General features: G+C 62.2%; 43 protein-coding genes. 20 read left to right on the forward strand and 23 right to left on the reverse strand.

Annotated features, from left to right (window positions below):
* The 7 genes from QCE69_RS21455 to QCE69_RS21485 all read right to left on the reverse strand — a co-directional run.
* Positions 1 to 2,819 (reverse strand): carbamoyltransferase C-terminal domain-containing protein (locus QCE69_RS21455; protein WP_309932867.1); only part of this gene is annotated, 2,819 nt, incomplete at its 3' end.
* Entirely contained in the window at positions 2,816 to 3,661 is an 846-nt protein-coding gene (locus tag QCE69_RS21460; RefSeq protein WP_309932870.1) for a DUF692 family multinuclear iron-containing protein, read from the reverse strand. The genes QCE69_RS21455 and QCE69_RS21460, both read right to left, overlap by 4 nt.
* A complete protein-coding gene (locus tag QCE69_RS21465; protein ID WP_309932871.1) occupies positions 3,658 to 4,245 on the reverse strand; it encodes a hypothetical protein in 588 nt (195 codons plus the stop codon). The genes QCE69_RS21460 and QCE69_RS21465 overlap by 4 nt, the downstream gene beginning before the upstream one ends.
* A gap of 2 nt (positions 4,246 to 4,247) precedes the next feature.
* Positions 4,248 to 4,514 carry a MoaD/ThiS family protein gene (locus tag QCE69_RS21470; RefSeq protein WP_309932873.1) on the reverse strand — a complete coding sequence of 89 codons (267 nt, stop codon included), beginning with the start codon at positions 4,512 to 4,514 and terminating at the stop codon, positions 4,248 to 4,250.
* Positions 4,514 to 5,143 (reverse strand): DUF6445 family protein, encoded by a 630-nt coding sequence (locus QCE69_RS21475; protein WP_309932875.1) that lies wholly within the window; start codon positions 5,141 to 5,143, stop codon positions 4,514 to 4,516. Before QCE69_RS21475 ends, QCE69_RS21470 begins: the two co-directional genes overlap by 1 nt.
* On the reverse strand, positions 5,140 to 6,300 hold the full coding sequence (locus QCE69_RS21480; protein ID WP_309932877.1) for a ThiF family adenylyltransferase: 1,161 nt from the start codon (positions 6,298 to 6,300) through the stop codon (positions 5,140 to 5,142). Before QCE69_RS21480 ends, QCE69_RS21475 begins: the two co-directional genes overlap by 4 nt.
* Before the next feature lie 141 nt (positions 6,301 to 6,441).
* The gene (locus QCE69_RS21485; protein WP_309932878.1) at positions 6,442 to 6,567 is read right to left on the reverse strand and encodes a hypothetical protein; all 126 of its coding nucleotides are present in this window, start codon (positions 6,565 to 6,567) and stop codon (positions 6,442 to 6,444) included.
* Positions 6,568 to 9,874: 3,307 nt separating this feature from the next.
* On the opposite strand from QCE69_RS21485, the gene QCE69_RS21490 reads away from it, so the two are divergent.
* The 4 genes from QCE69_RS21490 (at position 9,875) to rpoD (ending at position 15,970) form a co-directional block, all read left to right on the forward strand.
* Entirely contained in the window at positions 9,875 to 11,053 is a 1,179-nt protein-coding gene (locus QCE69_RS21490; RefSeq protein ID WP_309925244.1) for an AAA family ATPase, read from the forward strand.
* On the forward strand, positions 11,054 to 12,028 hold the full coding sequence (locus tag QCE69_RS21495) for a ParB/RepB/Spo0J family partition protein (RefSeq protein WP_309922948.1): 975 nt from the start codon (positions 11,054 to 11,056) through the stop codon (positions 12,026 to 12,028). It abuts the gene before it with no gap.
* A gap of 301 nt (positions 12,029 to 12,329) precedes the next feature.
* Positions 12,330 to 13,655 carry a replication protein O gene (locus QCE69_RS21500; RefSeq protein WP_309932879.1) on the forward strand — a complete coding sequence of 442 codons (1,326 nt, stop codon included), beginning with the start codon at positions 12,330 to 12,332 and terminating at the stop codon, positions 13,653 to 13,655.
* Between the two features lie 311 nt (positions 13,656 to 13,966).
* Entirely contained in the window at positions 13,967 to 15,970 is a 2,004-nt protein-coding gene (rpoD, locus tag QCE69_RS21505; RefSeq protein ID WP_309922952.1) for an RNA polymerase sigma factor RpoD, read from the forward strand.
* A 97-nt stretch (positions 15,971 to 16,067) separates the two neighbouring features.
* Here the strand turns inward: rpoD and QCE69_RS21510 are convergent, their stop codons facing one another.
* Positions 16,068 to 16,415, reverse strand: a complete 348-nt coding sequence (locus QCE69_RS21510) for a hypothetical protein (protein WP_309932880.1) — start codon at positions 16,413 to 16,415, stop codon at positions 16,068 to 16,070.
* A 252-nt stretch (positions 16,416 to 16,667) separates the two neighbouring features.
* Positions 16,668 to 17,372, reverse strand: a complete 705-nt coding sequence (locus tag QCE69_RS21515) for a glutathione S-transferase N-terminal domain-containing protein (RefSeq protein WP_309932881.1) — start codon at positions 17,370 to 17,372, stop codon at positions 16,668 to 16,670.
* Positions 17,373 to 17,751: 379 nt separating this feature from the next.
* On the opposite strand from QCE69_RS21515, the gene QCE69_RS21520 reads away from it, so the two are divergent.
* Together QCE69_RS21520 and QCE69_RS21525 are read left to right on the forward strand one after the other, a co-directional pair.
* Positions 17,752 to 18,255 (forward strand): hypothetical protein, encoded by a 504-nt coding sequence (locus QCE69_RS21520; RefSeq protein WP_309932884.1) that lies wholly within the window; start codon positions 17,752 to 17,754, stop codon positions 18,253 to 18,255.
* A gap of 88 nt (positions 18,256 to 18,343) precedes the next feature.
* Positions 18,344 to 19,111, forward strand: a complete 768-nt coding sequence (locus tag QCE69_RS21525; protein WP_309932885.1) for an SDR family oxidoreductase — start codon at positions 18,344 to 18,346, stop codon at positions 19,109 to 19,111.
* 3 nt (positions 19,112 to 19,114) lie between these two features.
* On the opposite strand, the gene QCE69_RS21530 is transcribed toward QCE69_RS21525, so the two are convergent.
* Positions 19,115 to 19,345, reverse strand: a complete 231-nt coding sequence (locus QCE69_RS21530; protein ID WP_309818124.1) for a hypothetical protein — start codon at positions 19,343 to 19,345, stop codon at positions 19,115 to 19,117.
* Between the two features lie 263 nt (positions 19,346 to 19,608).
* Here QCE69_RS21530 and QCE69_RS21535 point away from each other — a divergent pair, with 263 nt between their 5' ends.
* From QCE69_RS21535 to QCE69_RS21565, 7 genes are all read left to right on the forward strand, one after another.
* Positions 19,609 to 21,594: a sigma-54-dependent Fis family transcriptional regulator gene (locus QCE69_RS21535; protein ID WP_309932887.1), complete on the forward strand. Its 1,986-nt coding sequence runs from the start codon at positions 19,609 to 19,611 to the stop codon at positions 21,592 to 21,594.
* Between the two features lie 180 nt (positions 21,595 to 21,774).
* Positions 21,775 to 22,839 (forward strand): NAD(+)/NADH kinase, encoded by a 1,065-nt coding sequence (locus tag QCE69_RS21540; protein WP_309922963.1) that lies wholly within the window; start codon positions 21,775 to 21,777, stop codon positions 22,837 to 22,839.
* A 22-nt stretch (positions 22,840 to 22,861) separates the two neighbouring features.
* Positions 22,862 to 23,857: a thiamine pyrophosphate-dependent dehydrogenase E1 component subunit alpha gene (locus tag QCE69_RS21545; protein WP_309818129.1), complete on the forward strand. Its 996-nt coding sequence runs from the start codon at positions 22,862 to 22,864 to the stop codon at positions 23,855 to 23,857.
* 18 nt (positions 23,858 to 23,875) lie between these two features.
* Positions 23,876 to 24,892, forward strand: a complete 1,017-nt coding sequence (locus tag QCE69_RS21550; RefSeq protein ID WP_309818131.1) for an alpha-ketoacid dehydrogenase subunit beta — start codon at positions 23,876 to 23,878, stop codon at positions 24,890 to 24,892.
* Complete coding sequence (locus QCE69_RS21555) at positions 24,892 to 26,016, forward strand: acetoin dehydrogenase dihydrolipoyllysine-residue acetyltransferase subunit (protein WP_309932889.1); 1,125 nt, start codon at positions 24,892 to 24,894, stop codon at positions 26,014 to 26,016. The genes QCE69_RS21550 and QCE69_RS21555 overlap by 1 nt, the downstream gene beginning before the upstream one ends.
* Positions 26,017 to 26,125: 109 nt before the next feature.
* On the forward strand, positions 26,126 to 26,875 hold the full coding sequence (locus QCE69_RS21560) for a lipoyl protein ligase domain-containing protein (protein ID WP_309932891.1): 750 nt from the start codon (positions 26,126 to 26,128) through the stop codon (positions 26,873 to 26,875).
* Positions 26,876 to 26,892: 17 nt separating this feature from the next.
* Positions 26,893 to 27,723, forward strand: coding sequence for a hypothetical protein (locus QCE69_RS21565; protein WP_309932894.1), 831 nt, complete (start codon positions 26,893 to 26,895; stop codon positions 27,721 to 27,723).
* 18 nt (positions 27,724 to 27,741) lie between these two features.
* Here QCE69_RS21565 and QCE69_RS21570 read toward each other — a convergent pair whose 3' ends face one another.
* The 3 genes from QCE69_RS21570 to QCE69_RS21580 all read right to left on the reverse strand — a co-directional run bounded on the left by QCE69_RS21570 (position 27,742) and on the right by QCE69_RS21580 (position 29,622).
* Complete coding sequence (locus QCE69_RS21570; protein WP_309932895.1) at positions 27,742 to 28,269, reverse strand: hypothetical protein; 528 nt, start codon at positions 28,267 to 28,269, stop codon at positions 27,742 to 27,744.
* Between the two features lie 51 nt (positions 28,270 to 28,320).
* The gene (locus tag QCE69_RS21575) at positions 28,321 to 28,680 is read right to left on the reverse strand and encodes a hypothetical protein (RefSeq protein ID WP_309922975.1); all 360 of its coding nucleotides are present in this window, start codon (positions 28,678 to 28,680) and stop codon (positions 28,321 to 28,323) included.
* Between the two features lie 186 nt (positions 28,681 to 28,866).
* Entirely contained in the window at positions 28,867 to 29,622 is a 756-nt protein-coding gene (locus QCE69_RS21580) for a DeoR/GlpR family DNA-binding transcription regulator (RefSeq protein WP_309932896.1), read from the reverse strand.
* A gap of 79 nt (positions 29,623 to 29,701) precedes the next feature.
* Between QCE69_RS21580 and QCE69_RS21585 the strand changes: the two genes are divergently transcribed.
* Positions 29,702 to 30,298, forward strand: a complete 597-nt coding sequence (locus QCE69_RS21585) for an NUDIX domain-containing protein (RefSeq protein WP_309922979.1) — start codon at positions 29,702 to 29,704, stop codon at positions 30,296 to 30,298.
* On the opposite strand, the gene modC is transcribed toward QCE69_RS21585, so the two are convergent.
* From modC to modA, 3 genes are read right to left on the reverse strand one after another with little or no spacing between them, the layout of a single operon-like run.
* On the reverse strand, positions 30,287 to 31,390 hold the full coding sequence (gene modC, locus QCE69_RS21590) for a molybdenum ABC transporter ATP-binding protein (RefSeq protein ID WP_309932897.1): 1,104 nt from the start codon (positions 31,388 to 31,390) through the stop codon (positions 30,287 to 30,289). The two genes, QCE69_RS21585 and modC, sit on opposite strands and share 12 nt — an antisense overlap.
* Complete coding sequence (gene modB, locus QCE69_RS21595) at positions 31,383 to 32,063, reverse strand: molybdate ABC transporter permease subunit (RefSeq protein ID WP_309922983.1); 681 nt, start codon at positions 32,061 to 32,063, stop codon at positions 31,383 to 31,385. The genes modC and modB overlap by 8 nt, the downstream gene beginning before the upstream one ends.
* Positions 32,064 to 32,071: 8 nt before the next feature.
* Entirely contained in the window at positions 32,072 to 32,839 is a 768-nt protein-coding gene (gene modA / locus QCE69_RS21600; protein WP_309818153.1) for a molybdate ABC transporter substrate-binding protein, read from the reverse strand.
* 318 nt (positions 32,840 to 33,157) lie between these two features.
* Between modA and QCE69_RS21605 the strand changes: the two genes are divergently transcribed.
* The 3 genes from QCE69_RS21605 to QCE69_RS21615 all read left to right on the forward strand — a co-directional run bounded on the left by QCE69_RS21605 (position 33,158) and on the right by QCE69_RS21615 (position 34,941).
* A complete protein-coding gene (locus tag QCE69_RS21605) occupies positions 33,158 to 33,955 on the forward strand; it encodes an enoyl-CoA hydratase/isomerase family protein (protein ID WP_309932898.1) in 798 nt (265 codons plus the stop codon).
* 15 nt (positions 33,956 to 33,970) lie between these two features.
* Positions 33,971 to 34,639, forward strand: coding sequence for a glutathione S-transferase family protein (locus QCE69_RS21610; RefSeq protein WP_309932900.1), 669 nt, complete (start codon positions 33,971 to 33,973; stop codon positions 34,637 to 34,639).
* A 146-nt stretch (positions 34,640 to 34,785) separates the two neighbouring features.
* Complete coding sequence (locus tag QCE69_RS21615; protein WP_309932901.1) at positions 34,786 to 34,941, forward strand: hypothetical protein; 156 nt, start codon at positions 34,786 to 34,788, stop codon at positions 34,939 to 34,941.
* Between the two features lie 279 nt (positions 34,942 to 35,220).
* Here the strand turns inward: QCE69_RS21615 and QCE69_RS21620 are convergent, their stop codons facing one another.
* The 5 genes from QCE69_RS21620 to QCE69_RS21640 all read right to left on the reverse strand — a co-directional run bounded on the left by QCE69_RS21620 (position 35,221) and on the right by QCE69_RS21640 (position 40,566).
* The gene (locus QCE69_RS21620) at positions 35,221 to 35,493 is read right to left on the reverse strand and encodes a hypothetical protein (protein WP_309932903.1); all 273 of its coding nucleotides are present in this window, start codon (positions 35,491 to 35,493) and stop codon (positions 35,221 to 35,223) included.
* A 67-nt stretch (positions 35,494 to 35,560) separates the two neighbouring features.
* Complete coding sequence (locus QCE69_RS21625) at positions 35,561 to 37,441, reverse strand: hypothetical protein (protein WP_309932904.1); 1,881 nt, start codon at positions 37,439 to 37,441, stop codon at positions 35,561 to 35,563.
* 561 nt (positions 37,442 to 38,002) lie between these two features.
* The gene (locus tag QCE69_RS21630; RefSeq protein WP_309934153.1) at positions 38,003 to 38,278 is read right to left on the reverse strand and encodes a cytochrome c; all 276 of its coding nucleotides are present in this window, start codon (positions 38,276 to 38,278) and stop codon (positions 38,003 to 38,005) included.
* A gap of 38 nt (positions 38,279 to 38,316) precedes the next feature.
* A complete protein-coding gene (locus QCE69_RS21635; RefSeq protein ID WP_309922994.1) occupies positions 38,317 to 39,585 on the reverse strand; it encodes a PQQ-dependent sugar dehydrogenase in 1,269 nt (422 codons plus the stop codon).
* Between the two features lie 225 nt (positions 39,586 to 39,810).
* The gene (locus tag QCE69_RS21640; protein ID WP_309932906.1) at positions 39,811 to 40,566 is read right to left on the reverse strand and encodes a hypothetical protein; all 756 of its coding nucleotides are present in this window, start codon (positions 40,564 to 40,566) and stop codon (positions 39,811 to 39,813) included.
* A 178-nt stretch (positions 40,567 to 40,744) separates the two neighbouring features.
* Between QCE69_RS21640 and QCE69_RS21645 the strand changes: the two genes are divergently transcribed.
* Positions 40,745 to 41,221, forward strand: a complete 477-nt coding sequence (locus QCE69_RS21645; RefSeq protein WP_309932908.1) for a glycine zipper 2TM domain-containing protein — start codon at positions 40,745 to 40,747, stop codon at positions 41,219 to 41,221.
* Positions 41,222 to 41,359: 138 nt separating this feature from the next.
* Here the strand turns inward: QCE69_RS21645 and QCE69_RS21650 are convergent, their stop codons facing one another.
* Positions 41,360 to 41,527, reverse strand: a complete 168-nt coding sequence (locus tag QCE69_RS21650; RefSeq protein ID WP_309922999.1) for a hypothetical protein — start codon at positions 41,525 to 41,527, stop codon at positions 41,360 to 41,362.
* 97 nt (positions 41,528 to 41,624) lie between these two features.
* Here QCE69_RS21650 and QCE69_RS21655 point away from each other — a divergent pair, with 97 nt between their 5' ends.
* Positions 41,625 to 42,815 (forward strand): polysaccharide pyruvyl transferase family protein, encoded by a 1,191-nt coding sequence (locus QCE69_RS21655; protein WP_309932910.1) that lies wholly within the window; start codon positions 41,625 to 41,627, stop codon positions 42,813 to 42,815.
* A gap of 9 nt (positions 42,816 to 42,824) precedes the next feature.
* Here QCE69_RS21655 and QCE69_RS21660 read toward each other — a convergent pair whose 3' ends face one another.
* A complete protein-coding gene (locus tag QCE69_RS21660; RefSeq protein WP_309932912.1) occupies positions 42,825 to 43,697 on the reverse strand; it encodes a LysR family transcriptional regulator in 873 nt (290 codons plus the stop codon).
* Between the two features lie 103 nt (positions 43,698 to 43,800).
* On the opposite strand from QCE69_RS21660, the gene QCE69_RS21665 reads away from it, so the two are divergent.
* Positions 43,801 to 44,295: MFS transporter (locus tag QCE69_RS21665; protein WP_309932914.1), on the forward strand; the 495-nt coding region annotated here is incomplete at its 3' end.

Below are 44,295 nucleotides of genomic sequence, written 5' to 3' on the forward strand. Positions count from 1 at the left end.
GCGGCGGACAATTCGAAGCGCGTGCCGGGCGAGAGCACAAGCCGATCCATCATGGATAGCGGCTCTGGCCAGTCCGCCACTTCGACCAGCAGATCGCCGAAAAGCACGCCGGATAACTGTGTGCTCAACAACATCTCCAACGCGTGCCTAGGCTGTTCAATCAGGGGTTGGCCGCGCACGTTGAACGAGGTATTCAGCAGAATCGGGAAGCCGGTGACGTCGGCGAACGCTGTCAGCAATGCGTGGATGTCGGGGTTATCGTCGGAGCAGACGGTCTGCACACGCGCGCTGCCATCGACGTGGGTGATGCCCGCAAGCGACGAACGAAAGGGCTCGTGCACGTTGACGATCTCGAGCATGTGCGGATAGTGGCCCTTGGCATCGAAGTAATCTGACAGCGCTTCGGCCGCCACCATAGGGGCGAATGGGCGGAATTCCTCACGATACTTCACCCACTTGTTGATGAGGTTCCAGACCGCGCGTTTGCGTGGATCCGCCAGGATTGATCGGGCACCGAGCGCGCGTGGCCCGAACTCGCTGCCCTTGTTCAGCGAGAAGTATCCGAACACTGCGCCGTTCGCGATGCGTTCAGCGATGTCCGCCGGCGTCACGCGCTGGACGTCGAGGCGCTCGGCGAAATGGTTGATGGCGATTGCGACGTCCCGCTCCGTGTAGCGATAGCCGAGGAAATCGTCACGGAACAGCCTGTTTGACAGATGGCCGGACAGCCGCTGCACGGCCGCCGCCGCAGCGCCGATAGCCACCCCGGCGTCGTGCTGTGCGGGAAGCAGGTAGAGCGACCGTGGGCGTAGGGCCGCGTGGATGCGCTGGTTTGCCACTGAATTCAATGCGATGCCGCCCGTAAAGACGACGTTGGAATTCCCGCCGACATGCCGTTCGAACCTGTCGAGGAGGGCGGCTTCGAGATCCGACTGCACGCGCGCAGCGAGATCGGCGTACTGCATGACACCCGATCCCGCCGGCGTCGGACAGACCGACGTTTTCCACTGATAGCCGAAGTTCAGTTCGCCGGTGGTGTCACGTCGCAGGAAGGATCCGTATGTCCCGGTACTGCCGTAAGGCGCGAGTCCCATCAGTTTCCCGGACGCTTGCCACGAATTGAACACAAACTGGCTGACCGCTGCATAGGTCTCGCCCAAGGACTCGCTGCCACTGCGGACATTGAACGATCGAGCGTATTCGCGATGCCGGAGGCGATATCCGCCGGCTGCGATGTCATAGACCGAAAAGGTGTGCAGTTTCAACGGATCGTCGCCCTTGTCGCGATCCAGATAGTCGCGCAACTGCGTGCCGTCCAGTACCAAGTCGTCGGCTCCGACCGTCACGCCGCCCGAGCCATCGGCAACGACCACCGTTGCCGCATCGACGCCGCTGCCACTGTAGCCGGCGAGTGCATGACACAGGTGATGACTGACAAACAGAGATTGATGCCCGAACGGATCGAACAGCGTGAAATCGCGGCTCGCGAGCGGCTGGCTCAATCCGACATAGCCCGGTGTCAGTGCCTGCACGTTGAAAGCAAACAGATCGACGTCGCCGGCTGCGAATCCGGACATATCGAGGCAATACCGGATCGCCGCCTCGTTATTCAGCGACGATTGCCCGTCGTGCTTGACGCGTGTGATCCGCTCAAGCTGAATTCCTGCGACGAGCTTCCCGTTCAAAGCAAGCACGGCAGATGCGTCATGGCTGGCGGAGACGCCCACCACAACCGTATCGCCTGGGGCCTTGACCGGCACGATGACATCGGAGATCACCTCGGTCTGCGCGCCCATCGAGACGAGCGAGCCTGTCTCGATGAAGCCGTTGATCCGCAGCGTGATATCCCGTTGTGCGCCCACGGGCAGATCGTCGAGTTGCAGCAACAACCGATGATCGTCCGATCGGGCGACCCACTCGTCACCGATACGCGCCTCGATCGTGACAGGAAACCGGTGCTGTTCGCCTAAGGACTCGGCACGCGTTACATGCACGACGATTGCGATACGGCATAGCGCCTCTTCCCCTCTGCGCAGACGCAGCGTCACGGAGCGCTCGCGTCCACGACCGGTGGCGATTGGTATCGAGCTTATCGACTGACGTACACCCTCTATCCGGTCCAGCAGATACGTTCCGGAATGCGGACTGGACAGGAGCAAGAGGGCTGCATGCAGCATCGACGGGTTGCTGTTGCCCTCGAGTTTCTCGTAGAACAATGCGGCGATGCCAGCAACGAAAGTCACTGCCGGTGAGGTTCCGCGAACACCGACGATCTTTCCATCGGTGTCGAGAGCGGGAAACAATCTGTCGCTGATCAGCAAAGCCGGCTTCAGCAACGATCCGAGACCTGCTCCGACAAGGGAGCCATCGCCGCGCAACAGGCCGACCGTCAGCGCGGCACTGGATGTAGCGGGAAATCTCACTCGGTACGTGTCGTGTCCTGGCGAACACAGCATCAGGCGCTGCGACGCGCGCGCAATGTCCCGTTCGTGGCGAGCCGTCGCGCAGCTGGCAGGCGCCGAATAGGCATGCACTTCGATATGAACGGGACCGAACGCTTCCTCGATACGGGCTCGGACCGTTTCATAGCCGTGCTCAAAGCAATCTTGTGCACTCACGGAGAGCCATTCGCTTTCACTGGCGAAGCCGCCCAACGTTGCGTCGGCGACGAAACCCGTAATCCGGCGGACATGCTCGCCAGCGTCGGCGACTTGCCCGAGACGACGTATTTCGCCGCGCACGGCTTGGTCGAAGACGGCAATGCGGCAGCCCGAACCCTTGATCGACAGATGGCGGCACGGAAACGGATGGTCGATCATGAGCCATGTCCCGCAAGAATGCCCGGCGTAAAGCCATGGCGACCGGCAACCCGTCGGAGCCGTTTGATTTCCTGATCGACGAGCTCAGGCGAGATCCCTAGCCCGATCTCATAGGTGATCGCCTGAAGATGACGGCATCCGACGATTGCAGCGTCCAGAATGGCCACGACTTCGTCAAGAATCGGTTCAACGTGCGTATCGCGGTAACGCCAACTGTGCTGCGGATGGACGCTTCCGCCGGCCACATGGATCTCGACCACACTGTCGAGCGGGAAGGCAGCGAGGAGTTCAAGCGGCTCGCGATCGCAATAGATCGCGTAGGAGAAGACGTGACTGACATCGAGCACCATGCCGCAACCGGTTCGCTCGATGAGGCCGCGAAAAAATGCGTCCAGACTCATGTCTCCGGCGACGAAGCTGCATGACGGCAGCTCTGCGAGGAATGGGACGGTGCTTTGTCGCTGTATTGTCAATACGCCGTCTATGGTCTGCTCGAGCACGTCCTGGCACAGCACAGGTGACGCAAAGTAAGGAATATCGTACGGTCCGATATTCCAGATGCCGATGTCCTCAAGACACCATTTCCCGCCCAGTTGCGTGGTGATCGCGGTTTGCCGGCGCAGCACGTCCATATTGATTCCGCCGATTCCGGCCGGCGCGACGCCGGTAAAATGATGCAGGACCGGTAGCGACGTCATGGACTTGAAGGACCGCACATCGTCGTCAGTCACAAGACCGACGATAGACACGTGGGACAGGTGGTCGGACAAGGAATCGAATAGCTCGACCAACGGCGTTCCGTAGCTGTAGCGGTGCTGGAAATCGAGACCCAAACCGATCATTCGCATATCGATACGCTATGAAATTTCACCTGGATCCGATGCGGGCTTCTTCGGATCACGCAATCGACCTCGCGCAACTCGGGTTCGTAACCGGATGAGTCGGCAAACATCTTCCGGAACGACAGCGCAAACGGCGAACGGAAACGCTCAACGACCTCGTCTTCTTCGCGCCATTTCACGTGTGCCGACCATGGCGTGTTTGCGCCAACGGATGCAGACAACCCGGAGTGCACGCCTTCAATCCTGGCAAGAACCTTGATAGCTGCGGGTGCCGGCGTGCGTTCAACCAGAAAGAGGCTGAAGTCTTCAATCAGCGTCCGCCCGCGATGCATCCAGAAACATTCGGATTCCGTATAGCGTTCGACGTACGGAAGCAGTCGTGTCTTATCGAGTACGCGTGGTAGCAAGCGCATGTCGTCATGCAGCACGGTTCTCAGGTTTCTAGTGCGAGCCGCCCGTTCGATGGCTGCGCGTTCTTCCGAGTGATGCCTGGCGACAAAGACCTCCTCCTCCAACCCGGTTGGCTCCGGCAAGCCGCTGTATATCGCGCGCAAATAGAGTTGTTGAATCGTCCTTGCGTCCACAATCAACCTCCGGCAATCGCGGTCGCGAATACGACGGTATCGCCGTCGGATAACGCGTGGTGAACGTCGAATCGCTGCTCGTCGTTCACGAACAGGGCAACGTAGGGCTTCGGCCGAATCCAGGAATCTGTTTCGCGGAAAATTGCGGCGAATGCATGAGGGTCGAGCTCCTGGATCTGCCGGAACAATTGCTGACAGTCGCGCGCTTCCAGCGTGAGCGTTCCGCTATTCGACAGGGTGCGCGGCAATGCCACTGTGATCTGAGCCATTACAGGTAGATCTCGAAATGTTGAGTCAGACGTCCGCTGGCCGGATTGCCACCGAAGATTCCGGTCGAGGCATGAAAACAATGGGCCATCAGCACGATCAGCCGGTTGAATCGCATAGGCAATTCGCCGATCTGCAGCCAGTTCGACCAGTCGGCACAATACCGCCGTACGAGATCGGGAAACCCTGGATCATTGACGGCGATGTTGAAGTGCTTGCTCAACGCGTTAGCCCACTGGCGGTTCATCGCGGTCTGTCCACTCAGACGGCATTTGTAAAAACCAATGCCGCCGGAACAATGTTGATCTTGTGACAGGTAGACGATTGCCGAGTAACGTTGCGCATCCTGATGAACGGCGTCGGGGCGTGACGTTGCATGCTGCTCGAGCGCAAGACGAAACTTTCCCTGTTTGAAATCCTTTCCGGCGATCGAAGTCTCCTGAGTTCCCATCCCCAATTCGCCGATGATGTCTTGCCGAACCGGCTCCCAATCCATCGCGTCGGACCATGCTTCGCCGCCCGGATACATCGCGCCGTTTTTCGGGCGAAAGTCGAGACGCAATGCGAGCGCGCGAATGGCGTTCAGATCTTCATAGAAGTTGTCGACGATCAGAGTCGATCGGGCTCTCATCTTGACTCCCGTCCGAATTGCGGAGAGGTTGACATCGGGAAACATGTTTCGCGATGCATGGCGCACATGCAGCCGTCGCGTTTGCGCAGCTTGCGCCGGCTGAATCCGTCATCGAGACCGTGATAGACGGTGGCCGAAGCGTTGTCGATCTCGAGCCCCAAAATGAGCTTGATCACCACCGTCGCTTGCAGCACGCCGATCAAACCGGGTACCACGCCGAGCACGCCTGCTTCGGAACAGGATGGCGCCACCTCCGGGGGAGGAGGCTCGGGAAACAGGCATCGATAGCACGGGCCGTTTCGGTAATTCAGCAACGCGACCTGGCCTTCGAATTGAAAAACTGATCCGTGGACGACGGGTAGACCCAACTCCAGCGCGGTGTCGTTGATCAAGTAGCGCGCGGAGAAGTTGTCGGTACAGTCGACCACGACATCGAAATCAGACAGGATGCGGTGCGCGCTCGACTCATCAAGCTTGACGCGGAATTCGCTCACCTTTACCTGTGGATTCATTTCAAGGAGCCTATTCCGGGAAGCGCTTGCCTTGAACTCGCCTACGTCAGCGGTGCGATAGATAATTTGCCGATGCAGATTGCCAAGGTCGGCCGAGTCATGATCGACGACGCCGATGTGCCCCACGCCAGCGGCTGCGAGATACATCAGGGACGGCGCTCCCAAACCGCCTGCGCCGATCACGACGACTCTCGCTTCCCTCAGCTTCGCCTGCCCTTGCGGGCCGACTTGTGGAAGGATGATCTGTCGGCCATAGCGCTTGCGCTCCTCAGAGCTGAGCAGTGATCGTTTCTCGACCGGATAGCCGGCGGCTTTCCACGCCGCCAACCCGCCGGTTATGGACATGACATTGACGTAGCCCAATGCGCTGAGCGAAGCGCCGGCGACTAAAGACCGCGTACCGCTTGCGCAATACAGCACGATGGGCATGTCGAACTGCGGAATTCTCTCGGTGATTGCTGATTCGAGGAAACTGCGCCCTGGAGTATGCGCGTCCCGAATCTGACCTTGTTCGATTTCACTTTCTTCGCGGACATCAAAAAAGGGCGTTAGCTTGTCGAGCAGAAATTTTGCTTCCTCGACTTGAACCTCTTTTACGAGCGCACGCGCCTGCTTTAAATATTCATCGAATATTTTTGAAGACATTGCACTTCCTGATGACCGTTTCGACCAATCTTGTAGATCAGAGACCTTGAATCTGGCTGAATCCAATGCACCGACGGATTTGAAGGAGCAGGCGCGCTCGAAATCGACCGCGCCCGCCTTCAGCCGGTCATGTCACCCAGCTTATTCCTGCCACTCCTTGTTCGAAACGACGTGGCTAAGCGCCAACGTCAGTTCGTCGTCCGTTACCTGCTCCACGTCAATCTGTCTAACATCATTTTCAAGCACTGCCTGATTTTGTTCGTTCATGATCATTTATCGAGATAGAAGGGTTGAGGGTATTGTCACCGCAAAATCAGTTCACATATTTCGTGATGACGTCTTGAGAATAGCACTCGATTTTTGACGAGACAATGCGCGAACCCGTCTGCTGGTTGCGATTTTTCCTATTTTTCGATGGCCTAGATTTTTCTTAGGAATTTCGTATCTTTTTGGTATTGGTCTTTATGAATTCGCCACGTCGCGATTTATCGGGGTATGGCATATTTCGCGATTAACAAGGAATGAGATTATTCTGAGATTGCTGCTTCACAGGAGTAAGTGAAGGGCTACTTGCGGTTTGGCACTCACCCCGAATCGATGGCTTCGTTCACCAGCGGCGCTTGCAGTGAGCCAATCACCACACGACTCCGTGCTGAGCTTGCGGCAGCGGATATAACGGAATCGCCGCGCATCGGGCGAGCCAGTTCCCGCGCGTGGCCTGATCAGCACTGTGTTGGATGCTTGCATCAAATTCCGTCGCGTGAACGTGTGACAGGCGCACGGCCGAAAGTTGAAATGGCAGGGAACGTCCTCGTAAGGGTAAGAGTTTTCGACATGTTGTCGCGCTCCGTTCCCCCGCCATCGCACTCGCGTCAAACGCAATACATGAGCTAGTCAACGCGCGCGTCTCGCTCGTGCACGCAGGGGTCATCGATCTGCAAGGGTGGTATGGCATCAGTGTCAACCGCGGCGCCTGGGCTGCGTCGTCCCTGTCGGACCCGCCACAATTTCGGAAAAGCGGAATCCGGATGCTGTGCAGCACCGGAAAGGTATCGGACCATAGGGACATCGATTCACAGGGTCAACTGAGTGCCCTATTGGCGCCATCGAATTCGAGGACTTCGTACGGGCAGGCGATGTCGGGCTGCCACGCGTTGCTGATCTTCTGTGCACCAAGCGCTCGTTCCGCAACGGCAAACCGTGGCCCGCAAAAGTCTTGACGCAAAGGCCGACGATCGCTCGCCAAGGTGTTTTTGTTCGAACGGATATCGGTGCGCCGGCATATATGTCTGCCGGCACTTGCGCAAAAAGACACACATTCAGGCGCAGCCGTTTCGCGCGTGGTATGCGGCTGACTATCCTTGACGCCCTTCCCTTCGATTGATCGTGCTGTGTCGAATAGCGCTGAAGCAGTGGAGCAACGGCGTCATTTTCACTTCGGGCGACGGAAGCCTCTACGGTAGCGCTGCGTCCGTACGCGTGGTTGTGCAAGTACAGAAATCGTGCCGGGTAGTCGCGGATGCGGTTCGTCATCGTAAGGGGTGACGCGAAATGCGAACAGGCGGTCCGCTTCATGAACAGGCAGCCGGATTTCGCGGCCTGTCGCCCGCAGTGAAGTGCTCTTATCGACCCAAAGCGACGTCGCCTGATTGCAGCTCGCAAACACGACCGTGCGTCTTGCTCCCGCTCACTAATATAGGTAACGAGCCAGTGCCCGATGTCAGCCCGTTTCACAAGAATCAAGCGACGGTCGAAGCCTGGAGCTTTAAAGGATCGCTCTCATCGCGTCGCCAGACGGCTATGGTCGTAACGCTCATTTCGCGATGAATCGCTACTCGAGTTCGACCAGCGCCTCGACAGAGTCGCGCGCGATCAGAAGCGCAGACAGGATTTCGCTGTCGGGCGAACTGCCCCTGTCGCCTGACGATGCAACCGTTTGAGTCCGGGCTGACTCGATGTCTCGAAATCGTCGAACTCGCGCGGTTTCATCAAGCTCGCCCGGTTGCACGGCACGACCCAGACAGCGCTCGCGAGTGTCCAGCTCACGTCTGATGACCGTTTAGGAATATACAACCGCGGCCGTCACTGAGAGACGGCGAGCGTTCGCAATGAGTAAAGAACTGTGGATCCCACTCCGAGTCGTGACCAGAACTGCCTTGCAGGTTGACCGAACAAGGTCATGCGACGCTCCGCATTTCGAACCGTACGCGCTCGAGCGGTATGTTCCATGTGGACTCGCATCGTTTTGCGGCTTCTGTAATGGCAATGAACGCATCGCGTGCCCTGTGCAAGCGACCCCACCATCTCAGAACGAGCGCGCGAAAGCGAAGCTTGAGCTCTGGCTACTAAGGCGAGCTTTGATGTGAGTTTGCCAATACTACGAAAACCGTATCTTTCAATACACCCAGCCGACAAACCGCAATGCAGCGCGGTTTTTTACCAAATTGATGGCGGATTCCGTCCTCAAAATCGCTCCTCTGCCTCGAGCCTCGTGAAACATCTTTCGTTTTAATTGGAAAAACGTAATCGAGACAATGATTTAGTCAAAATTCAGTTGTCCACTGGATGTTTCACAGTGCCGAAGCTCAAATGGATTACCGCGGCTCGCGGTTCCGATCATCTTCTGTTCGTCGACACAATTCCAACAATTCGCTTCTAACCGCGTAGGTGAAGAGCTTGACAACAAACATCTTTGCACTGATTTGTGCTGCATCGTTCATATACGTTTTTCAGACCACCACGGCCAAAGGCGCGGAAGGCACACTCGATCGGAGACAATGACGCGACGAGGTCAAGTCCACGATACGCAAAACGTTGCGACCGGCTCGCCCTGCTGCCGACGTAAACAGCGGCTTGCGACAGGCAAAATGGGCCGATGCCGGGTCCATACGCTCGGCGTCGGACGTCTCGACAGTCCGAACGGTTCCGAATGGTCGCTCGCTGACGAATTGAAGCGCGGAGCGAGTTGCGCAGGCGGGCGTCGTCGAGACGCTGTGTGACAATCTCGCCCTCGGCGCTCTGCTTGAACCTCTTGAACCGCTTGACTGCACAACCCGTGCGCCGCTGCCCGCTCAGGCTCATGGCCGTCTGCCCATCGCGCCGGGCGGCGTCGGCAATCTGCTCGAGAGTATTTTTTATCGCGGAAGACCGCGTCGGTCGAAGCGCTCGCCCCTGGAAGCGACCGCGCATTGCAGCGCGCAAGCACGCACTTCTTTCGCCACACTTTCTTTCCTGTCCACTCGATCACGGCGTCGACCGGCCAAGATCGGTGGCGGACTGGGCCGTGTGCGACATTCGACCAAGGCGCTTTTTGTCGAAAATGAGGGTCTCCGTCGTTCGAGTGTCTCAAAACACCCTTTCGCTGCGTCTTGATCGACCGATAAACCCTGCCGCCATCGAAATTTTGCGTTTACTCAAGCGACGGACGTTGTAAAAATGTCCGCTGCGGGCGCTCAAGTTCTTCAGAGTTTACTTGAGGTTTACCGGTTCGCCGTTTATTCTTCGGTTTGCAGCTTGTTTTCCACAAACCGAAGAATTACTTGCCTACCCAAGCCCGCCAGTGACTGCGAATTCCATGCTAAGCGCTCGGCTTCCCGAAGTCGATCAATCCGTTTCGATCGAAACGCTCTTGGGAGTGGCCGCCCAAGCCACTGACATCCTCAATCAGATCCGCGATGCAATGTTGGAGCCGTATCCGCGCAAGAGCGCGCCGACATTCACCAGCTCGCAGGTTGCGTCGCTGTGCGGTATCGACAAGCAACGCTTCCAGTACCTGACGACCAAGGGCGACTTGCCCGCGGGTACGTCGAAGGGCGCCGGACGAAGCAAGGAGTTCACGCTCGAGGAAGCCCTCACCTGGATCCGGTCGACGCGGGAACGCGTCCGGCGGCCTGAAGGGAAGCGCGGGCGCATCGTGACGGTGGCAAATTTCAAGGGCGGCGTTGCCAAGACCACGACCGCGGTATCGGCAGCGCAGGCGCTGACGCTGCTCGGGCGCAAGGTGCTGGTCATCGACTGCGATCCGCAGGGGACCACCACACAATTGTGCGGCTGGGCGCCCGACGCCGAAATTTCCGATGACCAGACGCTGCTGCCGCTCATTTATGGCGATCAGCAGACGCTGCACTACGCGGTGCAGGAGACGTATTGGCACAACCTGGATCTGATCCCGGCTTCTTCGTCATTGTTCGACGCCGAGTTCGAGATCCCGGCAAAGGTGCTGAACGACAGCACGTTCGAATTTTGGGAGATCGTGCACAAGGGCCTGATGCCGCTGACCGAGGAGTACGACGCGGTCATCATCGACACGCCGCCTGCGCTCAGTTATCTCACGATCAACGCGCTGCTGGCGTCGGATGCGATCCTGCTGCCCTGCCCGCCCGAAGCCCTCGATTTCGCCAGTTCGACCCAGTTCTGGCATCTCTTCGCGGACATCGCGAAGAAGCTGCCGGGCGTGCTCGAGCAGAAGCGTTTCGACTTCGTCAATGTGATCCTGACCAAGGCAAAGTCGGACGACGTTTCGCGCGTCGTGCGTGGCTGGCTGCAAAAAGCGTATGGCGACCGCGTATTGCCGTTCGAGATCCCCGAGTCGACCGTTCCGAAGGGTGCATCGGCTCAATTGTCCACGGTGTATGACCTGTCGAAACCGGATGGCAGCACGGCTGCCTACAACCGGTTCAAGGAACCGCTCGACAGACTCGCGGAACACCTCGACGCGCAGTTCGTTCGCGCCTGGAATCAGACGGAGGTTTAAATGGGTATCGGGGACAGACTCCTCGCGAAGACCGCAAATATCGGCAGCAAACCGGCGGAGACTTCGCATCAGCAGCGGCCAGTCAGCGCGGAGGCGCGCACGTCGCCCGGCAGATTGATGGACGCGCAGAATCGCATCAATTCGGCGCAGGCGCGAATCAAGGAACTCGAAACTCAACTCGAGGAACGAGCGGCGCTGGAAGTGCCGCTCGACTCGCTTGTGGAGATCGACGGCAGACGGCGCAAGCTGACGGCCGAGCAGTTTCAGGAGCTGAAAAGCAACCTGGCGCAACATGCGCTCGCGACGCCCATTCTGGTGCGGGCCCTGCCTGACGCACGCTACGAGATTGTTGCGGGTCACAATCGGGTCGCCGCTTACCGCGAACTGGGCCGCGCGACGATCCGGGCGAACGTGGCGTCGATTGAAGAAGGTGAGATCGAGTTCGCTGCGTTCTTTTCGAACTTGCTGTCGCCGTCGCTTACCGACTTTGAGAAGTATTGGAACTTCAAACGGCTGCAGGAATTGAGCGGGCTGACGCGCACTGAGATTTCAGAGAGCGCCGGACTGAGCAAGAGTCACGTCACACGGATCTTTTCTTTCGACGCCCTTCCGGATGCAGCCAAGGTGGCGCTCGCCGAGCGGCCTGAACGACTCGGAAGCAATGCTGCTCAGAAACTAGCAGCACTGACAGAAGCGGGCAAAGCGGAAAAGGTAATCGAAGCAGTACGCCGTCTGGTTGACGACGAAGCGTTCACGCAAGACAAAGCCGTGTCGTTCGTGGCTGAAAAACCGCGCGTTGCGACACCTAGCGCGACTGTAGTTCGCACGGGAAGAAGAAAGGTATGTGAGGTGTCGACGCGCAATGGTGTTGTGGGCGTCCGCTTCTTCGAAAAGGATGCGACGGAGGCGGAACAGTGGGGGCAGCGTATCGCGGAATTCATCAACCAGACGCTGCGTGAATCAGAACAAGATTGAGCTCTAGTAGGTTTTCCTTTTAAATCAATCGCTTAGCTGATTCACAAAGATCCAAGGTAGTTGACTCTAGTAGAAACTCCTTAGAAATCAATAGCTTGAAACTTCAGAAACAAGAGGTCGCTATGTAAATAGCACACGCTAGAAAGACAAAAGCCTTCGGCGCCAACCGAAGGCTTTTGAATATTGGGCTTTACTGCAAGTCGCCCGGTCCGCTTCCCGACGCCAATCGGGTCACGAGTACGCACCTCGAAGTTTAGCGGAACGCGATAAGCAGTCAAGCGTTTGTCTTCCATTTTTCGAAATGGACGTTCTTGATATGCGTATCGCGCAACATTCCGTTGCAGGCGAGGTGGATGTTCGCCCGCAGAATTCCGAACTGCCTACCTTGGAGCAAGATCAGCGGGCTCTCGACGAGTACGCGTGCGATCGCTCCAACCTTCCTTGGGTGATTTTTCGTGCAGCACATCGGGCCACGCATACGTCTGCGCTACCGGCTCGTGCGCGTGCGCTGTTCGCCGCCCTCGCTCGCACCGTCGATGCCAGGAAACCCTACGCGGCGATCTTCGCCCGTCGCGAACTGCTGACTGGCCGCGCGATGCAATCCATGCGGACGTTCTATCGCAGTCTCGACGATCTCGAAACAGCTGGTTTCATCACCAGGCCGCCCCAGATGCGCTACGGTTCCGCCGGGCTCTTCGGCAGGGCTTATCTGCACCTGACGTCCAAGGCAGCGACCCTGCTCGGCCTGGTGGAGTCTGATGTCAGCTCCGAATCGACGTCGGCCGAAGCGCGGACGCCGTCTGCCGGCACCGCACCTGAGCTTTCTTTGGCGCGGCCGTGTGCCACGCTGGCAGACGGCGCTATATATAAGGATCTAAACCCTACTCATCAAAAGAGACAACCAGGACGCCTCCCCGCGGACCTTCAACGCCTCCTGCCCCTGGGATTTCGTGAATTTCTGATTTTCAAACTCATGAGCGAGGCGAAGCGCGCCGGGAAGCTGCTCTCGGATGTCGTCGAAGCCAGCTGGCAGCACCTGCGCCGCGCGACGCACCCGATCAGCTACCTGCGCACTCTGCTGCGTGCTCCCGTTGATTTCGCGTATCGGCTGCGCGTTCAGCGCATCGCCGTTGAAGCCGACCGACAGCAGCAGGAGCGCAAGACGCACGTCGAACGCACAGTCGTTCATCTCGCCGGACAGGCCTTCGCCAGTCGCGATGGATTGCGTACGTACCATGTCTCGACCGACGCAACCTCGGTCACGATCCATCATCGTGACGAAGCTCGCCCCCGTGTCCACGCCGGGAATTGGGCCCAGGATTTCGTGGCTGCGATGGAAGCAGGACAGATCGTCGGGATAGACGCGGCTCGTTCACTCGGCGCTCAGCCGCGGACACTGACCACTCCGGAGTCGAAGGCAGCCTCGTCTGGATCGGAGCAACGTATGCGCGAACTCAGACAATTCCTCCGCTTGAAGCAAGCCGGAATCACCCCAACTAGGTCTGCGAGGGCAGTCGAGGCACCCGTTGCATCGCCTGCATTGCCCGAAGTCGCTCGCAAGCCGTTGGGCGAGTTTTTGCGAAAGTTATCCAGTGTCGCAGTACAACTCGATCCAACCCCATTTTGAACGCCCATGGGGTTGACTCCTGCTGATCTATAGCCACTCGCTTGCAAGGTTGTGCCGAGAGACCAGCCGAGCGCCGCCAACAAAAGTTTTCAGAATATGTGCTGCGACGCAGCAGGACCTGCTAAACTCTAAGGTTGCGTCTGAGAGGGCGTTTGAAAAGCGCGGCCGCGCGTGAATGCGGTCTGCGTGTTTTGCTCGATGCGATTTTCAGCAAGCCGTCCGTGGTCGAAGCTGTCATCGAAATCATTGCGAGCCGTTACGCTCGCTACCGGGGATCTGTCGTCGCCGAGCAAACCTGTCGAGGAGAAAGTATGGCAAGTTTTGATCGGGAAGATTCGGAGCTGGACATCGTCGCACCGGCGCGCAAGTCGCCGGGACGGCGGTCGAACAAAGGCAAGGGCCAGGCCGGCACGACGCAGCCCGATGTCGCAATGACCGCAGAGCAGAATGAAGAGCGTCAGCGCCAGATGCGCGCGCTCATCCAGTTGGGCAAGGAACGCGGTTATCTCACGCACGCTGAAATCAGCGACCACCTGCCGGACAACTTCGCTGAAACCGCAGCGATGGAAACCATCGTCAGCACGTTCAATGACATGGGCGTCGCGGTTTACGAGCAGGCTCCGGACGCCGAAACGCTGTTGCTGAACGACACCGCGCCGAGCGTCGTCACTGACGAGCAATCGGACGAAGAAGCGGAAAACGCGCTTTCCACCGTCGATTCCGAATTCGGCCGCACCACCGACCCCGTCCGCATGTACATGCGCGAAATGGGCGCCACCGAGCTGCTCACGCGCGCGGGCGAAATCGCCATCGCGAAGCGCATCGAAGACGGTCTGCATGAAATGATTCAGGCCATCGCCGCCTGTCCGTCGACGGTCGCAAGCATTCTCGCGGACGCGGCCCAGGTCGAAGCCGGTGAGCTGAAGATCGACGACCTCGTCGACGGCCTGAAGGAAGAAGACACGGAAGACGCGGACATGTCCGCATCCGACACCGCCGATTCAGCCGATATCGATACGGATACCGATGAATCCGACGAAGATTCGGATGACGAAGATGATCTCGACGGCGACGATGCCGGCGCATCGAACGAAGCGCGCCTGAAGCAGTTGAAGGCCGATTGCCTCGCCATCTTCGCACGCGTCAGCGAACTCGCCGAACAGGCAAGTCATCCGAAGGGTTCGGGCGTGATCGCGTCGAAGGGTGTGGAAAAGGCGCGTGCCGAAATCCAGCGCGAGCTCGGTTCCATCCGCTTCACGGCCAAGACCATCGACCGCCTCTGTGCCGACGTGCATCAGCAGGTCGCGCAAGTGCGTGAGATCGAACGTCGTGTCCTGGCTATCGCGGTCGACCGTTGCGGCATGCCGCGCGAGAAGTTCGTCGAGTCGTTCCCGGGCCACGAGACCGACCTCGAGTGGACCGCGCGTACGGCGGCGTCGTCGAAGCACTATGGCGCATCGCTCGAGCGCAGCTTGCCGGCCATTCAGGCTGAACAGCAAAAGCTCATCGACATCGAAGGCGTCGTGCAAATGCCGCTCAAGCAACTGAAGCAGATCAACCGTCAGATGACGGCTGCCGAGCTGAAGATGCGTCAGGCCAAGCGCGAGATGATCGAAGCCAACCTGCGTCTCGTGATCTCGATTGCCAAGAAGTACGTCAATCGCGGCATGCAGTTCCTGGATCTGATCCAGGAAGGCAACATCGGTCTGATGAAGGCGGTGGACAAGTTCGAATATCGCCGTGGCTGGAAGTTCTCGACCTACGCAACGTGGTGGGTGCGTCAGGCCGTGACGCGTTCGCTGGCCGATCAGGCGCGCACGATCCGCGTGCCGGTTCACATGATCGAAACGATCAACAAGCTGAACCGCATCTCGCGCGAGATCCTGCAGCAGACCGGTCAGGAAGCGCATCCGTCGGTGCTCGCCGAGCGCATGGAAATGCCGGAAGAAAAGATCCGCGGCATTCTCAAGATCGCGAAGCAGCCGGTGTCGCTCGAAACGCCGGTCGGCGAAGATGCCGATGCAACGCTGGGCGACATGATCGAAGATCAAGGCGCGACGTCGCCGGCCGAGGCCGCAGTGCATGCGAACATGCGCGCTGCCATCGACGACGCGTTGAACGCACTCTCGCCGCGTGAAGCGAAGGTGCTGCGTATGCGTTTCGGTATTGATACGGCGTCGGACTATACGCTCGAAGAACTGGGCAAGCAGTTCGATGTCACGCGCGAGCGTATTCGCCAGATCGAGAGCAAGGCCATGCGCAAGCTCATGCATCCGAGCCGCGCTGACAAGCTGCGTCCTTTCCTGGACCGCTAAGCGCTCGAGCCGCCCGGACTTCGGTTCGGGCAAGCCGAGACTGAACGCGTGCTGCCTTATCGGGCGGCACGCGTTTTTTTATACGCGCGCAAACTCATCAGCCGTGCGCCGAGCCTTTCGCACCGCCCGGCGGCGAGCATGCTTCGAGCGCGACGATCGCCTTGTGCGCCAGAGTCAGCGTCTCTTCACACGCGTGCTGGTCGCGGAACTTCGAACAGCCGCCGCCCGCATCGACCTTGGCCACCGCGTCGCGCAACTTGCCCAGCGCGGATTGCGGAGAGCCGGCGTCCCGGATGATCGAAGCGAGATCGAAGGCGCTGCCGGAATCCGTTTCGACATAGCCCGGACAGGGCGCCTCCGCATGCGCAGCGACACCAATCAATCCGATGGCCGATAGCAGCATGAATCGGCGCAAACGGCGTAGGGGCGAAAACGTAGCATTCATGGAGGTCTCCACGTCGACTTCGGAACAGGATCAACGACTTGCAGCGAGCGAGAAGACTTATCCCCAGAACCGGAGCACAAGGGTGTGGATATCCTGGGCATCCGTCGCGCAAGACGTTGACGCGCAACACTATTCTTGCGACGTTTGAAATTCGCGCAGCTGACGTCTGCCGATTGTGAACCCATTGCCCGAACCGTGTCATCCGATCGAAAAGCGCCGCTTTCGACACAGCCCCGCACGCTCGAAATCCGATTACCCCCGCTTCGGAATGTCGAGACCGCGTATCACGGCCGGCCGCTGCAGGAATGCGTCGAGGGCGCGCTCGACGTTCTTGAACTCGTGAAAGTCAACGAGCTCGCGAGCCTCGTAGAATCCGACCAGATTGCGCACCCACGGGAAGATGGAAATATCGGCGATCGTGTATTCGTCGCCGATGATCCACTCGCGCTCGTCGAGTTGCCGATCGAGCACCGTAAGCAGCCGCTTCGACTCCGCGACATACCGCGCGCGCGGCCGCTTGTCCTCGTATTCCTTGCCAGCAAACTTGTTGAAGAATCCCACCTGCCCGAACATCGGCCCGATGCCGCCCATCTGGAACATCAGCCATTGCAGCGTCTCATAACGCTTCGCGATGTCCTCGGGCATCAGCTGCCCGCTCTTCGCCGCCAGATAAACCAGGATCGCGCCGGATTCGAACAGCGGAAGGGGCGCGCCATTCGGTCCGTTCGGATCGATGATCGCGGGAATCTTGTTGTTCGGATTCAGCGAAACGAATTCCGGCGACATCTGGTCGTTCGCATCGAAACGCACCAGATGGGGTTCGTACGACAGACCGGTTTCCTCGAGCATGATGGAAACCTTGACGCCATTCGGCGTCGGCAGCGAGTAGAGCTGAATGCGCTCCGGATGCTGGGCGGGCCATTTTTGGGTGATCGGGAAGTCGGTGAGCGCGGTCATTGGAAGTCCTCTGAGGGTCGAATCGCAGAATATAACCAAGTCGCCGAATTTCCGTTTCGCACCACTGTCGCGCGCAGGGTCATCAAAACGACATCGCTCCGCGGGAAAATTGAGGGATCTCGAACAGACTGGCTCGGTCGAAACGCAGATTCTGTCCTTACCTCGACTACAAAAACGATTGTAGGATTCACTACACGAGCACGAGGATTAAGCGAAGCGCCCGACAAAGAATTCAAACCACCTACAAGAAGCCATGCCCCTTGCGGGAAGCATGCAGCGCTGCGCAACGTGCGAACCGATTCACTGGCTCGCTTATTGCATCGATGCGGATGCCCGTGCATCTGTGTTGGCCTACAAACCGACAGGTTTTATCGCTGCCATGAAAACCGCTCCTCTCGCAATGCTCACCGCATTCGCTGCCGTGGTCGGGGGACTGCTGCCCAGCCTGTGCGAAGCCACCCCGCTCGAAAGTCAGCTCGACTGCAAGTCCAGCGCGCACCGCTTCATTGCGCCGCTGGTCGCCGACAAATCCATTGACGCCCGGCCGATGCGCGTCGAATCCAACTCCGTCAACGCCTTCAAGCCGATGCAAGGCAGTCAGCTCACGGCTTACGGTTTCCGCGTCTATGCGGTGCTGGGCTACGAGCAGGGCGACGACATGTTCAAGCGCGGCAGCGGCCAGCCGATCAGCGAATCCTCCTATGGCGTCGTGGTCCTTGCGGCTGCGGAAACGGTCGAAGCGAAAGTGCGGGAGTCCGGCAGCACGGCCGTGGTGAAGCAGGTCGTGCCGATGCTGATGACCGCGATCTTCTGCGACGGACGCGACGCGCGCAACACGACGACGGCCGGCCCGGTCACGACGGAAGCCTCGCGTAATCGCTGAAGTCGCAGGAACCGCACGAACACGGCGATAATGTTCTCCCGAATTAAGCGCGCAGCTGTTGCGCGCCCAACAACAGGAGAACGCCGATATGTCCGACGCAGCCAATCAGTCTCAACGAATTGCCATCGTCACCGGAGCGGGTAGCGGAATTGGCCGGGCGGCGGCGTTGGCGCTCCTCGGCGACGGCTGGTCGGTGGTACTGGCGGGACGTCGGCCGGCGCCGCTGCAAGCGGTCATCGACGAAGCCGACGCAGCCGGTCGCGCGCTCGCCGTGCCGACGGACGTGTCGGATCCGGAATCCGTGGCGCAGTGCTTCAGGACCGCGGTCGAACATTTCGGCCGCGTCGACCTGCTGTTCAATAACGCCGGCGTGACGAACCCGCCCGGGCCGTTCGAGGACTGGACACCGGAGCAATGGCGGAATGTCGTCGACATCAATCTGAACGGCATGTTCTATTGCCTCCAGCAGGCGTTCCGCACGATGAAGGCGCAAACGCCGATGGGCGGCCGCATCATCAACAACGGTTCGATTTCCGCCAGCGCCCCGCGCCCGAATTCGGCCGCCTATACGGCGACGAAGCACGCGGTTCAAGGCCTGACGAAAACCGCCTCGCTCGATGGCCGCAAGTACGACATCGCGGTGGGTCAGATCGACGTCGGCAATGCGATGACGGAGCTTTCGGAGCGCATGTCGAAAGGCGTGCCGCAGGCGAACGGCGAGATCGCGGTGGAGGCGATGATGGACGTGAAGATCGTCGGCCAGTCGGTGCTTTACATGGCGAACCTGCCGCTCGAAGCCAACGTCCTGTTCCACACGGTGATGGCGACGAAGATGCCGTTCGTCGGCCGCGGCTGACCGTTACCCGACCCGATACCAGACGCGAATGCCTGAATACCAGTGGCTCACGCTGGTATCGTCGCCGGCGCCGAACGTCGAGAGGCTCTCGACGTTCAATACATCCACCGCGTTCTCCGCAATCCACTGATTCGCGCGCTCGACGAGCGCCGCGCCGTTCTCGTACACGTTGCCCTTGATGAGGTGATGCTGCACGACCTGTCGCTCGAAATCTTCGTAGGCGATCTTCGTCATCCTGAGTCTCCGTAGTGGTCCAGCTTGTTTCGACGTCATGCTGCGGCGCAGCGCTCCTGCCGCATGACGCGTCCTGCCGATTCGAGCATCATATGGCCTGAGACACGCTCGTGCGAATCGGTGAAATCCGCGTACGAGCGGCCCAGCACGACACACAGCACAGCACAGCACAACACAACACGACTGACCCGAGGCGATCAAAACGATAGCGCGCCGCGTGCGCCCACCAATGCCCGACGCTGGAGACACCAAGGAGAGCACGCATGGACATGCGGCAACGCGAGCACATCGAGGCAGTCGTCGCGGCCACCACGCGGACGCAATCGCTTGCGCCACAGCGCCTGCACGAAAGCATCATCGAATCGTCCTGGCGGCGTTGCGTGCATCAATACGGACTGGACCCGTCGCGCATGCAGGAGGCGCGCATCCTGCCGCAGACGCGGCTGCGCGAGCATCAGCAGCGCATCGACGACTTCGCCCGCATCGCCCGTCACGGTCTCGAGACGCTGTACGAGCAAGTCGCCGGCATGGGCTACGTCGTCTTGCTGACGGATGCGCTGGGCGTGACCGTCGATTACATCGGCGACGCCAATACCGATGCCGCATTGCGCCGCGCGGGCCTCTATCTCGGCGCGGAGTGGAGCGAAGCGGGCGCGGGCACCTGTGCGGTGGGCACCGCGCTGACCACCGGCCAGGCGCTGACCGTCCATCAGCTCGATCATTTCGACGCCACGCACATTCCGCTCACCTGCACGGCGGCGCCGCTCTACGATTCGCGCGGCGCGCTTTCCGCGATCCTCGATATCTCCGCGCTCGTTTCGCCGCAGGCGCGCGACAGTCAGAACCTCGCGCTGCAACTCGTGCGCATCTACGCGGGGCATATCGAGAACGCCAACTTCCTGCGCACGCATCGGCAGGACTGGATCCTGAAGCTGAACGCGTCGCCGGAATTCGTCGACGTCGATCCTGAATACCTGATTGCGCTCGATGCGGGCGGACGCATCGTCGGCCATAACCGGCGCGCGCATACGATGCTGGCGGCGGAAATCGGCCGGCCGGTCGCGCCGGGCGAACCGGCGGCGTCGCTCATCGGCGTGCCGTTCGACACGCTCTTCGACGCGCGTCTCGAAGAGCTCGGCCGCTTCGTCTATTCACGGCCGAGCGAACTGCGCGCGGTGCCGCTCGCGAAATCCGGCGCGTTCCTTTACCTGAGCGTGATGCCGCCCGCGCCGTGCATCGCGCCGGCGACGAGCGCCAACCGGCCGCGCACGGTGGACGTGCCCGCGCCGCTTGCGGCGCTATGCGGCGGCGATGCCGCCTTGACGCGTCAGCTGGAACGCGCGGCCAAACTCGCCGATGCGCCGATCAACCTGCTCGTCAACGGCGAAACCGGCAGCGGCAAGGAGTTCTTCGCGAAGGCGCTGCATCGTGCGAGCGCGCGCCGCGCGGGTCCGTTCGTCGCGGTGAATTGCGCGGCGATTCCGGAGACGCTGATCGAAAGCGAACTGTTCGGCCATCTGCCGAACAGCTTTTCCGGAGCGGGCGCGAAGGCGAAGCGCGGGCTGATCCAGGAAGCCGATGGCGGCACGCTGTTCCTCGATGAAATCGGCGACATGCCGCGCGAACTGCAATCGCGTCTGTTGCGCGTGCTGGCGGAGGGCGAGGTGCTGGCGATCGGCGCATCGCGGCCCGTGTCCGTCGATGTGCGCGTGATCTCGGCGACGCATCAGTCGCTCGACGCGCTCATGCAGGACGGACGTTTCCGCGAAGACCTGTATTACCGGTTGAACGGCGCGCGCTTCACGTTGCCGCCGCTGCGCGAGCGCACCGACCTCGACTGGCTGATCCGCAGGTTTCTCGAAGAAGGCGACGACACCGCGCGCCCCACGGTGACGCTCTCAGCCGGCGCGCGTGAGCGGCTGCATCGGCATGACTGGCCGGGGAATCTGCGCGAATTGTGCAATGCGCTGCGCTATGCGCGGGCGGTGTGTTCGAACGGCGTGATCGAGATCGACGACCTGCCGGAAGGCCTGAGCCACGTCGCGATGCCGGATGACGCGCCGCGCGCCGTCGAGGCGTTCGATCCGCATCGCCTGCCGCCCGAAGGCATGCTGCTGATGCAGTATCTGCGCGCGGCGAGCTGGAATCTGAGCGCGGTTGCGCGACAGATCGGCGTGAGCCGCATGACGCTGTACCGGCGCATGGCGCGCTATGGCATCCAGTCGCCCAATCAGCGCGACGGCCACTGAACGCGCGATACGCCTGTCCACCGTGAGACACCTGCCGCTGTGACACCTGTCACGGCGGCGCCCGTTACACCCGCGATTTCCGCGGGTATTCCCGCGCTTTTTCCCCGCTGAACGGCTCCGTTCGATTGGCATAACGCTTGCCTTTATCCGCCGCACAAAACACAGAACGGAGACACAGGCATGCGTGCAAACGCAACGCCGCTCGTCGGCATCATCGCCAATCCGGTTTCGGCGCGGGACATCCGGCGCGTCATCGCCAACGCCAATAGTCTGCAACTCGCCGACCGCGTGAACATCGTGTTGCGGCTGCTCTCCTCGCTGGCGGCGAGCGGCGTGCCGCGCGTGCTGATGATGCCCGACCGCGAAGGCCTCAAGGTCATGCTCCAACGGCATCTCGCGCGCAAGCAAGGTCCGGATGCCGGACTCGCGGCTGTCGAGTTCCTCGACATGCCCGTCACCGCGCGCGTCGACGACACCTTCCGCGCCGCGCGCATGATGCGCGAAGCGGGCGTCGATGCGCTGCTCGTGCTCGGCGGCGACGGCACCCATCGCGCGGTCGTGCGCGAGTGCGGAGAAGTGCCGCTCGCCGGGTTGTCGACCGGGACGAACAACGCCTATCCGGAAATGCGCGAGCCCACCATCTCCGGTCTCGCGACCGGCCTTTATGCCAGCGCGCGCGTGCCCGCCAACGAAGCGCTGGCGTCGAACAAACGGCTCGACATCGAGATTCGCGCGCGCGACGGCAGCGTGCGCCACGACATCGCGCTGGTCGACGCCGTGATCTCGCACGAGCACTTCATCGGCGCGCGGGCGCTGTGGAAGATCGAGACGCTCGCCGCCGTCTATGTGTCCTATGCCGATCCGCAGGCGATCGGCATGTCGGCTATCGCGGGCCTGCTCGAACCGCTCGGCCGTCACGATCGCGGCGGCCTCGCGGTGCAACTCGCCGCGCCCGGCGAAGGCGAGTTCGATCTGTGCGCGCCGATCGCGCCCGGGCTGATGGAGTCCGTGCCGATTGCAAGCTGGACGCGTCTCGCCGATGGCGTGCCGCATCGCGTGCGACAGCGCACCGGCATCGTCGCGCTCGACGGCGAACGCGAGCTGGCCTTCGGTCCCGATGACGAAGTGACCGTCACGCTCAGGGAGAACGCTTTTCGCAGTATCGACGTGGCCGCGTGCATGCGTTACGCGGCGGCGTCCGGGCTGATGCGCCAGCCCATGCGCAGCACCGGCACGATTCGCTAGACCCACCCCAAAGGAGACAGAGATGACAGCAACGCAGCATGCGGGCGGCTTGCCGCTCTCGAAGGACGAACTGTTGAGCGTCTATCGCAAGATGCGCACGATCCGCGATTTCGAGGAGCGTCTGCACGTCGATTTCGGCCGCGGCGACATTCCCGGCTTCGTGCATCTGTATGCGGGCGAGGAAGCTGCGGGCGTCGGCATCATGAGCCATCTGAACGACGGCGACCGCATCGCCAGCACGCATCGCGGACACGGGCACTGCATTGCGAAGGGCGTGGACCCGGTCGCGATGATGAAGGAGATCTACGGCAAGAAGGGCGGTTCGTGCAACGGCAAGGGCGGCTCGATGCACATCGCGGATCTGTCGAAGGGGATGATGGGCGCGAACGGCATTCTCGGCGCGGGCGCGCCGCTGATCTGCGGCGCGGCGCTCGCGGCGAAGTTCCGCGGCAAGGGCGAGGTCGGCATCACCTTCGCGGGCGATGGCGCGTCGAACCAGGGCACTTTCCTCGAAAGCCTGAATCTCGCGGCCGTGTGGAATCTGCCAGTGATCTTCGTGATCGAGAACAACGGCTATGCGGAATCGACGGCGCGCGACTACGGCACGGCCGTGGACAGCTACGTGGACCGCGCGGCGGGCTTCGGCATTCCCGGCGTGACGGTGGACGGCACCGATTTCTTCGCGGTCCATGAAGCGGCGGGCGAAGTGATCCGGCGCGCGCGCGAAGGCGGCGGCCCGGCGTTGCTCGAATGCAAGATGATCCGCTTCTATGGCCATTTCGAAGGCGATGCGCAGACCTATCGCGCGCCGGGCGAGCTCGACGAGATCCGCTCGAACCGCGACTGCCTGAAGAAGTTCGCGCAGGCCGTGACGCAGGCCGATGTGATCCAGCCGGCGGAACTCGACGCGATCGACAAGGAAGTCGCCGCGCTGATCGACCGCGCGGTGCAGGAAGCGAAGGACGCGCCGTTGCCGACCGCCGCCGATCTGCTCACCGATGTCTACGTCAAATATTGATTCCTGGAGACGACAATCATGGCCCGCAAACTGAGCATGAAGATGGCGATCAACGAAGCGCTCGATCAGGAAATGCAGCGCGATCCGAGTGTGATCGTGCTGGGTGAGGATATCGTCGGCGGCGCCGGCGCGGATGGCGAGAAGGACGCGTGGGGCGGCGTGCTCGGCGTGACGAAGGGACTCTATGCGAAACACGGCGACCGCCTGCTCGACACGCCGCTGTCCGAGTCCGCTTACGTGGGCGCGGCGATCGGCGCGGCGGCGTGCGGCATGCGTCCGGTCGCCGAACTGATGTTCATCGACTTCATGGGCGTGTGCTTCGACCAGATCTTCAATCAGGCCGCCAAGTTCCGCTACATGTTCGGCGGCAAGGCGGAAACGCCTGTCGTGATTCGCGCGATGGTCGGCGCGGGATTCCGTGCGGCGGCCCAGCACAGCCAGATGCTGACATCGCTGTTCACGCATATTCCGGGGCTCAAGGTCGTGTGCCCGTCGACGCCTTATGACACCAAGGGACTGCTGATCCAGGCGATCCGCGACAACGATCCGGTCATCTTCTGCGAGCACAAGAATCTCTACGGCTTCGAAGGCGAAGTGCCCGAGAACTCGTACGCGATTCCGTTCGGCGAAGCCAACGTGGTGCGCGACGGCAAGGACGTGTCCATCGTCACCTACGGACTGATGGTGCATCGCGCGCTCGAAGCCGCCGCGACGCTCGCAAAGGAAGGCATCGAGGCGGAAGTGGTGGATCTGCGCACGCTGTCGCCGCTCGATATCGACACCGTGCTGGAAACGGTGGAGAACACCGGGCGGCTGGTCGTCGTCGATGAAGCGAATCCGCGCTGCAACATTGCCACGGATATTTCCGCGCAGGTCGCGCAGCAGGCGTTCGGCGCATTGAAGGCGGGCATCGAGATGGTGTGCGCGCCGCATACGCCGGTGCCGTTCTCGCCGACGCTCGAGGATCTCTACATTCCGAACGCCGCGCAGATCGCCGACGCCGCCCGAAAAACCATGAAGGGAGGAAAGCACTGATGGCCGCAATCACACCGATCGTCATGCCCAAGTGGGGCCTGTCGATGAAGGAAGGCACGGTCAACGAATGGCTCGTGGAGGAGGGCACGGAGATCACCGTCGGCATGCCGATTCTCGATGTCGAAACCGACAAGATCGCCAACGCGGTCGAGGCCCCGGACGCCGGTTTGCTGCGGCGGCGGGTGGCGTCGGCGGGCGATACGCTGCCGGTGAAGGCGCTGCTCGGCGTGCTCGCGCCCGCCGACGTCAGCTACGCCGATATCGACGCGTACGTGTCCTCGTACGTGACGCCCGCCGATGACGAGGAAGAGGGCGAGGAAGTGTCGGCCTATCATTTCGTCGATGTCGACGGCATCCGCGTGCGCTATGCCTCGCGTGGCGGCGACGATGCGAGCCGGCCGGCGGTGCTGTTCATCCACGGCTTCGGCGGCGATCTCGACAACTGGCTCTTCAATCTCGATGCGCTCGCCGACAAGAACCGCGTGTTCGCGCTCGATCTGCCGGGCCACGGGCAATCGACGCCGAAGGTGCCGGGCACGACGCTCGCGGACCTCGCGGGGTTCGTCGGCAAGTTCATGGACGCGGTGCAACTCGACCGCGCGCATCTCGTCGGCCATTCGATGGGCGGCGGCATCGCGGCGCAGATGGCGGTGGATCAGCCGGAGCGGGTGGAATCGGTGGCGCTGATTTCGTCGTCCGGTTTCGGCGATGAGATCAACAACGCCTACACCGAAGGCTTCGTCACGGCCGAGTCGCGGCGCGAACTGAGACCGGTGGTCGAGTTGCTGTTCGCGAATCCGGAACTGGTGAGCCGCCAGATGCTCGACGACCTGCTGAAATACAAGCGGCTCGATGGCGTCAGCGAAGCGCTGACGTCGCTCAATGCCGGCTTGTTCGCGAACGGCAGGCAGGCGGCGCAGCCCGGCGGCAAGCTGGCGTCGGCGGGCAAGCCGGTGCTGGTGATCTGGGGCGAGCGGGACCAGATCATTCCCGCCGCGCACGCGAAGAACGCACCGGAAGGCGCGACCGTCCGCGTGTTCGAGGACGCCGGACACATGAGCCAGATGGAGAAGGCCAACGAAGTGAACGCGTTGTTGAAGGAGCATGTCGGCAAGCGCGGCTGACGCGCCCGCCCCGCCGGAGCAGGCTGCCGGCGGGGCGGCGCCGTGTCGCGCGGTTATTGGCTACCATGCCGGGATGGCGTCGCTCGCGGCGCATTCCGAGATCGATTCCATGTCCTTCGAACTGATCGATTCCACCGGCGCTGCTTCTTCCGACGATCCGCTGCACGCCGAAGAAGCGCTGCTCGCGCGCGCGGCCGCGGGCGACGCCGTCGCGCATGTGTGGGAGGCGCCCGTTTCGCTGATCGTGCCGCGCAGTTATCAGCGCTATCCGGCGCTCGCCGATGCGCGCGAGGCTTTTGCCCGGCGCGGCTGTCCCGTGTGGCTGCGCCTGTCGGGCGGCGGACTGGTGCCGCAGGGACCGGGCATTCTCAACCTGAGTCTCGCGTATCCGGTGCGCTTGCCGATGGGTGCGCTCTCCGAAGGCATATACGAACACCTGTGCCGCCTGCTCGCCGACGCGCTCACGCCGCTCGGCGTGCTGACGCACTGGCAGGCCGTGGAAGGGTCGTTCTGCGACGGCCGCTTCAATCTCGCGTGGGGCCCCGGCGACGATGCGCGCAAGATCGCCGGCACCGCGCAATACTGGCGCCGCGTGCCGCAAAGCAGTCACGACACGCCGCTCTATGCCGTGCTGGCTCACGCCGTTCTGCTGGTCGACGCCGATCCGATCGAGATCAACGCGCGCGCCAACGCGTTCGAGGCGATGATCGAGAGCCGGCGGCATTACGAAGACATGAAGATCGTGACCGTGGCGCAGGCGCTCGCTTACGAATGTTTTTCGATTCCCGTGGATCTGCGCCAGCGTGTGCGCGCCGCGCTGATCCAGCGCGTGAAGGACGCTTCCCCGCCAGCGCAGTAAGACGCATCGAGGTGGCCATGCCGCTCAGACGTGTTTCGAACGGGTTCTTCTTCGCGCTATGGGTCGCCGTCTGCGCCGCCGCGCCCGAATTCCTGTGGCAAGGGTTGTTCTCGCTCTTCGGCCATTTTTCGCTGACCGATGCCGCCGCCGCGCTGCTGATCGGCGCAATCCTGGCCTTTTTCGTCGAGCCCGTGCTGGAGAGGCTGCGCAGTCTCGGCGACGAGCCGAAGCACGCGGAGAAATCGCCGGCATTCGCCGCGTGCGAGGCGCTCGGCTTTGCGGTCGTCGCGGTGTGCGTGCACGAGGCGATCACCGTGTATGTCGCGGCGAGTCACGGCAACGCGCAGGCGGGGGAGAACCTGGCCAAGGCCGTCGCGCAGGCCGTGCAATGGGCAGTAACGCCGTTCTTCATCACCGTCGCGTGGCTGGTCGCGCGCGGGCCGTCGTGGTTCGCGTGGCCGGTGGCGGCAATCGCGGTGGTGGTCAGCGGGATCGTGGGCGTGGTGTGCGGATGGGATATGCACGTGCTCGTGACGAGCCTCATCCCGGCGATCTTCGTGTTGATCGCAGGGTGCGTCATCGTGCGGGAGCAATGGGACGCGACCACCTTCCGACGCTGCGCGCGGGCGACCGGCGTGATCGCCGTCACCTGGCTCGTGTTGAGCGGCGTGCTGCAACTCGTGCTGTGGCTTGCGCACGTGCAGGCGTTTCGGGTCTACGACTGGCTGGAGTTCTGGAGCGACGCGCGGTTCTACGTCGGCTGGGTGACGGGGCTGCTGGTCGCGCCGGGTTTTGTGCCCGACACGCCGCTCAGTGCCGGCGGCAAGGGCTGGCGCTGGCGGCGGTGAAACGGGATGGTCGACAGTCTAGTAAGACCCCGGCGGCGGCTGCCATCCCGGCGGGGGCGGCGGCGGAGGTGGCGTGGTGTAGGCCGCGCCCGCAGGCTGCTGTTGCTGGATCGTGCTGATGGCGCCGCGCACGGGAACCCGGTCGCCCGCTGCATACATGCATTGCAGATAGGAATAGTCGTAGCGTTGCTGCACGTTGTAGCCGGATGTCTGCGATGCTCCCAGGCCGAAGGCGCTGCCCGTCAGCAGACCCGCACCGGCGCCGATGGCCGCGCCCCCGCCGCCGCCGAACGCCGCGCCCGCCGCCGCGCCGATCGCGGTGCCGACAACTGCGCTGCCTACCGCGCTGGTGGTCGCCGCCTGATTGGCGTCCACGCCGCCGGTTTGCTGGAGCGCGAACTGACGGCACGAGGCGTCATCGGCGCGGAACTGGTCGAAGGTCTTGTTGCTGCCCGGCAGCGCCATCACGCTGGGACCGGTGGGCATCACGGTGCAGGCCGAAAGGCCGAGTGCCGCGGAGAGCAGGGCGAGCCTGGTGATGTTCATGGATGCTTGCAGATTCCTGAGATTGACGATGTCAGCAGCACGTGCGCCGCATCAGTTCGCAGATGACGGCGTGGCCGGAACCGGATGCCACGGTGCGGAGCAGCGCTTGACGTAGGGGTAGTACGCCTTCGCCGGGTCGCAGTAGTACCACATGCCGGGCTGCTGGGCGGGCGCGCCCGGATCGGCGGCTGGCTGGCCCTGTTCGACATACTGCACCGGTGCGGGAGGCGCGACCGGCGCAACGTAGACGGGCGGCGGCGGATAGTAGTAATACGGCGCGGGCGCCACCGGGTACGGGTAATAAGCGGGACCGCCAATCCACACGCCGACGCGGCCCCACGCATGAGCATTGGCGGCAACGCCGGCACTCGCCACGAGCGACAACGCGATAAAAGCCTTGAGGCGATTCACGACCTTCTCCAGGAAAAATGTTCGCTGATCTGCCAGGTACAACGGATATCGACGTCTGGCTGTTGACCGCGTGCAGCGCATCTTTCTACGCTATTCCCTTTATCGCGAAAACTCAATTACACGGCCACGAACGTATTTTTCGGCTTGTTACGCTGTAACGCGGCCGAGAAACAATGCCCTGCGATATCAGGCGCGCAGCACGGTGACGCCGGCCTGTTCGATGGGTTCCGTCAGCTTCGCTTCAGCCGCGCTTTCCACGATGAGGGTCTGCGCAAGCTCGATGCCGCCGATCCGGTAAGCCGATGCCGCGTTCAATTTCGCCGCCGACGCCAGCACCACCGTTTCCGCCGCTCGCGCCGCGAGCGCGCGCTTGATGTGGGCTTCCTCGAAATCTCCGGTCGTGAGGCCGGCCGTGGGATGGACGCCGGTGACGCCCATGAAGTAGAGGTCGGCGTGAATATGCGACATGGCTTCGACAGCCGCCGCGCCGACGGTGACGATGGAATGCTTGTAAAGCCTGCCGCCGATCAACAAGACTTCCACCGCCGGATGTTCGGCGAGCGCCACCGCGACGCTCGGGCTATGCGTGACGATGGTTGCGTTGAGCGTGTCCGGAAGCTGGCGCACGAGCAGCGCGGAGGTCGTGCCGCCGTCGATGATGACGACCTGTCCCGGCGCGATCATCTCCGCGGCCCGGCGCGCGATGCGCCGTTTGGCATCGGACTCCATGTTCTCCCGCCGTGCGAACGACGCAACGGCCGGCGACGCCGGCAGCGCGCCGCCGTGTACGCGCTGCAGCAGTCCTTCCGTGGCGAGTTCGCGCAAGTCGCGCCGCACGGTGTCTTCGGAGACGCCGAAGCTCGCGCTCAGTTCGGTGGCGAGCACCTGGCCGTCGCGTTTCAGGGCGTCGAGAATGGCTTTCTTGCGTTGGCTGGTCAACATCGGTTGCGTGAATTTTCTTGATATTGCACGAAACTGCACGATACCATGCGCTGACTCAATCGTCGAATGGGAGAGCCGAATGGAAGCAATCGAAACGAAAGACCGCGTCCGCATCGTGAATACCGCTGTCCTGTCGGACGACTGGTATGTGCTCAGGAAAGTCACCTTCGATTTCCTGCGCCGCGACGGCACGTGGCAGCGCCAGAACCGCGAAACCTACGATCGCGGCAACGGCGCCACGATTCTTCTGCACGACCCCCAGACCGGCAACGTGCTGCTGACGCGCCAGTTCCGCATGCCCGCGTTCGTCAACGGACACGACGGCATGCTGATCGAGACGCCGGGCGGGCTGCTCGACGATGCATCTCCGGAAGAGCGCATCCGCGCCGAAGTGGAGGAGGAGACGGGCTATCGCGTGCGGCACGTCGAAAAGGTCTTCGAGGCGTTCATGAGCCCGGGATCGGTGACCGAGAAGCTGTACTTCTATCTCGGCGACTACGACAGTTCGATGCGCGTGTCGGCGGGCGGCGGCGTCGAGGAAGAGGGCGAGGAAATCGAGACGATCGAGGTGCCGTTGGCGCAGGCGCTGGAGATGATCGCGAGCGGCGAAATCATGGATGGCAAGACCATCATGCTGGTGCAATACGCGGCGCTGAACGCGCGTTCAGGCAAGTAGCGATACCGCCTTCACCTGCGCCCACACGCGCATGCCCGTGACGATACCCAGCCGGTCCAGCGAATAGCGCGTCACGCGCGCGAGCAGCGGCGAGCCGTCCACATCGAGACGCACGACGGCCTGCGAGGGATGCGCGTCGTCCGCGATGCCGAAGACCGTCGCGGGCAGCACGTTCAGCACGCTGCTGCGCGACTCGTCGTGCGGGCCGGTGACGAGGCTTACGTCGCGCGCCTTTACGGTGATGCGCATCGGCTTGCCGTCGGGCAGCGGCGCATGCACCACGGTCAGCTTCGCGGTTGAAGCCGGCAGCGCGATCGTCAGCAGGCCATATGCGCTGTCATGACCGGCGACGACGCCTTCGAGCACGACCGATGCGTCATCGGCGAGCGCGAGCGGCAAGTCCAGGCGCGCGAGCGTTTGCGCAATCGGTCCGCTCGCCACCGCGCGTCCCGCTTCCAGCAGCACGAGATGATCGGCGAGCCGCGCCACTTCTTCCGGCGCGTGACTGACGTAGAGCATCGGGATATCGAGCTCGTCGTGCAGACGTTCGAGATACGGCAGGATTTCGAGCTTGCGCTTCTGGTCGAGCGACGCGAGCGGTTCGTCGAGCAGCAGCAGGCGCGGACTCGTCAGCAACGCGCGCGCGATGCCCACGCGCTGGCGTTCGCCGCCCGACAATCCCGACGGCATCCGTTCCAGCAAATGCCCGATGCCCAGCAGTTCGGCTGCCTGCGCGAGATCGACGCGCCGTTCGGCCGGTTTCACCCGATCAAGTCCATAACGCAGATTCTTCGTTACGCTCAGATGCGGAAAGAGGCTCGCTTCCTGGAATATGTAGCCAAGCGGACGCTTGTGGGTGGGCAGGAAAACATTGCGATCGGTGTCGAGCCAGACTTCGCCGTTGACGACCAGCTTGCCCGTGCGCGGACGCGCCAGTCCCGCGAGACAGCGCAGCAAGGTGGTCTTGCCGGAGCCGGAATGGCCGAAGATCGCGGTGACGCCGCGGCCGGGCAGTGCGAGATCGAGGTCGAGCGTGAAGCCGCTCTGTTCAACGAGAAAGCGCGCCTCGATGGCGGAAGTGAGTTCAGACATGCGCCGCGAAGGACCGTCGGCCGAAATAGAGCAGCAGAAGAACGACGAACGAGAATACCACCATGCCGCCCGCCAGCCAGTTCGCCTGGGCGTACTCGAGCGCTTCGACGTGGTCGAAGATCTGCACGGACACCACGCGCGTCTGCCCCGGAATGTTGCCGCCGATCATCAGCACGACGCCGAATTCGCCGACCGTATGCGCGAAGCCGAGGATCGTCGCCGTGACGATGCCCGGACGCGCGAGCGGCAACGCCACCGTGAAGAAGCTGTCCCACGGGCCGGCGCGCAGGGTCGCGGCGGCTTCGAGCGGCCGGCGGCCCATGGCTTCGAACGCGTTCTGCAGCGGCTGCACGACGAAGGGCAGCGAATAGATCACCGAGCCGACCACCAGCCCCGCGAACGTGAACGGCAGCAAGCCGATGCCGAGCGCCTGCGTCAGCTTGCCGACCGTGCCGTGCGGGCCCATCACCAGCAGCAGATAGAAGCCGATGACCGTCGGCGGCAACACCAGCGGCAGCGCCACCACGGCGGCCACGATGCCCTTCAGCCGCGAGCGCGTTCGCGTGAGCCACCACGCGATCGGCGTGCCGACGACGAGCAGCAGCGCCGTCGTCAGCGACGCCAGTTCGAGCGTCAGCGTGATGGCCTGGAGGTCGCTGCTGTCGAGCGGCATCGGCGGAATTACAGCTGGTAGCCGAAGGACTTGATCACTTCAGCGGCCTTCGGTCCCTTCAGGTATTCGATGAACTGCTTCGCGACCGGATTGTCCTTGCCCTTCTCGAGGATCACGGCGTCCTGCTTGATCGGCTCATGCAGATTCGCGGGCACGATCCACGCCGAGCCGCTGGTGATCTTGCCGTTCTTGTAGATCTGCGACAGCGCGACGAAACCCAGTTCCGCGTTGCCGCTCGCAACGAACTGCTGCGTCTGCGAAATGTTCTGACCTTCGACGACCTTCGGCTTGAGTTCGGCCGTCAGGCCGAGCTTGTCGAGCGTCTGATAGGCAGCGAGGCCGTAGGGCGCGGCCTTCGGATTGGCAATCGCGATGTGCGTGAAGGCGTTCTTCTTCAGCACGTCGCCCTTGTCGTCCACGTAGCCGTCTTTCGCGGACCACAGCGCGAGCGCGCCCGTCGCATAGGTGAAACGGCTGCCGGGCACAGTCGCGCCTTCGGTTTCGAGCTTGGCGGGCGTGGAGTCGTCGGCGGCGAGGAACACTTCGAAGGGCGCGCCGTTCTTGATCTGCGCATAGAACTGACCCGTCGCGCCGAACGACGCCACCACCTTGTTGCCCGTATCCTTTTCGAAGTCCGCGGCGATGGCCTGCACCGGCGCCGTGAAGTTGGCCGCGACCGCGACCTTCACTTCACCCGCCAGCGCTGACGTAGCAGCGATACCGGCAGCGAGCGGAACGAACGCACCAATGAGGGCGCGGAGAATTCGAATCTTCACGTGAGACTCCTTGAATCGAGTTGAAATTCTGGTTATGGATCGACTGTGGACGGCGCGTGCAAGGCCGCGAAGCGTGTGGCCGCGTGGTTCGGCGAGCACCGTAATATATACGACTATATTGCGTAGGCGCATGTTGGCTTCATGACATGACGCGCATGGGTGCCGGCGCATGCCCGATGTCGCGCCGCTTTGTGAGTGTCGCTCAAAGATATGAGTTGACCGTTTCAACTGTTTTGGCCGACACTGAATCAGGTGCAACGAAAGCAACCCGGTAAAAATTGAGCAAAGCTCAATTCAAGCGAAGCAGGGAGACGAGATATGACCGATGCAGCGAATCTTCAGCGTCTGAAGCTGGGAGTCGAAGGACACGTGGCGCGTGTGACACTGGATCGCCCGGACGTGCGCAATGCCTTCGATGACGCCACCATCGTCGAACTGACGGCGGCCTTCCGCGCGCTCGGCGACGATCCGAACGTGCGCGTCATCGTGCTCGCGGCGAATGGTCCGGCCTTCTGCGCGGGCGCCGATCTCAACTGGATGAAGCGCATGGCAGGCTATTCGGAGGCGGAAAATCGCGCCGATGCACTGGGCCTCGCCACCATGCTCAACACGGTCTACGCGTGCCCAAAGCCCGTCATCGCGCGCGTACAGGGCGATGCCTACGCCGGCGGCATGGGACTCGTCGCGGTGTGCGATATCGCGATTGCGGCGAGCACGGCGCAGTTCTGCCTTTCGGAAGCCAGGCTCGGCCTGATGCCCGCGACCATCGCGCCGTACGTGATCCGTGCGATGGGCGCGCGCGCGGCGCATCGCTACTTCGTGACGGCGGAGCGCTTCGACGCCGCCGAAGCACTGCGGCTCGGGTTCGTGCATGAAGCGGTCGAAGCCGAACAACTCGATGCTCGCGTCGAGGCCATTGCGTCAGCCATCGTCGCGAACAGCCCGAACGCCGTGCGCGAATGCAAGCAACTCGTCACCGATCTCGCGGGCACGGAGATCGACGACGCGCTGATCGGCGAGACGGCCGAACGCATCGCGCGCATCCGCGCATCCGACGAAGGACGCGAAGGCGTGCGCAGCTTCCTGGAGAAGCGCAAGCCGTCGTGGCTGGGCTGAACCGATGGAGCGCACATGATCAAGCTGCATCATTGCGTGAGCGCGCGGTCGTTCCGGCCGCTGTGGGCGCTGGAAGAAATCGGCGTGCCCTACGAACTGAAGATGTTGCCGTTTCCGCCGCGCGTGCTGGCGCGCGCATTTATGGAAGTGAATCCGCTCGGCACGATTCCGGCGCTCGAAGACGAGGGCGTTTTCATGACCGAGTCGGCGGCGATCTGCCAGTATCTGGCCGCGCGTCATTCGCCTGGCGTGCTGGATGTCGCTTCGCATGAGCGCGACTTCGGCCGCTATCTCAACTTCCTGCATTTCGGTGAGGCCACGCTGACGTTTCCCCAGACGCTCGTCTTGCGCTATACGCATCTGGAGCCGCCGGAGCGCAGGCAGCCGCAGATCGTCGAGGATTACGCGCGCTGGTTCCACGCGCGCCTTCGCACGCTGGCGCCGTTGCTGGAAAAGCAGCCCTGGCTGTGCGCCGGGCGTTTCACGGCCGCCGATATCTCCGTGGGTTACGCGCTGATGCTGGCCGAGCTCATCGGCTTGAGCGAGCGCTTTGCGCCGCCCATCGCGGACTACTGGAAGCGTTTGAGCGAACGCGAAGGCTTTGTCCGCGCGCTGCGCGCGCAGGAAGCCGCCGCGCAGGCTCAGGACGTATCGACCGTTGCGTCGCCGAAGCTTCGCCCGTAAACCCTCCTTCAAGTCCCCTCGTCCGTGGGGTCGTGCGCCGCGCCCCATGACCGTACTCTTCACATCACGCGCTGACCTGCAAGCGCGGATTCGAAGAGACTCATCTGACGAGGTGCGCAATGGCCGCTTTCTTCTGGTTACTGTCGATGATCGTCGCGCTCGTCGCGGCGGCCACCATCGCGACGGCATTGCCGCGCTCCGCCTCCGACGAATTGAACGCCTTTACGCCGCAATCGCTTTTCAGCATGGAGGCGAAGCGGATCGACGCGATGCTTGCGTCGTGTCTGCCTGCCGCTGACTGAGTCCGGCGCGTGCACGGGGCGCGTTTGCCGGGCGTCGCTCGTAAGTAGTTTGGAATCAACGGGTTGAGGAAGTAATAACAACGATATCCAACGAGTTGTCCACCCGATCTGTGGATAAGCCGCGACCGGGGCCAGTCGCGGTGCAGGAACCCCAAAACCGCCGTGAAGGACGCGCTGGGGAGACCAACAAGCAACTATCAAGAATCGAGGCCGAAGAGCCTGGGAGTTTCCAAGCCGCCTCGGCAGCCTGTTGGGTGCCGAGGCAGGCGCTTTTTGCGATCAGCGCTGAAGCACCGAACTGCCGTACTTGGCTACCAGCGCGCTTTTGAAATCGGCGGCGGCCTGATCGGCGAGTCTGGACTTGGCCTCTTCGGAACGCTCTTCTGCGGACGGGTTCGGGATGACGGCTTCCCTGACCTGGCCTGTCGAGGTTTGCGGCTGGATCGGGACCGCAGCCTGGCTCGGCGCCGATTGATGGGCGTTCCTGATCACAAAGACAGCAACCGCCAATAGACAGGCGATTGAAACAAGAGCGAAAAGTCTGTAGCGCATCGAAAACCTTCTTCGAGAAAGCGGCCTCGACAACGAGTGTTGATCGAGGCCACGGATTTCATGGAAATCAGTTTGCGGAATAGAACGCGTCAAGTTGCGCCTTCATCGCGGTTCCAACGGAAGGCGTCGAATAAAGCATGTGTCCGGAAGCGAAATTCTGGAACGTTACTCGTTGCAGAAGCGCCTGACCTTGTGTATCGGCGAAGTTCTGCGCATACGTCAGCGTGGTGGAGTAAAAGGGCGTGACTGAATCGAAATAGCCATTCCCCTGATATACACGGAGGTTCGGCTTGATCGTCATTGCGGAGCGGAGATCCTTGATGGCATCGGAAGTCTCCTCGGAATAGGTGATCTGACTATCAGGCTGTACGTGAGTCCAATCCCACAGAGGAAAGATGGCGCTGTTCGAAAGGCTTGTGGTATTAAGCGCATTCGGGTTGTATCCGCCCAGCGTATTAAGGTTGGACCAACTCCAGCTGACGATTGGGTCGATCATCCGAATGGTCGGATCGTCGTTGCCAAACTGGGTCTGATCAGGTGCCGTTGTCGACGTGACGCGGCCATCGTACTGGCCGAGATACACGATCTGACCGAGACTATTGTGATACGCGGAACCCGTCACAGCGCTCCTGGCGCTGGATGTTGATGAGACCATCGACGGGTCGATTCCCGCATACGCTGCGACACTGGACTTGATGTTATCGGGATACGTGAGATTCGTACGCGTCGAATGAGCGAGGTTGAGCTGGGCAATCAGATTTTGATAGTCAGAGATGGCTCCAGCCACATTGACTGGCGCCTTGTTTTGCAATGCGACGATCTGATTCGCAAGCTCCGCCGTATTCAGAACGCCGTTCGTCGAAAAAGCGCCGGAAGTCATGTTGGCTAGCAGGGATTGCTGGGCGGTGGTAAGGTTTACCCAATTAATCACGCCCAGATCGACGCCAAGCAGAGAATAAAAGTACGAGAGAACCTGCGGCAGACGAGTCGCCGTTTCGAATGGCAGAATCGTTGAATTCGCATAGGCCTCGACTTGAGCGAGATAATCCGTAAGCGAGGGTGGCGATGCGGGATTGACCCCGAGTGCCGACCAGTTGACCCTGTTATTGGCATAGGCGTCGGCCGCCAGGGTCGGAAGCATGCCGGTCATGGAGAAGAGAGCGTTCGTTCCACTCAGAATGGCACTGAGAAGCACAACACCTTTCAGATCGATCTGAGGGTACTGATTCACGAGAATGTTTGCGGTAATCGCGGAGCGAGCTGTTCCGTATGATTCCCCCATCAGATAAACCGGTGCATTCGTTCTGCCGGTCGCAGTCAGATAAGAGCTGATAAATGCCGCGATGGATCTGCCGTCGACATCGGAATTCCAGAAATTCTGATTTTGTGCAGGCGCAATGGCTGTCGAATAGGTGGTTCCTACTGGGTCGATGAATACCAGATCCGTGTCATTGATGATGCTGTTCGGGTTGTTGTCGTACCAGTTATTTGCCACCGAAAAAGGACCGGTGCTCTGATTCGGCATGGTCAGAACCGGTGCTTGAGGCGCATACGCTGACTGAAGATAAGCAAAGGCACTGCCGGGGCCGCCATTATAAACAAACGTCACTGGGCGATTGGCGGGAATGCTTGGGCCGGACTGCGTATAGGCGCGATACGCCATGGCCGCCGAAATGTTGTTGGTCTTGCCTGCCACCGTAACAAGCTGATGACCGGTCGTCATCGCGTAGCTGATGGTTTTCGAATTGTCCGCGGACGTCCACGAATAATTATTGGTGACAGCGGGCACGCCACTATAAGCAGACAGATTATCGAATGCCCCGCCGCCGTAAAACCAGGGATCGTTCTCGACATTCAACACGGGTACGCTGCCACTGGCAGTCAGATTGAGCGTAATCAGACCGAATAGCGATGCAGCTTTTATGATTTGAGGAAGCAGGTTCTTCATTGGTTTCCAAAACTCCTGAGCAATGCCGAGAGTGAATTACATGCCGACATGACTTGTGGTCACCGTATTTACGGATTATGCGGCAAGACGTTTTGCGCAAGCAGAAGTGTCTGTCACGCGCATGACAAGCATAAAGACGGAACTTTTTCTTCCGCAAGCGGAGTTTCAGCGTGCGTTGAACGGCGTATGCGCAAATGTGGAGTTCGATCGGGAAATACGAGACTCGATTTTCGAATTACCGAACGATCGATATCATTGCTCTTGACCGTCCGGCGTACATCTCATCCCTGAAACCATGAAATGCTTAACTATCTCAATATGTCAAATCGTTCGATTTTGCGGAATGAGTGTTTCGCGAGGGGATCGCGTGGATCTGGATCAAGGCGCCGAGGCGATGTACGAGGCCCCGACGCGCAGGCCAAAGCAGGCGAAAAAAAAGCCCGCTTCAGTGAGCGGGCTTGAATCCACATCGGTTGAGACATGGAGGAGACAGGGGTAAGTATAAACCCTTAAGTACTCACGTCAACCCCCAAGCGAGAAAAATTTCGGCGGAAGCGGCCGTCAGGGCTTTCCGAGACTGTGGTAATAGGCCGCGAGATTGGCCACGTCCGCGTCGGACAAGGGCTTGGCCATCATCGTCATCATCTCGTTCTTGCGCTCGCCTGACCGAAAGTCATTGAGCGCCTTCACGAGATAATCCTCGGTCTGGCCCGCGAGGTTCGGCGCCTCGGGCAGCTTCGACATGCCGTCGATCCCATGGCACGCCGCGCACTGCGCCGCCTTCGCGCGTCCCGCCTTGATGTCGCCAGCGGCGAACGACGGATGCGAAAGCGCCATCAGTACGCCTGCCAGCAACGCGGCCCTCGGCGCCCGGTTCACTTCGCACCCGTGTAGGAGATGCGGTAGATCGCGCCCGCATAGTCGTCCGACACGAGCAGCGAGCCGTCCTGCAGCGTTTGCACGTCGACCGGACGGCCCATGTACTCGCCGCTCGGCGTGAGCCAGCCTTCCGCGAAGACTTCCGCCTCGCCCGCCGTGCCGTCGTCCTTGATCGGAACGAACATGATGCGCGCGCCGATCGGCTTGGTGCGGTTCCACGAACCGTGCTCGGCATCGAAGATGCCGCCCTGGTACTTCTGCGGGAACATCTTGCCGTTGTAGAACGACATGCCGAGGTCGGCGGCATGCGCCGCGAACTCGACCTGCGGAAACACGACGCCCGCCGGCGGATTCTGATCCTTGTACTCCACCGTGCGGACCTTGCCGCCGCCATACCACGGGAAACCGAAGGTTTCGCCCGCCTTGGTCGCGTGATTGAGTTCGCCGGGCGGAATGTCGTCGCCCATGCCATCGACCTGGTTGTCCGTGAACCAGAGCGTCTTGTCCTTCGGGTTGAAGTCGAGACCGACCGAATTCCGCACGCCATGCGCATAGGTTTCGCGGTTCTTGCCGTCCTGATCCAGGCGGATGATGCCGGCCAGTCCGTTGCGGTCGAGGTCGGCGAGCTTGTCCTTCGGCGGCACGTTCCACGGCTGGCCGAGCGCGATGTACAGCTTCTTGTCAGGGCCCACGCGGCAGTAGCGGGCGCCGTGATTGAAGCTTTCGAACTGCGTCGGGATGAGCTTGCCTTGCGGGACGACCACCGCCGCCGCGACGTCCGGTCCGCCTTCGCCGAAGAACTGCGCCGCGGGAAAGCCAAGCACCCGGTTCTGCTCGACCACGTAAAGCACGCCGTCGGGCGAGAAACACACGCCGTTGGGCACCTTGAACGTCACCGATGACGCGAACTGGGCGACATCGCTGGCCACGCGCTGGTGCGTCCGGTCAGTGACCTGCCACACGCGGTTCTTGCGCGTGCCGACGAACACAACGCCCGTCGACGGCTCGATCGCCATCGCGCGCGCTTCCGGCACCACCGCGTACAGCTCGATCTTGAAGCCGGGCGGCAGCTTGATCTGTTCGAGGTTCTTGCGCAGCGCGTCGGCGGTCTGGCCGGACTGGGGAATGGTTTCCGCCGGCGCCGACGTGCCGGTCTGACGGAAATTGGACAGCGCATTGACGTTGTCCTGCGCCGCGTGCGCGAGCGGCAGGCAGGCAAACAGGGCGGCGACGGCGGACGGCACGAGCTTGAGCGTTGCGTTCATCGGGTTGTCTCCTGGATGTTGTCGATCGGCTTCGGCGTCCTGCGCCATCGGCCGGATCCATGCAAAGCGAAAACAGCTTTTGGATGGTGCCTTGAACATCACGACTACTCTCGGCGGAGCGCGCAGCCTGGAAGCAACTGGACGCGAACGCCACGACGCTGCCTGCGGTGAAACTCACTGCTGAAACCCATCGCTCGTTCGAACGGTGAGCGACGCCTGCGGCCTCTATTTCCGGCCGTCGAAGAGAAACACGTCCGAGCGGTCCGGGCTCGGCAACGCGACCAGCAGCCGCGCGCCGTCGAGAATCGCATTGCCGGTCACGGTGGCGTCCGGCAACGGGCAGGGCGCGGGGCCGAAGGTCACCGAGACGTCATAGGCATTCGCGCCCTCATGGGGTGCGGTCGTGCCTCGGAAGATGCAGCCGCTGGTGGTCGTGCCGGCGAGATAGCCGTCGCCGGCGACGGTGATGCGGGTCTGCGTCGCTCCGCCGAGCGACATGCCGCGCCCGCTGTAGAGGCCGCCCGCGTTGGCGCGGGTCGGGGCGACATCGAGGATCGGTATGGCGCGCGCCGCGTAGACAAGGCTTGCGCTGCCGTCACGGTTCACTACGTTGCCGTTGACCGAGGGCGCATGCGCGAAATCCGCGTTGAAGGTGACGGGCGACGCCGCCTGCGTGCCCAGCCGATAGTCGAACGCGGAGGAACTGGTGAAACGTCCGTCGCTGGTCTGGGTGCCGTGCGCGGCCACCGCGACGCCGGCGAGACCCGTGCCGCCCGCGCCGCCGTAGAAAAGATACGCGGTGCCGTCGAAGAGCATCAGGAGCGTGGCCTCGGCGGCGCTGCCCGCCAGCGAGCCCTTGTAGACGCCGCCGGAGGAGAAGGTGGTGGTGACGGTGCCGGGCGGCGGCGGCGCGGCGCTGTCGGTGGAGCAGGCGGCGAGGGCCGCTGCGCAAAGCACGAGGGGAATCGCGGTTCTTTTCATTAAAGACTCCGGTCGCGGGCAATGAGTGTCCTGTATAAGCGCTTCAATCAAGCAGGTCAAGCGCGGCGCGTGGCCTCATTTGCAACTCATTCAGCGTCCTTAGGATATCTTCCATGGCACCGGGGCTTCACGACACGGGCCGATCCCAACAAGACATTGCCTGAGTGAGGAGTGAGAAATGAACAAGTCGACTATCGCAGTGTGTGCAATGGCGCTGGTGTGCACCGTGGGGATGAGCGGTTGCGCCTCGATGGGCAGTTCCGCCGATATCTACGACAGCATGCAGACCCAGCGCGAACAGACAGTGCGGATGGCGACCGTGGAAAGCGTGCGCGGCGTGACCATCGACAATAACGATGGCCACACGGGCTTGCTCGGCGCGCTCGGCGGCGGCGCGCTCGGCGCGGTGGCGGGCAGCGCGATCGGCGAAGGGCACGGGTCGCTGCTGGCGGGGGTGATCGGCGGCATTGCGGGCGCGGTCGCGGGCGACAAGGTCGAGAACCGCGTGGAACAGGAGAAGGGGCTGGAAATCACCGTGCGTCTGGATAACGGCGAGCTGCGCGCGATCACGCAGGCGGCCGATGGCCAGACGTTCTATGCCGGAGAACGGGTCCGGCTGTTGTCGAGCGGCGGGATCACGCGCGTGACGAGCTGACGCCGGCTGGAGCGGGCGAATGAGAAAAGCCAGGCGGGGCGTCGGTGAGACGCTCCGCCTGGCTTTTTGCGTCATTCGTGCGCGACGGTGTTCGTGGGGGAGTCGGCAGGCAGCGCCATCGTGTATGAAGCGAGCGCTTCAGTATGCACCGGCCATCGGCAGGAGCAGCCAGGGCAGCAGGTCTTCGTAGCGCATCGCATCCGCCGGAGGGAAAGTGTCGCGCGTCGTTTCATCGGGCTGGACTTCGCGATTCGACGGTTCGGCGAGCAAGGATCCCGCGGCGACGGCTGTCGGTTCGATCTTCATGATTCCCTCTGTCATGCAACGTGTGAGGGCAGTGTGCGTGTCGAGAGTTAGGCGTACGTGAGCGCCTGGCATCCGGGATGCTCCCATCGACAGGACCATGAAACGAGCCATTCTGTTCGGCGCCTTCGATCGTCACAACGCCGGCGACATGCTGTTCGCCCATGTCGTCGCGCGGCTGCTGACGCAGCGCATGCCCGCGATGGAACTCGTGTTCGCCGGACTCGCACAGCGCGATCTGCGTGACTGCGGCGGTCACAGCGTGACGGCGCTCGCCGAGGTAGCCGCGCGCTGGCGCGACGAGCCCGTGACCGTGATTCACGCCGGCGGCGAGCTGCTCACCTGCGACGCCTGGCAGGCCGCCGTCATGCTGACGGAGGCGGGCGACACGCAGCGCTGCATCGCGCGCTTCGAAGCGCGGGACGACGAGCGTCGCGCGTGGGTGCGCTCCATGCTCGGCATCGATGCTTGCGCGCCCTACGTGGTCGGGCGCGAGACGTTTTCGCACGCCGCGTCGATCGTCTGCAATGCAGTCGGCGGCGTGAAGCTCGATGCGCTCGCGCCCGCCCTGCGCGTTGAAGTGCTCGACAAGCTCCGCAGCGCCGATGCGCTCGCCGTGCGCGACGCGCAGACGCAAGCCGCCTTGCGCCAGGCGGGCATCGAGGCGCGCCTCATTCCGGATCCGGTTTCGTTGCTCGCGGCGCTGTTTGACGAGCGCATTCAGGCGCACGCGAAGCGCGGCGAGGTGGCCGCGCTGCGGGTCGCGTTGCCGCAGGGTTATCTCACCGCGCAGTTCAGCACGGATTTCGGCGACGACGCCACGCTGGCCCGCATCGCCCGGCAACTGGACCGGCTGGCCGAGGCGTGCGGCAGGGGCATCGTGTTGTTCCGCGCGGGCGCGGCGCCTTGGCACGACGATCTCGCGGTCTATGAGCGGACCGTCCGCCATATGAACTGCCGGACGGTGAAAATCTTCGCGTCGCTGGATGTGTGGGATATCTGCGCGCTGATCGCGCTGAGCGAAGGCTACGCGGGCAGCAGCCTGCATGGCCGCATCATCGCGATGGCGTATGGCTTGCCGCGCATGAACATCCGTCACGGAGAAGCCGAAAAGCAGCGCGCGTACGCGTCCGCGTGGGACGAAGCCAACGTGGGCGTCGAGCCTGTCGAAGACCTGTGCGACGCGATGCTGGAAGCCCTGAAGTCCGACCGCGAGGCCCTCGCCCAACACGCGGCGACCCTCGCGCGAGCCTACCAACAGGCGTTCGACGACCTCATGCCGCGCTTCTGAAGCAAGCCGCTACGGCTGAGCGGTGAAGTCCAGATACGCCTTGACGGCGGGCGCCCGTTCAAAGCGCCTGTACATCATCGCGACTTCGGAAGGTACCGGCTTGCCCGCGATCTCCCGATACTCGACTCCCGGCACCACCATGCATTGCGCCAGCGAGCGCGGCACGACCGCGACGTCGCCGCCGAGCGACACGTGCGCGAGCACGGCCGCGAGCGTACCCGGCTGGGCGACGACGCGTGCCGTGAAGCGTCCGCGCCGCGCCACGTCGAGCGTGCCGGACTCCTGTTCCGGCACGACGAACGACTGATCCTTCAGCTGCGCGGGCGCAATGACGGAAAAGGCGGCGAGCGGCGAATCGGCGGGCAGGGCGACGAGGAAGGTATCGCGATGCACCGTGCGCAGATCCACGCCTTCGGGCCAGGGCACGGGCGGGCGCACATAGGCGACGTCGATGCGTCCTTCGAGCAGCAGCGCGCCCGCCTCGCGCATGACGATCTCCTCGATGCCGATCTCCACGAGCGGAAAGCGCTCGCGAAACCCGCGCACGGCGGCGGGCAGCACGCCTGCGTAGACGGCCGAGCCCACGTACCCGACGACGATCCGCCCCAGTTCGCCGCGTTCCGCGAGCGCGGCCCGTTCGGCGCCGCGCGCGAGATGCGCCAGCGCACTCTCGGCTTCGCCGAGATAAGCCTCGCCGGCGGCCGTCAGCGCGACCGAACGCTTGGTGCGGTGAAACAGCCTCGCGCCGAGCAGGCGCTCGGCTTCCTGGATCTGCTTGGTGAGCGCGGGCGGCGCGATGCCGAGTTCCTCGGCGGCGCGCGCAAAGTGCAGATGCCGGGCAACACTCAGGAAACAGCGCACGTGACGCAATTCGACAGCCATGTTTCTATTTAACAATTCAGTAATTAAGTCGAGATTCTATGTCAATGACAGGAAACACTGCCGCCTTTAGCATCGTCGGGAATCTGGCCTCACTGCACCGTCCATGTCCGACACGATCCGTAATCCCCGTTTCGTCCTGCTGACCGCATCGGCGACCTGTGCGCTCATTACGCTCGATACCAACGTCGTCGCGGTGGCGCTGCCTTCCATCGCGCGCGATTTCCACGCCGGTTTCGCCGACATCGAATGGGTCGTGAGCGCCTATATGGTCGCGTTCGCCGCCTGCCTGCTGCCGGCCGGCGCGCTGGCCGACCGCGTCGGCCGCAAGACCATGCTGATTGCCGGGCTGGGCGTCTTCATGCTCGCGTCGCTTGGCTGCGGGCTCGCGCCCTCGGCGGCGGCGCTGAATCTCGCCCGCGCGGCGAAGGGCGTCGGCGCCGCGATGCTGCTGACCTCGGCGCTCGCGATCATCGCCAACACGTTCCACGAAGGCGCGGCGCGCGCCCGCGCCTGGGCCGTGTGGGGCACCTGCATGGGCGTGTCGACGACGATTGCACCCCGCGTCGGCGACACGCCCCAGCCTGTCTCGTATAAACAA

It is taken from the genome of Caballeronia sp. LZ032, assembly GCF_031451315.1.
Lineage (GTDB): Bacteria > Pseudomonadota > Gammaproteobacteria > Burkholderiales > Burkholderiaceae > Caballeronia.

Bases quoted from the DNA above. Each gene is read 5' to 3' on its own strand.
- QCE69_RS21470 (WP_309932873.1), bottom strand. From the start codon at position 4,514: ATGGCTCAGATCACAGTGGCATTGCCGCGCACCCTGTCGAATAGCGGA.
- QCE69_RS21640 (WP_309932906.1), bottom strand. From the start codon at position 40,566: ATGAAAAGAACCGCGATTCCCCTCGTGCTTTGCGCAGCGGCCCTCGCC.
- QCE69_RS21620 (WP_309932903.1), bottom strand. From the start codon at position 35,493: ATGCGCTACAGACTTTTCGCTCTTGTTTCAATCGCCTGTCTATTGGCG.
- QCE69_RS21630 (WP_309934153.1), bottom strand. From the start codon at position 38,278: ATGGCGCTTTCGCATCCGTCGTTCGCCGCTGGCGACATCAAGGCGGGA.
- QCE69_RS21530 (WP_309818124.1), bottom strand. From the start codon at position 19,345: ATGACGAAGATCGCCTACGAAGATTTCGAGCGACAGGTCGTGCAGCAT.
- QCE69_RS21625 (WP_309932904.1), bottom strand. From the start codon at position 37,441: ATGAAGAACCTGCTTCCTCAAATCATAAAAGCTGCATCGCTATTCGGT.
- QCE69_RS21635 (WP_309922994.1), bottom strand. From the start codon at position 39,585: ATGAACGCAACGCTCAAGCTCGTGCCGTCCGCCGTCGCCGCCCTGTTT.
- QCE69_RS21580 (WP_309932896.1), bottom strand. From the start codon at position 29,622: ATGTTGACCAGCCAACGCAAGAAAGCCATTCTCGACGCCCTGAAACGC.
- QCE69_RS21510 (WP_309932880.1), bottom strand. From the start codon at position 16,415: ATGAATGCTACGTTTTCGCCCCTACGCCGTTTGCGCCGATTCATGCTG.
- QCE69_RS21480 (WP_309932877.1), bottom strand. From the start codon at position 6,300: ATGTCTTCAAAAATATTCGATGAATATTTAAAGCAGGCGCGTGCGCTC.
- QCE69_RS21560 (WP_309932891.1), top strand. From the start codon at position 26,126: ATGTCCTTCGAACTGATCGATTCCACCGGCGCTGCTTCTTCCGACGAT.
- modB (WP_309922983.1), bottom strand. From the start codon at position 32,063: ATGCCGCTCGACAGCAGCGACCTCCAGGCCATCACGCTGACGCTCGAA.
- QCE69_RS21540 (WP_309922963.1), top strand. From the start codon at position 21,775: ATGCGTGCAAACGCAACGCCGCTCGTCGGCATCATCGCCAATCCGGTT.
- QCE69_RS21585 (WP_309922979.1), top strand. From the start codon at position 29,702: ATGGAAGCAATCGAAACGAAAGACCGCGTCCGCATCGTGAATACCGCT.
- QCE69_RS21545 (WP_309818129.1), top strand. From the start codon at position 22,862: ATGACAGCAACGCAGCATGCGGGCGGCTTGCCGCTCTCGAAGGACGAA.
- rpoD (WP_309922952.1), top strand. From the start codon at position 13,967: ATGGCAAGTTTTGATCGGGAAGATTCGGAGCTGGACATCGTCGCACCG.
- QCE69_RS21650 (WP_309922999.1), bottom strand. From the start codon at position 41,527: ATGAAGATCGAACCGACAGCCGTCGCCGCGGGATCCTTGCTCGCCGAA.
- QCE69_RS21660 (WP_309932912.1), bottom strand. From the start codon at position 43,697: ATGGCTGTCGAATTGCGTCACGTGCGCTGTTTCCTGAGTGTTGCCCGG.
- QCE69_RS21550 (WP_309818131.1), top strand. From the start codon at position 23,876: ATGGCCCGCAAACTGAGCATGAAGATGGCGATCAACGAAGCGCTCGAT.
- QCE69_RS21515 (WP_309932881.1), bottom strand. From the start codon at position 17,372: ATGACCGCGCTCACCGACTTCCCGATCACCCAAAAATGGCCCGCCCAG.
- QCE69_RS21520 (WP_309932884.1), top strand. From the start codon at position 17,752: ATGAAAACCGCTCCTCTCGCAATGCTCACCGCATTCGCTGCCGTGGTC.
- QCE69_RS21610 (WP_309932900.1), top strand. From the start codon at position 33,971: ATGATCAAGCTGCATCATTGCGTGAGCGCGCGGTCGTTCCGGCCGCTG.
- QCE69_RS21565 (WP_309932894.1), top strand. From the start codon at position 26,893: ATGCCGCTCAGACGTGTTTCGAACGGGTTCTTCTTCGCGCTATGGGTC.
- QCE69_RS21605 (WP_309932898.1), top strand. From the start codon at position 33,158: ATGACCGATGCAGCGAATCTTCAGCGTCTGAAGCTGGGAGTCGAAGGA.
- QCE69_RS21615 (WP_309932901.1), top strand. From the start codon at position 34,786: ATGATCGTCGCGCTCGTCGCGGCGGCCACCATCGCGACGGCATTGCCG.
- QCE69_RS21570 (WP_309932895.1), bottom strand. From the start codon at position 28,269: ATGAACATCACCAGGCTCGCCCTGCTCTCCGCGGCACTCGGCCTTTCG.
- QCE69_RS21555 (WP_309932889.1), top strand. From the start codon at position 24,892: ATGGCCGCAATCACACCGATCGTCATGCCCAAGTGGGGCCTGTCGATG.
- QCE69_RS21655 (WP_309932910.1), top strand. From the start codon at position 41,625: ATGAAACGAGCCATTCTGTTCGGCGCCTTCGATCGTCACAACGCCGGC.
- QCE69_RS21500 (WP_309932879.1), top strand. From the start codon at position 12,330: ATGGACGTTCTTGATATGCGTATCGCGCAACATTCCGTTGCAGGCGAG.
- QCE69_RS21490 (WP_309925244.1), top strand. From the start codon at position 9,875: ATGCTAAGCGCTCGGCTTCCCGAAGTCGATCAATCCGTTTCGATCGAA.
- QCE69_RS21645 (WP_309932908.1), top strand. From the start codon at position 40,745: ATGAACAAGTCGACTATCGCAGTGTGTGCAATGGCGCTGGTGTGCACC.
- QCE69_RS21535 (WP_309932887.1), top strand. From the start codon at position 19,609: ATGGACATGCGGCAACGCGAGCACATCGAGGCAGTCGTCGCGGCCACC.
- QCE69_RS21525 (WP_309932885.1), top strand. From the start codon at position 18,344: ATGTCCGACGCAGCCAATCAGTCTCAACGAATTGCCATCGTCACCGGA.
- QCE69_RS21475 (WP_309932875.1), bottom strand. From the start codon at position 5,143: ATGAGAGCCCGATCGACTCTGATCGTCGACAACTTCTATGAAGATCTG.
- QCE69_RS21495 (WP_309922948.1), top strand. From the start codon at position 11,054: ATGGGTATCGGGGACAGACTCCTCGCGAAGACCGCAAATATCGGCAGC.
- QCE69_RS21460 (WP_309932870.1), bottom strand. From the start codon at position 3,661: ATGATCGGTTTGGGTCTCGATTTCCAGCACCGCTACAGCTACGGAACG.
- QCE69_RS21485 (WP_309932878.1), bottom strand. From the start codon at position 6,567: ATGAACGAACAAAATCAGGCAGTGCTTGAAAATGATGTTAGACAGATT.
- modC (WP_309932897.1), bottom strand. From the start codon at position 31,390: ATGTCTGAACTCACTTCCGCCATCGAGGCGCGCTTTCTCGTTGAACAG.